This is a genomic window from Acinetobacter pittii (assembly GCF_034064985.1).
Classification (GTDB): Bacteria; Pseudomonadota; Gammaproteobacteria; order Pseudomonadales; family Moraxellaceae; genus Acinetobacter; species Acinetobacter pittii_H.
This window is the reverse complement of the sequence record NZ_CP139249.1, coordinates 2590116-2644008: the sequence shown is the minus strand read 5'-3', so window position 1 is coordinate 2644008 and position 53893 is coordinate 2590116. Positions and strand designations below refer to the sequence as shown.

At 38.2% G+C, this 53893-nt stretch carries 76 protein-coding genes and 1 pseudogene (1 of these 77 running past the window's edge); 60 read left to right on the top strand and 17 right to left on the bottom strand.

What is annotated here, in order from left to right:
• Positions 1-15 precede the first annotated feature (15 nt).
• From lysC to SOI76_RS12695, 9 genes are all read right to left on the bottom strand, one after another.
• Positions 16-1296 (bottom strand): aspartate kinase, encoded by a 1281-nt coding sequence (lysC, locus tag SOI76_RS12735; RefSeq protein WP_002115333.1) that lies wholly within the window; start codon positions 1294-1296, stop codon positions 16-18.
• Between the two features lie 209 nt (positions 1297-1505).
• Positions 1506-1721, bottom strand: coding sequence for a hypothetical protein (locus SOI76_RS12730; protein ID WP_000362184.1), 216 nt, complete (start codon positions 1719-1721; stop codon positions 1506-1508).
• Position 1722: 1 nt separating this feature from the next.
• Positions 1723-2445 carry a hypothetical protein gene (locus SOI76_RS12725; RefSeq protein ID WP_000047258.1) on the bottom strand — a complete coding sequence of 241 codons (723 nt, stop codon included), beginning with the start codon at positions 2443-2445 and terminating at the stop codon, positions 1723-1725.
• Entirely contained in the window at positions 2442-2813 is a 372-nt protein-coding gene (locus SOI76_RS12720; protein ID WP_025464558.1) for a hypothetical protein, read from the bottom strand. Before SOI76_RS12720 ends, SOI76_RS12725 begins: the two co-directional genes overlap by 4 nt.
• A gap of 2 nt (positions 2814-2815) precedes the next feature.
• On the bottom strand, positions 2816-3061 hold the full coding sequence (locus tag SOI76_RS12715) for a hypothetical protein (RefSeq protein WP_000654847.1): 246 nt from the start codon (positions 3059-3061) through the stop codon (positions 2816-2818).
• Position 3062: 1 nt separating this feature from the next.
• A complete protein-coding gene (locus SOI76_RS12710; protein ID WP_000067527.1) occupies positions 3063-4022 on the bottom strand; it encodes a hypothetical protein in 960 nt (319 codons plus the stop codon).
• Between the two features lie 14 nt (positions 4023-4036).
• Complete coding sequence (locus tag SOI76_RS12705) at positions 4037-4804, bottom strand: hypothetical protein (protein WP_000206152.1); 768 nt, start codon at positions 4802-4804, stop codon at positions 4037-4039.
• Positions 4805-4815: 11 nt separating this feature from the next.
• The gene (locus tag SOI76_RS12700) at positions 4816-5139 is read right to left on the bottom strand and encodes a hypothetical protein (RefSeq protein ID WP_000181047.1); all 324 of its coding nucleotides are present in this window, start codon (positions 5137-5139) and stop codon (positions 4816-4818) included.
• Between the two features lie 2 nt (positions 5140-5141).
• Positions 5142-5582: a hypothetical protein gene (locus SOI76_RS12695; protein ID WP_002054969.1), complete on the bottom strand. Its 441-nt coding sequence runs from the start codon at positions 5580-5582 to the stop codon at positions 5142-5144.
• 204 nt (positions 5583-5786) lie between these two features.
• Between SOI76_RS12695 and SOI76_RS12690 the strand changes: the two genes are divergently transcribed.
• Positions 5787-5981: a hypothetical protein gene (locus SOI76_RS12690; protein WP_000360255.1), complete on the top strand. Its 195-nt coding sequence runs from the start codon at positions 5787-5789 to the stop codon at positions 5979-5981.
• Here the strand turns inward: SOI76_RS12690 and SOI76_RS12685 are convergent.
• The 3 genes from SOI76_RS12685 to SOI76_RS12675 are packed head-to-tail and all read right to left on the bottom strand — an operon-like array spanning position 5978 to position 7526.
• On the bottom strand, positions 5978-6496 hold the full coding sequence (locus SOI76_RS12685) for a hypothetical protein (protein ID WP_000506575.1): 519 nt from the start codon (positions 6494-6496) through the stop codon (positions 5978-5980). The genes SOI76_RS12690 and SOI76_RS12685 overlap by 4 nt on opposite strands.
• 50 nt (positions 6497-6546) lie before the next feature.
• Positions 6547-6762: a hypothetical protein gene (locus SOI76_RS12680; RefSeq protein WP_000370485.1), complete on the bottom strand. Its 216-nt coding sequence runs from the start codon at positions 6760-6762 to the stop codon at positions 6547-6549.
• 14 nt (positions 6763-6776) lie between these two features.
• Positions 6777-7526, bottom strand: coding sequence for a LexA family transcriptional regulator (locus SOI76_RS12675; RefSeq protein WP_000052233.1), 750 nt, complete (start codon positions 7524-7526; stop codon positions 6777-6779).
• A 104-nt stretch (positions 7527-7630) separates the two neighbouring features.
• Between SOI76_RS12675 and SOI76_RS12670 the strand changes: the two genes are divergently transcribed.
• The 53 genes from SOI76_RS12670 (at position 7631) to SOI76_RS12410 (ending at position 44925) form a co-directional block, all read left to right on the top strand.
• Positions 7631-7819, top strand: a complete 189-nt coding sequence (locus SOI76_RS12670) for a hypothetical protein (protein WP_000703024.1) — start codon at positions 7631-7633, stop codon at positions 7817-7819.
• A 10-nt stretch (positions 7820-7829) separates the two neighbouring features.
• Positions 7830-8150: a helix-turn-helix domain-containing protein gene (locus SOI76_RS12665; RefSeq protein WP_000048913.1), complete on the top strand. Its 321-nt coding sequence runs from the start codon at positions 7830-7832 to the stop codon at positions 8148-8150.
• Between the two features lie 55 nt (positions 8151-8205).
• Positions 8206-8481: a hypothetical protein gene (locus SOI76_RS12660; protein ID WP_001095598.1), complete on the top strand. Its 276-nt coding sequence runs from the start codon at positions 8206-8208 to the stop codon at positions 8479-8481.
• Complete coding sequence (locus SOI76_RS12655; protein ID WP_001088054.1) at positions 8478-8777, top strand: hypothetical protein; 300 nt, start codon at positions 8478-8480, stop codon at positions 8775-8777. The genes SOI76_RS12660 and SOI76_RS12655 overlap by 4 nt, the downstream gene beginning before the upstream one ends.
• The gene (locus SOI76_RS12650) at positions 8770-9651 is read left to right on the top strand and encodes a replication protein (protein WP_057062407.1); all 882 of its coding nucleotides are present in this window, start codon (positions 8770-8772) and stop codon (positions 9649-9651) included. The genes SOI76_RS12655 and SOI76_RS12650 overlap by 8 nt, the downstream gene beginning before the upstream one ends.
• Before the next feature lie 2 nt (positions 9652-9653).
• Positions 9654-10454: a hypothetical protein gene (locus SOI76_RS12645; protein ID WP_031978665.1), complete on the top strand. Its 801-nt coding sequence runs from the start codon at positions 9654-9656 to the stop codon at positions 10452-10454.
• On the top strand, positions 10451-10858 hold the full coding sequence (locus SOI76_RS12640; RefSeq protein WP_000017854.1) for a hypothetical protein: 408 nt from the start codon (positions 10451-10453) through the stop codon (positions 10856-10858). Before SOI76_RS12645 ends, SOI76_RS12640 begins: the two co-directional genes overlap by 4 nt.
• A complete protein-coding gene (locus tag SOI76_RS12635; RefSeq protein ID WP_000778995.1) occupies positions 10855-11256 on the top strand; it encodes an HNH endonuclease in 402 nt (133 codons plus the stop codon). The genes SOI76_RS12640 and SOI76_RS12635 overlap by 4 nt, the downstream gene beginning before the upstream one ends.
• Positions 11249-11464, top strand: a complete 216-nt coding sequence (locus tag SOI76_RS12630; RefSeq protein ID WP_001288428.1) for a hypothetical protein — start codon at positions 11249-11251, stop codon at positions 11462-11464. Before SOI76_RS12635 ends, SOI76_RS12630 begins: the two co-directional genes overlap by 8 nt.
• The gene (locus SOI76_RS12625; protein WP_000100165.1) at positions 11464-11865 is read left to right on the top strand and encodes a DUF559 domain-containing protein; all 402 of its coding nucleotides are present in this window, start codon (positions 11464-11466) and stop codon (positions 11863-11865) included. The genes SOI76_RS12630 and SOI76_RS12625 overlap by 1 nt, the downstream gene beginning before the upstream one ends.
• Positions 11862-12338: a hypothetical protein gene (locus tag SOI76_RS12620; protein ID WP_001277128.1), complete on the top strand. Its 477-nt coding sequence runs from the start codon at positions 11862-11864 to the stop codon at positions 12336-12338. The genes SOI76_RS12625 and SOI76_RS12620 overlap by 4 nt, the downstream gene beginning before the upstream one ends.
• Positions 12310-12564, top strand: a complete 255-nt coding sequence (locus tag SOI76_RS12615; protein WP_000861102.1) for a hypothetical protein — start codon at positions 12310-12312, stop codon at positions 12562-12564. The genes SOI76_RS12620 and SOI76_RS12615 overlap by 29 nt, the downstream gene beginning before the upstream one ends.
• Positions 12565-13044: 480 nt before the next feature.
• Positions 13045-13398, top strand: coding sequence for a hypothetical protein (locus SOI76_RS12610; protein WP_001039311.1), 354 nt, complete (start codon positions 13045-13047; stop codon positions 13396-13398).
• 198 nt (positions 13399-13596) lie between these two features.
• Positions 13597-13833 carry a hypothetical protein gene (locus SOI76_RS12605; protein WP_000152667.1) on the top strand — a complete coding sequence of 79 codons (237 nt, stop codon included), beginning with the start codon at positions 13597-13599 and terminating at the stop codon, positions 13831-13833.
• Between the two features lie 662 nt (positions 13834-14495).
• Positions 14496-14951 (top strand): hypothetical protein, encoded by a 456-nt coding sequence (locus SOI76_RS12600; protein WP_001136775.1) that lies wholly within the window; start codon positions 14496-14498, stop codon positions 14949-14951.
• 61 nt (positions 14952-15012) lie between these two features.
• Positions 15013-15447, top strand: a complete 435-nt coding sequence (locus SOI76_RS12595) for a hypothetical protein (protein WP_104079426.1) — start codon at positions 15013-15015, stop codon at positions 15445-15447.
• On the top strand, positions 15416-16057 hold the full coding sequence (locus SOI76_RS12590; RefSeq protein ID WP_104079427.1) for a putative metallopeptidase: 642 nt from the start codon (positions 15416-15418) through the stop codon (positions 16055-16057). The genes SOI76_RS12595 and SOI76_RS12590 overlap by 32 nt, the downstream gene beginning before the upstream one ends.
• Before the next feature lie 58 nt (positions 16058-16115).
• Positions 16116-16664 carry a DUF2280 domain-containing protein gene (locus SOI76_RS12585; protein ID WP_104079428.1) on the top strand — a complete coding sequence of 183 codons (549 nt, stop codon included), beginning with the start codon at positions 16116-16118 and terminating at the stop codon, positions 16662-16664.
• Positions 16648-17964 (top strand): terminase, encoded by a 1317-nt coding sequence (locus SOI76_RS12580; RefSeq protein ID WP_104079429.1) that lies wholly within the window; start codon positions 16648-16650, stop codon positions 17962-17964. Before SOI76_RS12585 ends, SOI76_RS12580 begins: the two co-directional genes overlap by 17 nt.
• 39 nt (positions 17965-18003) lie before the next feature.
• Positions 18004-19350, top strand: coding sequence for a DUF4055 domain-containing protein (locus SOI76_RS12575; RefSeq protein WP_104079430.1), 1347 nt, complete (start codon positions 18004-18006; stop codon positions 19348-19350).
• A 9-nt stretch (positions 19351-19359) separates the two neighbouring features.
• A complete protein-coding gene (locus SOI76_RS12570) occupies positions 19360-20466 on the top strand; it encodes a minor capsid protein (protein WP_104079431.1) in 1107 nt (368 codons plus the stop codon).
• An 8-nt stretch (positions 20467-20474) separates the two neighbouring features.
• Complete coding sequence (locus SOI76_RS12565) at positions 20475-20903, top strand: hypothetical protein (protein WP_104079432.1); 429 nt, start codon at positions 20475-20477, stop codon at positions 20901-20903.
• A gap of 98 nt (positions 20904-21001) precedes the next feature.
• A complete protein-coding gene (locus SOI76_RS12560; RefSeq protein ID WP_000004365.1) occupies positions 21002-21238 on the top strand; it encodes a hypothetical protein in 237 nt (78 codons plus the stop codon).
• Positions 21239-21259: 21 nt separating this feature from the next.
• Positions 21260-21412: a hypothetical protein gene (locus tag SOI76_RS12555; protein ID WP_001291451.1), complete on the top strand. Its 153-nt coding sequence runs from the start codon at positions 21260-21262 to the stop codon at positions 21410-21412.
• A gap of 86 nt (positions 21413-21498) precedes the next feature.
• On the top strand, positions 21499-22290 hold the full coding sequence (locus SOI76_RS12550; protein WP_104079433.1) for a hypothetical protein: 792 nt from the start codon (positions 21499-21501) through the stop codon (positions 22288-22290).
• Between the two features lie 13 nt (positions 22291-22303).
• Positions 22304-23254, top strand: a complete 951-nt coding sequence (locus tag SOI76_RS12545) for a major capsid protein (RefSeq protein ID WP_104079434.1) — start codon at positions 22304-22306, stop codon at positions 23252-23254.
• 44 nt (positions 23255-23298) lie between these two features.
• The gene (locus SOI76_RS12540) at positions 23299-23634 is read left to right on the top strand and encodes a HeH/LEM domain-containing protein (RefSeq protein WP_104079435.1); all 336 of its coding nucleotides are present in this window, start codon (positions 23299-23301) and stop codon (positions 23632-23634) included.
• Between the two features lie 3 nt (positions 23635-23637).
• Positions 23638-24018 carry a hypothetical protein gene (locus SOI76_RS12535; RefSeq protein WP_000008466.1) on the top strand — a complete coding sequence of 127 codons (381 nt, stop codon included), beginning with the start codon at positions 23638-23640 and terminating at the stop codon, positions 24016-24018.
• Positions 24018-24386: a glutamate 5-kinase gene (locus tag SOI76_RS12530; protein ID WP_086443107.1), complete on the top strand. Its 369-nt coding sequence runs from the start codon at positions 24018-24020 to the stop codon at positions 24384-24386. Before SOI76_RS12535 ends, SOI76_RS12530 begins: the two co-directional genes overlap by 1 nt.
• A gap of 37 nt (positions 24387-24423) precedes the next feature.
• A complete protein-coding gene (locus tag SOI76_RS12525) occupies positions 24424-25116 on the top strand; it encodes a hypothetical protein (protein ID WP_104079436.1) in 693 nt (230 codons plus the stop codon).
• Positions 25117-25132: 16 nt separating this feature from the next.
• Positions 25133-25501 (top strand): hypothetical protein, encoded by a 369-nt coding sequence (locus tag SOI76_RS12520; protein ID WP_104079437.1) that lies wholly within the window; start codon positions 25133-25135, stop codon positions 25499-25501.
• A gap of 1 nt (position 25502) precedes the next feature.
• Positions 25503-25901 (top strand): hypothetical protein, encoded by a 399-nt coding sequence (locus SOI76_RS12515; protein WP_104079438.1) that lies wholly within the window; start codon positions 25503-25505, stop codon positions 25899-25901.
• Between the two features lies 1 nt (position 25902).
• On the top strand, positions 25903-26121 hold the full coding sequence (locus SOI76_RS12510; RefSeq protein WP_104079439.1) for a hypothetical protein: 219 nt from the start codon (positions 25903-25905) through the stop codon (positions 26119-26121).
• Between the two features lie 108 nt (positions 26122-26229).
• Positions 26230-26751, top strand: coding sequence for an SH3 domain-containing protein (locus SOI76_RS12505; RefSeq protein ID WP_104079440.1), 522 nt, complete (start codon positions 26230-26232; stop codon positions 26749-26751).
• A 96-nt stretch (positions 26752-26847) separates the two neighbouring features.
• Positions 26848-27201, top strand: coding sequence for a hypothetical protein (locus SOI76_RS12500; RefSeq protein ID WP_031977946.1), 354 nt, complete (start codon positions 26848-26850; stop codon positions 27199-27201).
• A complete protein-coding gene (locus SOI76_RS12495; protein ID WP_098728740.1) occupies positions 27201-28172 on the top strand; it encodes a phage tail protein in 972 nt (323 codons plus the stop codon). Before SOI76_RS12500 ends, SOI76_RS12495 begins: the two co-directional genes overlap by 1 nt.
• A 52-nt stretch (positions 28173-28224) precedes the next feature.
• Positions 28225-29142 carry a phage tail tube protein gene (locus SOI76_RS12490; protein ID WP_000094273.1) on the top strand — a complete coding sequence of 306 codons (918 nt, stop codon included), beginning with the start codon at positions 28225-28227 and terminating at the stop codon, positions 29140-29142.
• A 70-nt stretch (positions 29143-29212) separates the two neighbouring features.
• Positions 29213-29728 carry a hypothetical protein gene (locus tag SOI76_RS12485; RefSeq protein ID WP_104079478.1) on the top strand — a complete coding sequence of 172 codons (516 nt, stop codon included), beginning with the start codon at positions 29213-29215 and terminating at the stop codon, positions 29726-29728.
• A gap of 345 nt (positions 29729-30073) precedes the next feature.
• The gene (locus SOI76_RS12480; RefSeq protein WP_104079442.1) at positions 30074-30421 is read left to right on the top strand and encodes a hypothetical protein; all 348 of its coding nucleotides are present in this window, start codon (positions 30074-30076) and stop codon (positions 30419-30421) included.
• Positions 30422-30482: 61 nt separating this feature from the next.
• Positions 30483-31118, top strand: a complete 636-nt coding sequence (locus SOI76_RS12475; protein WP_104079443.1) for an energy transducer TonB — start codon at positions 30483-30485, stop codon at positions 31116-31118.
• A gap of 114 nt (positions 31119-31232) precedes the next feature.
• Positions 31233-31409 (top strand): hypothetical protein, encoded by a 177-nt coding sequence (locus SOI76_RS12470; RefSeq protein ID WP_001983384.1) that lies wholly within the window; start codon positions 31233-31235, stop codon positions 31407-31409.
• Between the two features lie 8 nt (positions 31410-31417).
• A complete protein-coding gene (locus SOI76_RS12465; RefSeq protein ID WP_104079444.1) occupies positions 31418-31741 on the top strand; it encodes a DUF4236 domain-containing protein in 324 nt (107 codons plus the stop codon).
• Positions 31742-31773: 32 nt separating this feature from the next.
• Entirely contained in the window at positions 31774-32475 is a 702-nt protein-coding gene (locus tag SOI76_RS12460) for a hypothetical protein (protein WP_171293217.1), read from the top strand.
• Positions 32476-32603: 128 nt separating this feature from the next.
• Entirely contained in the window at positions 32604-37505 is a 4902-nt protein-coding gene (locus tag SOI76_RS12455) for a tape measure protein (protein WP_104079446.1), read from the top strand.
• 90 nt (positions 37506-37595) lie between these two features.
• Positions 37596-38183, top strand: a complete 588-nt coding sequence (locus SOI76_RS12450; protein WP_104079447.1) for a hypothetical protein — start codon at positions 37596-37598, stop codon at positions 38181-38183.
• A gap of 92 nt (positions 38184-38275) precedes the next feature.
• Positions 38276-38674 carry a hypothetical protein gene (locus tag SOI76_RS12445; RefSeq protein ID WP_005138788.1) on the top strand — a complete coding sequence of 133 codons (399 nt, stop codon included), beginning with the start codon at positions 38276-38278 and terminating at the stop codon, positions 38672-38674.
• Positions 38674-39180 (top strand): DUF1833 family protein, encoded by a 507-nt coding sequence (locus SOI76_RS12440; RefSeq protein ID WP_072690096.1) that lies wholly within the window; start codon positions 38674-38676, stop codon positions 39178-39180. Before SOI76_RS12445 ends, SOI76_RS12440 begins: the two co-directional genes overlap by 1 nt.
• Positions 39177-39539, top strand: a complete 363-nt coding sequence (locus tag SOI76_RS12435) for a hypothetical protein (RefSeq protein ID WP_000835166.1) — start codon at positions 39177-39179, stop codon at positions 39537-39539. Before SOI76_RS12440 ends, SOI76_RS12435 begins: the two co-directional genes overlap by 4 nt.
• On the top strand, positions 39532-42978 hold the full coding sequence (locus SOI76_RS12430; RefSeq protein ID WP_104079448.1) for a host specificity factor TipJ family phage tail protein: 3447 nt from the start codon (positions 39532-39534) through the stop codon (positions 42976-42978). The genes SOI76_RS12435 and SOI76_RS12430 overlap by 8 nt, the downstream gene beginning before the upstream one ends.
• 67 nt (positions 42979-43045) lie before the next feature.
• Positions 43046-43435: a hypothetical protein gene (locus SOI76_RS12425; protein ID WP_000433907.1), complete on the top strand. Its 390-nt coding sequence runs from the start codon at positions 43046-43048 to the stop codon at positions 43433-43435.
• Positions 43436-43786: 351 nt separating this feature from the next.
• On the top strand, positions 43787-43969 hold the full coding sequence (locus SOI76_RS12420; protein ID WP_001076396.1) for a hypothetical protein: 183 nt from the start codon (positions 43787-43789) through the stop codon (positions 43967-43969).
• A gap of 98 nt (positions 43970-44067) precedes the next feature.
• Positions 44068-44613 (top strand): glycoside hydrolase family 108 protein, encoded by a 546-nt coding sequence (locus SOI76_RS12415; RefSeq protein ID WP_104079449.1) that lies wholly within the window; start codon positions 44068-44070, stop codon positions 44611-44613.
• A complete protein-coding gene (locus SOI76_RS12410) occupies positions 44614-44925 on the top strand; it encodes a DUF6527 family protein (protein ID WP_065725070.1) in 312 nt (103 codons plus the stop codon). It abuts the gene before it with no gap.
• Between the two features lie 112 nt (positions 44926-45037).
• On the opposite strand, the gene SOI76_RS12405 is transcribed toward SOI76_RS12410, so the two are convergent.
• The 3 genes from SOI76_RS12405 to SOI76_RS12395 all read right to left on the bottom strand — a co-directional run bounded on the left by SOI76_RS12405 (position 45038) and on the right by SOI76_RS12395 (position 46581).
• Positions 45038-45700: a hypothetical protein gene (locus SOI76_RS12405; protein ID WP_065725069.1), complete on the bottom strand. Its 663-nt coding sequence runs from the start codon at positions 45698-45700 to the stop codon at positions 45038-45040.
• A gap of 90 nt (positions 45701-45790) precedes the next feature.
• On the bottom strand, positions 45791-46456 hold the full coding sequence (locus SOI76_RS12400; RefSeq protein ID WP_065725068.1) for a hypothetical protein: 666 nt from the start codon (positions 46454-46456) through the stop codon (positions 45791-45793).
• A complete protein-coding gene (locus SOI76_RS12395; protein WP_265733268.1) occupies positions 46456-46581 on the bottom strand; it encodes a hypothetical protein in 126 nt (41 codons plus the stop codon). Before SOI76_RS12395 ends, SOI76_RS12400 begins: the two co-directional genes overlap by 1 nt.
• Before the next feature lie 37 nt (positions 46582-46618).
• On the opposite strand from SOI76_RS12395, the gene SOI76_RS12390 reads away from it, so the two are divergent.
• The 6 genes and pseudogenes from SOI76_RS12390 (at position 46619) to SOI76_RS18705 (ending at position 49876) form a co-directional block, all read left to right on the top strand.
• Positions 46619-46834, top strand: coding sequence for a hypothetical protein (locus SOI76_RS12390; RefSeq protein WP_001104937.1), 216 nt, complete (start codon positions 46619-46621; stop codon positions 46832-46834).
• A gap of 308 nt (positions 46835-47142) precedes the next feature.
• The gene (locus SOI76_RS12385; RefSeq protein WP_004738655.1) at positions 47143-47469 is read left to right on the top strand and encodes a DUF4282 domain-containing protein; all 327 of its coding nucleotides are present in this window, start codon (positions 47143-47145) and stop codon (positions 47467-47469) included.
• 420 nt (positions 47470-47889) lie between these two features.
• The gene (locus tag SOI76_RS12380; RefSeq protein WP_004738657.1) at positions 47890-48669 is read left to right on the top strand and encodes a hypothetical protein; all 780 of its coding nucleotides are present in this window, start codon (positions 47890-47892) and stop codon (positions 48667-48669) included.
• Positions 48659-49042, top strand: a complete 384-nt coding sequence (locus SOI76_RS12375) for a hypothetical protein (RefSeq protein WP_000923744.1) — start codon at positions 48659-48661, stop codon at positions 49040-49042. Before SOI76_RS12380 ends, SOI76_RS12375 begins: the two co-directional genes overlap by 11 nt.
• A 74-nt stretch (positions 49043-49116) precedes the next feature.
• Positions 49117-49712, top strand: a pseudogene (locus SOI76_RS12370) (phage baseplate protein).
• A gap of 2 nt (positions 49713-49714) precedes the next feature.
• On the top strand, positions 49715-49876 hold the full coding sequence (locus SOI76_RS18705) for a phage baseplate plug protein (RefSeq protein ID WP_004738659.1): 162 nt from the start codon (positions 49715-49717) through the stop codon (positions 49874-49876).
• A gap of 45 nt (positions 49877-49921) precedes the next feature.
• On the opposite strand, the gene SOI76_RS12365 is transcribed toward SOI76_RS18705, so the two are convergent.
• Both SOI76_RS12365 and alaS read right to left on the bottom strand, forming a co-directional pair.
• Complete coding sequence (locus SOI76_RS12365) at positions 49922-51127, bottom strand: tyrosine-type recombinase/integrase (RefSeq protein ID WP_001229159.1); 1206 nt, start codon at positions 51125-51127, stop codon at positions 49922-49924.
• A gap of 286 nt (positions 51128-51413) precedes the next feature.
• On the bottom strand, positions 51414-53893 hold the 3' portion of the coding sequence (gene alaS, locus SOI76_RS12360) for an alanine--tRNA ligase (RefSeq protein ID WP_104079450.1). Its footprint extends 157 nt past the window's final position; only the last 2480 of its 2637 coding nucleotides appear in the window; its start codon lies beyond the right edge, outside the window; it ends in the stop codon at positions 51414-51416.

The window sequence follows — 53893 nt, the reverse complement described above, 5'->3', positions numbered from 1 at the left end:
GACCGTTCGGTAAATTTAAGCGCGTGCGCTGCTTTCACCATGTTCACGATCTAAACCAAAAGCGGTATGTAAGCAGCGAACAGCAAGTTCAAGATATTTCTCGTCGATAATCACAGAAACTTTAATTTCAGAAGTTGAAATCATAAGAATGTTGATACCTTCATCAGCAAGGGCAGTGAACATTTTGCTCGCTACACCTGCGTGTGAACGCATGCCAACACCTACGATAGATACTTTAACGATGTCATCACGCGTTGAAACTTCACGTGCGCCAATATTTTTAGCAGTTTCGTTTAAGATTTTTTCAGCTTTCGCTAAATCAACACGGTTTACTGTGAATGTGAAATCTGTTGTGCCATCTTCTTCAACATTTTGCACTATCATATCGACTTCGATATTGGCATCACTTACTGGTGATAAGATTTTAGAAGCAATGCCTGGTTCATCAGGTACACCTAAAATCGTTAATTTTGCTTCGTCACGGTTAAAAGCAATACCTGCAATAATTGGCTGTTCCATAGTATCTTCTGCCTCAGTAGTAATGAGTGTACCAACATTTTCTTTAAATTCGTCGTCAAAAACGCCGTCGTCGTCATTATCAAAGCTTGATAATACACGTAAAGGAACTTGATATTTCCCGGCAAACTCTACTGAGCGAATTTGTAAAACTTTAGAACCTAATGATGCCATTTCTAGCATTTCTTCAAAAGAAATACGGTCGATTTTTTTGGCTTTAGGAGCAACGCGAGGGTCAGTGGTGTAAACACCATCTACATCAGTGTAAATCTGGCATTCGTCAGCTTTTAAAGCAGCAGCAAGAGCAACACCAGAAGTATCTGAACCACCTCGACCTAGTGTTGTGGTATTTCCATTAGCATCAAAGCCTTGGAAACCAGCAACCACAATAACACGGCCTGCATCTAGGTCATTGGTCATGACATCTGTATCAATAGACTCGATACGCGCCTTGGTAAATGCACTGTCAGTTTTAATACCGACTTGACGTCCGGTATAGGATTTAGCTTCCACACCAATCGAATTAAGTGCCATAGCTAACATGGAAATCGTCACCTGTTCACCAGTTGAAACCATTTGGTCTAACTCACGTGGGTCAGGTGTTTCGGTAATGGCTTTAGCGAGAGCAAGTAAGCGGTTTGTTTCACCACTCATTGCAGATACGACCACAACAACCTTGTGACCGTGATCATGCCAACGCTTCACACGACGAGCAACATTTAAAATGCGCTCGGGGGTACCCATAGAAGTACCGCCATATTTTTGAACGATTAATGCCATATCGCCTAAACCCTTATAATTAAACGGGAAAAGTATATTCTTGCTTCCTTGGTTTCATTATATGTACACCATTATGTACATAAATGAAATTGCTGAGTTTATCTAGCAAGCCGTGATTCGGCGGACAGTATATAGTAACGTAAATATGCTAACAATCATTGATCTGGACTAATTTCATCAAGTTTGCTGATTGTTAGCTTCGGTACAACTTATATAGCTTTTTTTAGTTGCTTCTTTTGCTGGCATTCTTCCTCCCACTTCATTACATCAGTAGCGAGGTATCTTTTCATTGTTCCGCCCTCAGAACTTAATGCCGGGGCTGGGAAGGGAATACCCCAAGGAGTGTTAATTTCCCAACGATTAAGTGTGCGTTTAGTAATATGAAACATCTCACACACATTGTTAGATGTCAGATATTTATCCACCTTACCCCTCCTTACTTTTCGCTTTAGGATTTGCCCACCAAAGTACAGGGCCATCTTCTGAATCAAATGCTGCAATTAAAAAGAGTCCTTGTTCAGGTGGTTCTGGCTTCCAGTTGGGCCAAACTACTGCATCTTCCGGTATATTTGGTATTTCATCGTAATCTAATAGTTGAGTTTCAATTTCAACTCTAAGATTCATCTGAAGTTGTGCCCACTGTTCTCTTGTATAGGCTTCTGCTCCTTCTTCAATGGTGTCAAACAATTGAATATCTGGATGAAACCAATTGAAAAGGTTTTCAGGTGGTTCTATTGGCTGGATCTGATATTTAAAACCCGTCTCACTAGATCCGTAAAATTGTTTTGCCTCATCAAAGCATTTGGTAACCAAAGGGGTAGAGCCTTTTTTGTAGCACTTAACAATTTCATCAAATTTAAAAACGCGCTCTGCTGTCTTCAAATCAAAGCATTGGTACATAGGTTCACTAAACCAACTCTCTACATAAAATAGTTTTTTAATATGATCCTTACGGGTGCCGTGCCATTTCTGGACTTTGATAACATCATCGAAAATTTCTAAGAAAAAGTTATTGCCTTCTTTTTCATGCATTTTTCTATAACGCTCAACAGCTCTCTCTGCTATTTCTTTAGAAGCTGCTGGGGTTTGTTTAAAAGGGCTGTAACCTTCAGGCCGCATTGCAACGGCCCATAATGTTGATTTGCTCATTGTTCAGCTCCCGATTCGCTTTTAACTAACCGCTCAATAAACTCTGCTAATTCATTTGCACCTACAACAAATGCCTCTCCATCTAATTCCATTGCCTGAATTGATTGAACAGCCACCCATGATTGAATCTCATTGATGATTTCATTTGGCACCGCCTGAGCTTTGGCTTTATTCCAAAAGCTCCATAATTGTCGAGCCTGTTCACGCATAAAGAAGACTTCATTATTTTCAACGATGGAATAGCTAAACATATCCATGTTCTTATATGATTCTGCTAGGTCTGGAACAAACCATAATTCCATGGCATCTTTTTTGAACTCTTCAATTTGAGCTATAAGTGCCTCTCTTTCCTTATTCAAATCAAACATCATTAGGCCCTCAAATATTCTTCTTTAGTCCACTCAACAAACTCTTTATAAAGCTGCTGCGCGGGTTTATTTAACCGGTTGTGATAGTCGATCGTTATGCGGCGCCAAGCGACTGGTACCGCATAATGCTTTGTTAGAAACATCGCTTGATCCATGCCTTGCCGGACTATTACATAGCCCAGCAATTGCAAGTAGTACATAAAGCCAAGCATGTGTTTTTGACTCACTTTCTTGTACTGATCTTTCATATTAGAAGCCATCCACTAATAGATAATCAGGGTCTGCTTCTGGTTGAGAAACTGCTGGATTTTCTAACTCAAAGCGACGTTTCTTAACAAAATCCATGAGTCGTGATTGAATCTGTGGATCTCGTGTGGCCACATCTATTTCCAAAGCATCTAGCGTTGTAAGGTCTGGTGCAGTTTGGATTTGAACCATTAAAGAGGGTGGCTCATTAGCAGATGCCTTTTCTTTTTCTAGCTCTTCAAGACGTTTGTGAGTGGCGAGAAGGATAGGCTTCATTTGTTCGTCATCCCATGTGCGGGTATAACGATAAACCGCATTTACTTCTGCAGGTGTTTTTGACTCTTTTACACGCTGTAGAAGAGTATCTAGGGTTTGCTGATATTCTGGATCTACTTTAGGCTCGTTAGTTTCTGGAACTAACAGATCCTCAGATGTGGTGACATTTGTTTGTTCGGTAATAACAATTGTTGGTTGAATTTCTGCAGAAATAACTTCAATAGGCTTTTCTGCTTTTGATTTCTTGCCACGCTGTTTCTTTTTTTCATCACCTAAGCGAATAACACTTAAATCGTCACTAACTTCAAAACCTAACGCTTTGGACAGTGCTTTTAATTGAAGCTTGGCGTTTTCTGCATCACGTTGAACGAAGCCACTGTTAATAGAATCAATTAATGCGTTAGTTTTGAAATCTAAAACATAAACCGTAGGTGAATATGTACTGATTACATAAACTTCCTGACCCTCTTCATACTCATCAATAGTTAATGGCTTTGTGAATGTAATGCCAGCCAGCTCAATAGTTTCGATTTTGATGCAGAATTCAAAACCCGGTTTGCCAAAAACAGAAGCGGGGAATTGATCTAAATCGGCAAAGTCCAACATGTCTCCGGCTGGACGACATAGAACAGTTTTACCGTTTTGAAGAGCTGCAAATGCTTCAGCTGCAGTTAGTAAGTTAGACATAAATAGCTCTCCTTTTAGTGATGTAACGACTGTTGTTGCTGAACTTGCTGAGGATTGTTTTTAGGTGCCCAACCCATCTGATCGGCACGTGCTTGGCATGCTCTATTGATACCCGCCTCATACGTAGTACCTTTAAACTTCTTAATCGCAGCATTTAAGATGTTGGTGTCTGGTGCATCTTTAATTGCTTTTAATGCATCTTGATATAGTTGGTCCTGAGTACGAGGCGGCTTCTGGTTACCACCCTGAGCGATTGTCTGATTATTTTGATTTGTATTTTGACCTGCTGGGGTAGAGGCATTTTGCTCTAGATAGGCATAGTCATAGTTGTATAGATATTTACTTCCATCAAAATTACCGAGGTAGACATCAGCTGCCACACCAATAGCTTTAAACGCTACACCAAGAGCATCAGTAACGGCCTTTTTATAACCTTCATCAATCGCTACTAATTTGCCCTTTTGAACTTCAACAATTGCTGAACCGCCGTTGCCGAAAAATTCCTCACCCCAAACACCATCAATCTTGGTTTTTACTGCTACTTCAGCAAAAGCCATAATGGTTCCATCTGGAGCAGTTTCAGACCATAAACGTACATGTCTATAAGTCCAGCCATGACCAACGGGACCAAAGGCCTGAGTCATAGCCATTAATCGCCATTGAGGGTTAATATCTGATTTACCTTTTAAATAACCAAACTCAATTTTTTTAAGAAAATTGGTAGGCGTTTGCTTAACTGCATTCCAGATATGTAAGTTGTCTTTTGAGTTTTCAGTTGTCATTTTTCTTATCCTCATCTAGAGCCGGTGAAGCCGCGTTTTTGCTTATATGCTTTGCGGTCATAAGTAGGAATGTTTGTTTCACGCAGTTTTATTGCGAGCTGCTTTCTGCGTTGAAAGTCGATTTCTTGTGTGAGTTCATTCCAAACTTTTGGATAAGAAGTTTGGAACCTGAACACATTTAAAGGCGTCTTAACTCCGTCTTTAACTTTGTAAAGAACTGAGCCATTAGCATTAGATGCGTACACTTGCCAGCCAATGCGAACTGAATACAGCCCTTTATCATCACGGCCTAAAAATGACATGTAGCCGTCAGGGTGTTTTTTGAAATTAGTCATCTTTAAGCCTCCACCAACTTGTTACGTTCGATGAAGCCTTTTAGAAGATCATTGATATTTCGGATGTCTTCAAATTCGGTGAAATCGTTATATGACTTACCATTAACATCAGTAATTTCATTTACCGTGAGTTGAGTAATATCAACAGCGGTAAATTCAGAACCCGGAACGCCGTAACTGTCTGGATGAGCTTCAAAATCAAAGCTAACGTTTAAACGGAAGCTATCTAATTTAATTACAGCAACGCCAGAATGTTTACCTGTGATTTTCGCGGTTAACACACCGTAAGTACTTGGTTGAGTTTTAGGTGTAAAAAGAGTAGGTGCTTCTTTTGTTTGGAAAGCTGGCTGCAATTGGCAAGCAACTAAAGATCCACCAGAGATTGCAAGAGCAGCCATGCTGACAAATGCAAATGAGTTGAAAGGGGTAGCTTTTACGTTCATAATTGATCTCGCAGTTTTGCAAAAGCACATCGGACCTGGGGAGGGGCGGTGTGCTTTTTTTGTTGTCTGTGAGATAATATTAACTATGGTTAATTTTTTAGTCAAGAGAAAAGTTAACATTAGTTAATCTTTTTATTAACTATAATTCATGCTTTAATAGACAAAAGAAAACCCATCACAGGGATGGGTTGTTTGGAGTTTGTTATGGATAAAAATCAATTGAAATTTTTAGAAGAACTAACCGATTTATCGCATAAACATGGAATTTATTTAACTAATATCTTAGATGAAGCCAGTAACACAAAAGATGATATCTATATGGCCGAGATAGAAGGTCATATGAATTCAGCTGGCTATGAGCTGCAAGAAAATGGATCTTTAGTATTTACTTGGTATTAAACTAATTTAACACTTAATCCTGAATTAACCCCGCCAGGAAGCCCTAGAAAAGTATCAATTCCAATGTTTTTTCTTAGATCGGCTAGTAGGTCGTTTGGATTAACTGTAATTCCAATTTTTTGGATTGATTCACTTCGCGCATTAGACACTTCTTTTGCGCGATATACTTCTAATTCTTTATTTTCGTTAATAGCAATACGTGCTAATGCACGAATATAAAAACGATTAAATTCACCTTCTGCAAGTGTTTCATGTGCATTACTTGGTGTTTTAGATGCTCTACCATTTTTATCTACTGAAGAGGCATTAAACATATGGTCTTTACGAATTGCATTAGCAAGAGTTTGTTCATTACCCCCCTTAATGCTCTCAATTAAAATATTTGGATAACTATCAATCCCATGTTGATTAAATCTTTTACTGTAATACAGGGTGTTGCTGGAGATGTCTAAATTCACCTCTTCAAGCATTGCATTTCGTACATTGTCATTTAAGTCTAAAAAATTAAAACCCATGTTCTTCTCCACCCGATCTGTTGTTAAGACTGTGTCGGGTTCACAGTTTATTAATCTTTTGTGTTATTAATTTTCTGACCTAGCTTTCCTTCTTTTACCAACTGCACGACCTGCTCATTAGTAAGCACAGGAATAAAGACTTTGTCGCCAATATCTTTAGAAAGAATCTTTACTTCTTCAGCAGTCAACACCAAAGCTTCACCATGTTTCGCAGCATCATTGATGCGAGCAATAATCTGGTTGATTGGTCGTTTTGAATTGTCCATAAGTCTTCCTGTGATTAATGCGAATAAGGATGTTCTTGTCTATGCTGACTTGGCGGCACGATATCTGTAATAGCGGTAATACTTTCAACCTCGTCCATTTCAAAGAAAAATCGCTCACCACCATTCACAGAAAGCAAACTTAAAACCCCACCATTGATGCCGACAAATTCTTTAATTGTGCATCTTCCATCCTTCAAGCACACCTGAACAAACTCATTCGGCACAAGATCTGCATCAGGGTCGCATACAACATACCAGCCATTACGAATTGCTGGAAACATTGAGTCGCCAGTGCCTTTAATGCCATAGGCTCTTGGTCCTGCTGAGTGAGTTGGAACATACCCATCTCCAGCATTGCCTTCATAACCCATATCTGTGAAATAGCCATCCATGCCCATCTTGGAGTAAGCCTTAACAGGAACATATCTTTTTTGGGTGGGGAATGGTTTAACAGGTGTTTCAAGAAATTTAACAGCATCTTCGCTATCGGGAATATTGTATTTTTTCTTAAAAGCTTCGATATCCAGAACATTTAATTGAAGTAAATTGTTCGATTCTTGTTCAATCGGTCCACCATAAAGCAACCAATCGTCACTCACACCTAAAAATTTCGCAATGACTTTCAAGTTTTCCGCTGTAGGGACGCTAGTGCCATCTAGCCATTTCTTTACAGCAACAGGAGATTTTTTTGTTGCTCTTGCTAAATCAGCGGCTCTTAATTTTTTTTCTTCAAGTTTTTGCCTAATTCGAGAGTGTAAAGACATAACAAATATTCCAAAAACATTAACTAATGTTAATACGATCTATTGAAACTATGGTTAACAAGTGATAAATTTGGTTTATTAACTATAGTTAACTTGGTGTAACCATGAAAATTAGTGATCTCATGACATACCACGGCTGCAAAAGTCGAAAAGAGTTGTCTGAAAAAACTGGGTATTCAACTGTGACCCTCTGGAAGTGGGAAAACAATGGTATACCAGCCAGAACTCAAGCAGTCCTGCAAGTCAAAACCAAAGGCAAACTTAAAGCCGATTTACAAGCATTAACCGCTTAGGACCTTAACCATGAGCAAAGTATTAAATGAATTGCCTGCAAGTGCTAGCAACAATGAATCGCTCATATTGCAAGCACTTAACGCTAGTAACCAAAGACAAGTAGCCGAGAAGGTGGGAATAGATGCAAGCACTTTATCAAGAATGAAAAATGACAAGAAAAACAATGGATTGACAGAGATTGAATTTATTAGCTCTTTGTTGACAGCCATTGGACTGAAGGTGGTGCCAGAAAGTGATGTGTATTGCTCACCTGAAATTGCAGAAGCAACGCGAGTCTATTTAGCACATGCATTCACTTCACCTGAATACATGCGGATTTTATTCAAATAAAAAACCACTACCTGCAGGAACAGGAGTGGTTAGGCATTCAATTGAGGTGGATCAAATGAACACGAACAATTTATCAGAACAACCAATCGAACTCAACTCACCAGATTTTTTAATAGGTGACGTTGTAGTGCTTACTAAAGAGTGTCGAAGTTTTAAATCAAACGATTTATTTGAGGTTAAAAATAAAACTTTGACTAGGTTGTGGACTATCAAATCGGAGAATCATTTGATTCTGGTTTCATCAAAAGAAATCCGTACAGCAACAGTAGCAGAGCTCAACGCTAAACGCCGCCTAACAAAAGCTGAGCAAGCATTAGCGGAGGTGTCATGAATAGTCAATTTAAGTATAAACCTGAGTACAAACAGACTCAGGAAATTCAGTCCTTCTTTGATCCAGCGTTAGTGATTCTCAATGAGCTACATGATCGTAACCGTAAAAATCTAAGAGCCAAAGGTTATGACGAAAATAATGCTGCAATAACGCGTGAAGAATTTTCACAAACTATGGCACAGCGTTTTCGCATTAATCAGTGGTTAGCAGGGCAGATCGTTAATAGTTTGGCTAATGCTGACTTGGTTCAAAAATTTGGTGGGTATGTAAAGCCTAAGGTCGGTGTACATGAGTAATTTTGTGCCTAATTCCTTTCAAGTACCTAATGCATTTGTCGATGAGGTTTTAAATAAAATCTCTGATGCTGCATGCAAAATTTACTTGGTTATTTGCCGTAAAACTCGCGGTTGGAATAAGGAGATGGATTCCATCTCTTTATCTCAATTTGAAGAGATTACAGGGAAGAGTAGACCAACTGTTGTGAAGTGCCTTAATGAATTAATTAAGGTCGGTTTAGTCGTGGAACAACCAAGCACAATTCATGGAAATACATTCAAATTAGGTAACGATACTAGCGTTGGTTTAGTGCTTAAATTCCCTAGTAAAAAATTTTTACTACCTGAAATTTATGGACAGACTAGTAAAAATTCTTTACCACTGCTAGTTAAAAATTTTAACTACACTAGTAAAAATTTTTTACCGCTGCTAGTAAAAATTTTTAACACACAAAGTATCACTATCAAAAACAACTCTCAAAGTAATAAAAAAATAAATAAAAAAAGAGAGTCGGTTTCTGAAAAACCTAAATCAGAAAAACTAACTGAATTTAATCCACGTTTAGTTGAACTACCAGCATGTGTTGATCCAGAGCTGTGGAACAATTTTGTTGATATGCGTATCAGCATCAAAAAACCACTCTCTGAAAACGCAGTGAAGTTAATCCTTAAAAAACTTATCTCTTTTGGACCTATGGCTAACCAATCACTGGAAAACTCAATTATCGGAAATTATCAGGGTGTATTTGAACCTCGCCAAAATCAAATTCAGGAAAACCCACAATCTCATAACGTTCCTGAAGAACCAGGTTATTTCACTCAGATGTACGCTGAGAGCAATCGTTCAAACGTGATTGATGTTACCCCTGACCAGCAATATATCGGAGGCTATTAATCATGACTGAATTAGCGTCATTTGATAGTTATTTGAAAGAACTAATTGCGGCTTACAGAACTAAGTACGCGGTTCAGTTCAATAAGAATTTCCCCGTTGAAGGAAAAAACGCAGTTCCAATGCAAATCGTGGAACAACATCTTGCCAAGGCATTGGTTGGGGTAACTCCTAATCAACTTCAAAGAGGCTTAGCGCTATTTTACGCAAGTACAAATACCTACATGCCTAACTTCGCTGAATTCCGTGCTATGTGCATGGGTGATGATTGGTGGAGTGCTGAAAAAGCATGGGTGAAGGCTTGTGAATACACACAAATCACTCAGCACAAGAAAGTGAGATTGCCTGATGGGCGTGAGCAAAACCAAGAAATTACTACATTAGCCAAATTTGTACTTGATCAAGTTTATTCGCTTATTCAAGACGGCGAAATGTACAAAGCCAAAATGGAATTTATCAAGATCTATGATGAATACAAGGCTGAAGCACAACTGAAGGGTAAAACCCAAGCTTGGTACCAAGAACCAATTTTATTAGCTCAGAAAAATGAGCAAAAGGTGCATAAGCCTGTTTCAAATGACGAAGCGCAAAAGCATCTCCAATCATTGATGGAACGTTTAAAAATCAATGGTCGTAAACCTGCACCAATACAAAAGCTTAAGGCTAAGGAAAAAGAGCCTGAACTTGCAAAAGAATTAGGGCCAGATCCTTTCGACAATCCGCATGAATACGCAGAGATGTGTCGCCGAGAAGGTATGCCGATACCTAGAAATATTCTTCAGCTAATTGAAGGGGCGAATGTATGAGCCATTTCCAAGATAAGCATGTGATTCATGTTGATGAACAAAATCAAGTTATCAAGTTCACACGTAGAAATGAGATTGTGGAGTGTGATCACGGGCGTATTCAAATATCAAAGGAAGATAATGAGATCCTTTGTATGGACTGCAAAACAAAACTTAATCCAGTTTTATGGATTGCCAAATATTTAGACCAATTGAATCAAGTCACCCAACGTAATAACAGAATGCTGGCAGAGGTCCGTGAAATACAGGCAAAGCTTGAAAAGAAAAATAAGTTTATGTGCAAACACTGCCATGAAGTAAACACTATTGATTTTAAGAAGCTTCCTTCACAAGCAGCTGTAGTGCGCGGTATGGCCGTAATTGATCAAGAGTTTGACGGTATGAAAGTGGAGCATAGCCGATGAAGTTAACTAAACAGCAACGTGCTGAGCTAAAACAAAAGTTTGGTGGACATTGCGCTTACTGTGGTGAGTTGCTTGGCGATAAGTGGCATGCAGACCATATCGAAGCAGTGAAGCGAGATTTAATTCATGTGGGTGGTGGAAAGTTAATTACGGGTGAAATGACTAGACCGCAAAACGACACTTTAGAAAACATGAACCCTGCATGTGTTCCTTGCAATACAAACAAATCGTCTATGCCGCTGGAAGGGTGGCGAAAGATGCTTACACATTACCGTGATGTGCAGTTACTACGCGATAGCACACATGCTCGTCATTTACTTCGTTTCGGTTTGATTGAAATTAAGACAAAACCTGTGACGTTCTTCTTTGAGAATTATAAAGGAGCCAGTCATGAGTGAGTTTGAGGGTAAATCTGGAAAGTGGGCTTGGGAGATTCAAAAAGAACAACAAGCGAATTTAGTTGAGCTAAGAAGTTCAATTGAAAACCTAGTTCAAAAGTATAAACACGATGCTCATGCTTCAAGCCTTTTTGGCGATCAAGATAAAGCACGAGTTTATAACTGCTTTGCTAATCAGTTGAAAAATTTGCTGAAAGGTGGTGCTTGATGTCATCAGTCAGCATTGCTGAATACCGCAAGTTATTTCCTATAAAGAAAAATAAAAAGCGGCGTTCAGCAAAGCAAGTTGCCAGACAACCAAGTGTGGGTGAAATGGTTCTGGCAACGCATTTAAGAGCATGCAAGATCGGTTTTGAACAGGAATATAAGTTCCATCCAAAACGCAAATGGAGAGCTGATTTTCTGATTACTGGTACAAAAATTTTGATTGAGGTTGAAGGCGGGATCTGGAGTGGAGGCCGTCATACAAGGGGCAAAGGCTATATAGGGGATATGGAGAAATACAACTCCGCAGCAATGATGGGTTTTACAGTTTTACGGTTCAGCACAGAGCAAGTGAAAGCAGGCGTGGCGATTAAACAAATTGAGCAATTGGTAGGTGAAAAATGAGTGCAGTTTTAAAAACACAACAAATGGATTGGTCTAAATATACTATTGACGGTTGGTTAGAGCAGTTTGGCGCATGGTGTGAAACAGTTAGAATGAAAGGGGGTGATTTGCCAGATGGGCTTCATATCAATCAAATTTACTGGTTGATGCGTGAAGCTGGCAAAGAAGTACAAAAAAGTAAATCTTATATTCGATGTGAGATCAGTGATTATGAGGCGGATCAAATTCAAGCACTTTTACGAAGTCTATTAAATTCTGATAAAACAGATTTTACAACTAAGTTTGCATTAATTTGTTTAATTAAAAATAAGGTTGAAAATAAAGGATTGTTGAAGGTTGCTCAAGAAACAAACCAATCTAAAGCTCAGGTCGCAATTATGGTGAGTTGCGCTAGATTTTATTTATTAGGTCATGATAAAAGATTAAGACAAAATGGAGGTTCAAATGAAAACATACACTGTAAAACTATATGAAGGCGTTAGTCGGGAGAAAGTTAATGAAACTTTGAAATACTACCCTGATTATTTTGGTAAAATATCAATAATTACAAATGTAATTAATAATAAATTGCAATTAACACTAAAAGCATTTGAAGGAATCGACGTTATAACTGCCAATGATCTAATGATTAAAATCGTTGAACGTTTAAAAGCTTCTCAATTAGTAGAAAAGCATAATTTAGACTTGTTGACTGTCTAGACGCTTTATGGCATATTTTTGATATAGTGGACAAAATTATAAGCGTTGCACCAATTTGTTTTAAAAGCTCACTTAATCGTGGGCTTTTAATTAGGATTTGAAAAAACATGAAATTTATCGTATATTAAACTTACTATATGATGTCTATTTCCATTATATAGTGTTTTTCAGTTGAAAAGCTTAGTCCGTACTTTCCCCAAGGTACGGATTTTTTTTATTTTTTGCTATATAGTCCAGGCTGGTAAAAAAGAATATCTGTGTGGGTGGTGAACTCAATGGGCAAGTGATAGAAAAAAAAGGGGTGTTAAGAACAAAGATGTATATAAATATTAGTAAATTATAAAATTATTAAATAAATTCAAATATTTAAATTAAAAATAAGTGATAAAACTTTAACAATATTTACGTACGTGATGAATTTAGTAACTCAAATAAACATTATTTTAGACGGATAATTATAAAAAACGGAGTACAAATGTCATGAATAAGAATGTAGAGCTAATAAATTACATTGATGTAGCTGAGACAGTTTACGAACGGGTATATGAAAATAATAAAATTTCAAATAATTTGATTGTTAATCTAAATCGCATTATGGCTGAGATAAAGAATCAAGCTGCAGAAAAAAGACTCAAATTGAAGTACAGCTCAATAGACTTTGAACATTGTTTAAGTTTGCCTTTAGCTGATCGCAAAATAAAAGTAGATTTAAGCCTTATACCTCATTTTGAAGATCGTGAAGAAAGTATTTTGTGGTTAACTAACTTTATTGGAAAAATTTGTGAGCCCAGAAAGATGCAAAGACAGAAAAAAAACTTCATTAAGTACCTGTGAATTTTAGATGAACAGCCCTTAAAGCGGTTTTTTATTGCTAGTAGAATATTTAAGGTATCTTTTCTAATAGGCACACACTATTAAAGTGTTTTTTATTTATTTTTTAGATTGAAAAGATTGCTATTTAAGTAATTTAAATATAAAAATCTTTATTGATTGAGAGTAGTTGTTATACAGGATATTTATAAGGATTTTAAAATGACAATTATCACATTGCTCGATGTTAAGACGAAGAAGAAGGTGATAGTTCGGTCCGTAATAGACCCAATAGCAAGAAAAGACAAAAAAGGGAATATACAAATTATTCAAATTCATAAATGGCTATATGATGAATCTGGAGATTTCGTTGATGAAGACTTATATGAGGCACTCAACAATGGAGAAGTTGGAATATACATAACTTTGCAGTATATGATCATTAATATTGAAAATTAATTATTTTTTATTTTTAGTCAGTTTGAGTTCTTACTCTCTAGAGCCTAATGGTTACTGCACATAAGACCTTATTAAGTATTACCTATTGATGGGCACATATTCTTTATAAGTCTTGATAATTAAAAAAATTATGTAGGCTAAAAATAAAACCATTTAAAAAAAGAAATCTTTATCTATTTAAATATGAATATTTGATGTTTTTAATTCTATCCCTATTGCTAGTGCTTAAATATTATGCCAATATGAAGTTGGAAATATTTCCGAATAGATATTTCCTATTTCAGGTTTAAGCGTTTTTTTCGCTAAGTCCATTTCTGAATAAAAATAGGAAGTGGGCTTTTTTATTTTTAAATATTTCTGTATTATCAGTGTGTTGCTTTAAGTAACACTAAACCTTATTGATCAGCGCAAATATCAAAAAAGGGGGAGCTTGCCTACTAGGCAAGCTTTTTAAATTGATAATTTAAACACAATAATCCATTTTAAAGCTCAATAGAAAAATCAAACTTCCCTAGCTTTTATTCGTACTAATTTATTGAATATAATCGTTTTTATAATTTTTAAAATTTCCTTAAACTAAAAATGGAAAATTTCTTGTTGCAACATTGTTATAATAGGACTACCTTAAGAAAAATACTTTATAAAAATGAGGAGCTGCTGAAATGCCACAGTATCTCATGTTTGCGGAAAATATTTATAACAAAATTAAAGATGAGGAATTGTTTTCACATGACTGTATTGAAAATATGAACTTACTTATGACATGTATACGCAGAGAAATTGAGGGAACAGAATTTAAATTAAAATATAATTTTATTGATTTTGTTGAATTGTTCAGTAGACCATTAGATGAATGTAAAGTAAAAATAGATGTGAGTTTGATTCCTCCTCATAATTCAGAAGGTGAGTATATTTTATGGTTAGCTGGATTAATCGAAAAAATTACAGAAGGTGGACCTAAACCACCTCCGCCTATAAAGAAGTTTATTCCAGAGTATATGAGCTTGAAATTTGAATTAGATTTTTTACCCTTAAATGAGGAAAAAATTCAAAACGAAGGTAAAGAAATTACGGATTACTTTAATTCAAAGCTTTATAAGGCAACTTTTAAGAAGTAATACTATATTGCCTGTGAGTTTAGCCACCGCCTAAGGGCGGTTTTTTTTATGGGTAAGAATAATGGATTCTACAGAATACTTTTGGCTTACTCGGAAAAAAGAACCTAAAACTAAACCTAAAAGCCGGCCATTGCCTAAGGCGAAGCAAAAATATCTCGAGGCTGAGGCAACACTTAAGGAAGAGCTTGAGGATTTGGCGATTGGATTTGAAAGTAAGTTTCAGCCGATCCATACCAAACACTGGCGCTTTGATTTTCATATTGTGAAATTGCGTTTGCTCATTGAAATAGAGGGTGGGCCTTGGTCTGGTGGACGTGGTGGAAAGCTGGCGAATAAAGCATGGAGTCTTGATCGATATGATCAAGCTGAAGGGATGGGTTACAAAATAGAGCGCTTTCATCCAGATTCTATTTTGTCGGGATATGTCATCAACTGGATTAAAAGTGAATTAGCGAGAATTGAAGATGGAGCAGATCAGACCATTTCCACCGACTGATTTTATTGACCAAGCTGAAGAAGAGGAAGCAATCCGTATAACTCCAGCACCAGATTTAAAGAAGTGGGTTATTGCTAATTACTTAACGATTGGTGGGCCTCTTCATAACCCGGATCATGATCATATTGCTGAGTTGCTTCATGATAATGAAGAGTTCTTGGCATTTGCTTGGGCTTCTTCTGCTTATAAAAGCAAACAAGCTATGGTTTTAGGCCAGTGCGAAAAAGTCATGTTCAATGTTGGTGGCTGGCGTAAAGCTAGACAAGAGCAACAGATGCGAGACTGGTTCGGCTTTGTGCCAACATACTTAATAACTGTCGACGCTTCTTTCTGTGAGCGTGCAAACGATACAGAGTTCTGTTACTTACTTGAACATGAGCTTTACCACATTGGAGTGATGAGAGACGAGGACGGAGAAATTGTTTATAGCGATAGTTCTGGTCTTCCTAAGCACTATCTTGCAGGTCATGACGTTGAAGAGTTTATTGGCGTAGTTAAACGTTATGGACCAAGCAAAAATGTTAAGCGACTTATTGAAGTCGCAAAAAATCCGCCGTTTGTTTCGAATCTTGATATTTCAAAATGCTGCGGGAACTGTGTAATCAATTGAGCCAAATGGCTCTTTTTTTTGCCCATTTTGTTATACGTAGTTATACGATGAGGAAGTTATGGCGACACTAAAAGAGCCTGTGAAAATCTTTATAGTTCAGTCTCTTGCTTGTCGTGATACACCTCAAGAAGTGGCGGAACTCGTAAAACAAGAGTTTGGCGTTGATATAGATCGTGTTCAAGTTGCAACTTATGACCCTACAAAAGTTGCTGGTAAGAACTTAAGCAAAAAGTATGTCGAACTATTTGAAAAAACCAGAGATGAGTTTGATAAAGGCTTAATTGATATTCCAATTGCCAATAAGTACTACCGATTGAAGCAATACCAAAGACAGCTTGAGAAGACTAGAAACGTCAAAACAGCCTTAAAAATTCTTGAGCAAGCCGCTAAAGACATTGGCGGGCAATTTAACAACCGCCAAGAAACGACAGGAGCAAATGGTGGTGAGGAAGGCCAAACAAAAGCTGAAGTCGAACTTGAGATTAAAAAGCTCGAACTTCAGAAGTTACAGCGTGAAGTGAATCCCCCTGAGTATCGTCCACCTGAAGAGGATTACAAGCTTGTGCTGAATCCTGATGAGGAGATACCAAATGAGCCAATTCTTTAATCCTCCAGAAGGTTCAGTTCAATTAACACCTAAACAAGCCAATATTTATTTATGGGGCTGGCAAAAAGAAGCCCGATTCCGTGATGCTGTTTGTGGTCGACGTTTCGGTAAAACATTCTTGGCCAAAGCGGAAATGCGAAGAGCAGCCAGACTAGCGGCTAAATGGAATGTTTCGGTAGAGGATGAAATCTGGTATGCAGCACCTACCTTTAAGCAAGCTAAACGGGTCTTTTGGAAGCGATTAAAACAGGCAATTCCAGCTTCTTGGCGTGCTGGAAAGCCGAATGAAACTGAATGTTCAATTACTTTAAGAAGTGGCCATATCATCCGAGTTGTAGGTCTAGATAACTATGATGATCTTCGTGGATCTGGTTTATTTTTCTTAATTATTGATGAATGGGCTGACTGTAAATGGGCTGCATGGGAGGAAGTACTTCGCCCGATGCTTTCAACTTGTAAATATGTTGTAAACGGCGAACAAAGGGTAGGTGGCCATGTTTTAAGGATTGGAACACCTAAAGGCTTCAACCACTGTTATGACACGTTCATGGACGGTCAGCCAGGGCATGAGCCAGACTGTAAAAGCTTTTCATATACATCCCTTCAGGGTGGGAATATTCCTGAGTCTGAGATCATTGTAGCTAAGCGAAAAATGGATCCTAAGACTTTTAGTCAGGAATATGAAGCAAGCTTTGAGAGCTATCAAGGCGTCATCTACTATTGTTTTAACCGGTTGCTAAGTGCATCAAGTGAAACAGTAAAGGCTAATGATGTTCTTCATGTGGGAATGGACTTTAACGTTACTAAGATGGCTGCTGTGGTATATGTTCGCCGTGGTGAGCATATGCATGCGGTCGATGAGTTCGTTAATCTGTTCGATACCCTAGCAATGATTGAAGCTATCCAAGAGCGTTATCCAGATCATGAGGTTGCAGTTTATCCCGATGCTTCAGGTGAAAATCGAAAATCGAGTAATGCTAGTGAAACGGATCTGGCTTTACTAAGAAAGGCTGGTTTTAAAGTACATGTGAACAGTAGAAACCCTGCTGTTAAGGATCGTATTAACTCAATGAACGGAATGCTCTGCAATACTTTGTCTGAGCGTAGATTATTCGTAAATGTAGATAAATGTCCTCACTTTGCCAAATGCCTAGAGCGACAAATCTATGATGATTATGGACAGCCGGATAAGAGTGCCGGTTTTGACCATATGAATGATGCAGGTACATATCCAATCGCTTATTTATTCCCGATCGACAAGAAATCTGTTGGAGTTCGAAGGATTCGCGGAATGTCTTAAACAACGCACCTTTTTAGGTGCTTTTTTATTGGTGTTTTTATGGCAGTTACTGATAAACATCCGCAGTATATTGCTGCACAAAAAAGCTGGTTAATTATGCGAGACGCCGTTGCTGGTGAAGAGCAGATTAAACAGGCACAAACTAAGTACCTAGCTAAATCGGCCGGAATGATTGAGGCTGAAAAGCAAGGTGATACGACTGGAGAGATTTATAAGGCCTATCTAAGTCGAGCTCAGTATCCGCTATGGGTTCAGGACGCATTACGCACGATGATTGGTTTAGTTTCAAAGCTGGAACCTAACATCGTAATTGAAAGTTCTCTGTTAAAGGGTTTGATAGAGAATGCAACCAATGATGGTTTTGGGCTTAAACAGCTCTTTATTCGCATTTGTTCAGAGTTGCTAGAGTTTGGGCGCTGTGGGCTGCTTGTTGATGTTGATGCTAAAGGAGTGCCATATTTCGCCTTATATGATGCGTTATCTATTATCAACTGGAAGGAAAACAGTATCGGTGGTCGAAAGGATTTAAAACTGTTAGTGCTCGAGGAGCAATTTGATAATAGTGAAGATGAATTCGGGCACGAAACTAAAACGGTTCACCGCGTTCTATCTATGGATGATGGAGCATTAGCGGTCCGATTGTTCGATGGTTCAAATGTGGAGGATAAAACTCCCGATCTCGGCGGTAATCAACTTTCTTTCACACCATTTGTTTTCTGCGGTGCCACTAGTAATTCTCCGGATGTAGGTACCATACCGCTTTTGACAATGGCCAAGGCTGCTCTGAAGTATTACCAGCTCAGTGCAGATTATTACCAGTCTCTTCACCATACGGCCCATCCGCAACCTTGGATTAGTGGCCTTGATGATGACGATGATGATGATATTAACGTTACTGGTGTTATGGCTGTCTGGAGTCTTCCTCCAAATTCACAATGTGGTTATTTAGAAATTTCAGGTAACGGCATTGAACTCACTAAAAAGGAAATGGATGCGCAAAAGAATTCAGCATTAGAAGCTGGGGCTAAAGTAGTTGATACCAATACACAAGAATCAGGTGAGGCACGCCGTGCACGTCAGGATGACCAGCAGGCAAGTCTTCACAGTATCGTGATGTGTGCAGCTGCAGCAATTGAACAAGCCATTAAGTATGCAGCGCAGTGGTTAAAGCTGGATTCGACAAAATATTCATTTACGGTTGAACCTGAGTTTATTGTGCAGGTCACGGATATTAATCTTGCAAAACAGCTTTATGAGGGTGCTATTTCAGGGAAAAACTCTTTCCGCACATATTGGGAATACCTGATGACAGGTAAATTACCAGCTCACGACTATCAGGAAGAAGTGAAGCGGGTAGAAATAGAGCGAGATAACACTCCTTTGTAGAGGTGATGTATGGCTTCAAAAGAAGATAAATCATTGATTGAAGTACTTACCCAACATCAGGCGTACTTATATCGGGTGTCTTCTCAATCTGTTAATGAGCTACTAAAAATCTTTAATGATGAGTCGATAATAATGTTGGCAAAGCTGCGGGATTTGCTTGATGAGTTGAGTGATGCTGAAAAGGTGGCTCTCGCAAGTGGACAGTACACTACGGCTAATCTCAAAGAGATTCGAGATTTAATTTCTCAGTGGTTCCTTGGACTAAATACTTTCTTACCTGAAGCTTTTGCCATTTCTGCCACAGCGTTGGCAATATATGAAGCTAATTATACGGCGAAGCTATATGGCGGAAAGATCAAAAAGCCAAATGGTGAAAAGCTATATGCAGCAGCTAAAAAAGTACCCTTAGTAGGTGGAGCATTAGTTGATGATCTTCTAAGTAAAATTGCTGAAAGCGCACGTCAAAAGGTCGAATATGCTATCCGTGACGGGATTAGCTCAGGCAAAACTAATCAGGAAATAGTTCAGCGTATTCGCGGCACCAAGCGCCTTAATTATGAGGATGGGCTTTTAAGTAGCTCTAAGACGGATATTGAACGTACCGTAAGAACAGTTCGTAGTCATGTTGCTAATCAAACGTATTTAGATACTTTCAAACAGTTAGGTTTTGAGTATGTTTGTTTTATTAGTGTATTGGATGGAAGAACATCTAAGCTTTGTGCTCATTTTGACGGTACTGTCTGGAGGATTGATGATCCGGCAAAACGTGTACCGCCGTTGCATCCTAATTGTCGCAGCGAACTAGTACCAGTTAAAAAAGATGGTCAACTTATCGGTGAACGGCCATTTGTAATGGACGAACGTAGAGTTAAAGACATCCCCAAAGAAGAGCGAAGCCAGTTAATAGGACAGTTAGATGCAAACACCACATTCAAAGAGTTCTTTAAGAAAACAGATGATTTCTTTCAAAGGGAGTGGCTAGGGCCAAAGCGCTTTAAGCTCTATAAAGATGGGAAATTTGATTTTGATAAGTTCTTTGATCCTGAAGGCCGTTTCTATAGCTTAGATGATTTGAGAAAGTTGGATGAAAAAGCTTTTAAAAAGTTGGGTCTGTAATTTTTCTTATGTTATATTTTTTAAAACATCAGAATTTATACAATATGAAAACAATAGCTTTTGTATGTCTAACCCTAATTTCCATCACTTGTTTAGCTGAACCAAGTCAAAAATATCTTAAAGAATATGATCGATTGTCTGAAGCTTTGGAGTCAGCAATGGTAAATGCATATTCTTTTGATCCTACAACTGGTCAAGTAAAACAGGCTACTCAAGATTTAGAAGCTAAAAATAATTTATGTAGAGCCGCCCAGGCGAAACTAAATCTCACCACGTTTTTAAAAGACAATTTAGAGGAATCTAAAGAGCTTTATAAATCTATTGATGGTGCAGAGACTCTAGATAAAAATTATCTTAGTGGACAACAGCAGGAACAACAAACTCTCGTTTCAAATTTGAAAAAAGACCTTGTTGGAACTGGATTTAACTGTGAGTAATTATTGCCGATTACAGGTAATTCTAAACTCACTTAAGACACAATTTTCACCTATATAAGCGCCCAAATGGCGCTTTTGTCATTTATGGAGTTTGGCTTATGAGTGAATCAAAAGTTAGACATTTGGTACTTAAAAGAGTTTCAGATAAATCTTCTCATCTTGCTCTTTGTGACGAGGAAACAGGTATTCCATTAGCTGGATTAACCGCTGTAAAAATGAATTGTAGTGTTTTTGAGGGTCCAGCGACTATCACGGCAACATTTGATGTAGGTGGTCCTCAAGGCATCCGCTTAGTTGGTGATGAACCTAGATCAGAGGTTTGGAATAAAAAGTAAACGTAGCTAAAGGTACTACAAATGTCTGAAAAGCAAATCAATATGTCAGATGCTCAATATATTCTGAGCACAAAATTAATTCTGGTGCCTTTTCTTCAAATTAAGATTTCAAGAGCCATGGCAATTTATGGTTTTACTTTTGAAAGATTAAAAGCGATTGCACTCATCAATTAGAACTTAATTTTTAACCTTAGCACCTCCGGGTGCTTTTTTAATGCCTTGAGATAAGGCTTTACCCCAATCAAACGAGAGGTTTGAACATGTCATTGCCATTTATTGTTGATTCACTTGATGCAATCAAAGAAGAACACCGAGCTTTATATGTCGAGGAGAACGGGAAGTTTCGCCTTGATTTGGAAGGTTATGAAGATCCAAAAGGTTTGAAATCTGCACTTCAAAGCGAGCGTGAGGCTGCAAGAACTGCAAATCGACAACTTCAGGAACTTCAAAAACAATTTGAAGGGATTGATCCTGAAATTGTTAAAAAAGTCTTTGCTCAAATTGACCAGGATGAAGAGGCCAAATTAATCGCGGAAGGCAAGGTTAACGAAGTGATTCAGAAGCGTACCGAGAAGATGCGTGAAGAGCATGAAAAGTTGCTGAAGGCTGAAAAAGAACGCGCAGATAAAGCTGAAGCATATGCCGAGAAATTTAAGAAATCAGTAGTACAGAGCCAAATTGTGCAGGCTGCTATTGAACTTGAAGCATTGCCTGAAGCGACCCCTGATATCGCCTTTTTAGCTCAGTCAAAATTTGCATTAGATGAAAACGGCAAAGCTGTGGCAGTTGATGAAAACGGAGAAGTGGTCATCGGCAAAGATGGCCAAACAGCATTATCGCCAAAAGAATGGGTTGAATCTTTACGTGAGCAAAAACCGTATTTCTGGCCAAAACCAAATGGTATGGGCGCACCAGGTAGCAACAATTCAAAAGGTCAGCCAGACATTCTCAAAGCAGATGGCTCGGTAAATATGACCAAATTGGCGCAATTACGAAATGAAAATCCGCAACTAGCTAAAGAGCTAGCGGCAAAACACGGTATTAAACTTTAAGGAGTAAAGCCTAATGGGCGACACAAAAATTGCTGATGTAATCGTACCCGAGTTATTCACTCCGTACGTATTAAATAAAACTGCTGAAAAGTCTGCATTATGGCAGTCTGGCATTGTTGGGGATTTAGATGTAGATGTAGCTTTCGGAACAGAGGGTGGTACAACTGTAAATATCCCATTCTGGAATGATTTAAGTGGTGAGTCAGAAGTACTTTCAGATTCAAAACCTTTATCTGTAAATAACATCACTTCAGGCAAGGACATTGCGATTCTTCATGCACGTGGTAAAGCATGGGGCGCTAATGATTTGGCTAAAGCATTATCTGGTGACGATCCACTTGGTGCGGTTGGTGATCTGGTGGCAGATTACTGGTCGCGTGAGTTTCAAGGTTTTACCGTAAACACCCTTAAAGGTGTATTCGGGGCGGCCAGCATGACAGGCAATACCCATGATATTTCGGCTGGAACTGGAGCAGCTGCCGTAATTGATGGTCATTCATTTATCGATGCATCTTATAAACTGGGAGATGCTGTTGATAAATTAACAGCGATTTCAATGCACTCTTTCACAATGGCAGCACTAGCCAAGCAAGGTTTAATTGAAACTGTGCGTGATGCTGATGGTGTAGTGCTTTACAAAACTTTTATGGATCGCCGTGTGATTGTAGATGATGGCATGCCGGTTGAAGGTGATGTCTTTACCTCATTCTTGTTTGGCCAAGGTGCGATTGGATTCCAAGATATTGGCGCACCAGTAGGTGTAGAGACTGACCGTGACAGTTTAGCGGGTACTGACATTCTTATTAACCGCCGTCACTTTGTGCTACATCCTCGCGGCATTAAATGGGCAGGTGATACAGGTATTGCTCCTAATAATGCCGGTCTTGCTACAGCTGCAAACTGGGAACGTGTTTACGATCCTAAACAGATCCGTATTGTGGCATTCAAGCACAAGATCAAATAACAAAAAGGCGGGTAATACCGCCTTAACTATTTGGAGATCCATAAATGGGACTTTCATCATTTAACCGTGCACGGGAAAGACAACAAATGACAGAAACAAAAATTGCTGAACTCGAAGAACAACTGGCAACAGTAAAAGGTGAATTTATTGCCTTTCAAAATGATCCTGAGGCAATGAAAGCACGTATTGCTGAACTTGAATCAGGTGAAGGTGGTCAAACACCTGAAAATGACCAAAAACCAAGTGATACTCAACCACAACCAATTAACTATGCTGGTCTAAAAGTAGATGAGCTTCGAGCTGTACTAACTGAAAAAGGCATTGCATTTGAAGCAGGTGCTAAAAAAGATGAACTTTTAGCATTAATTCCAAAGGAATAATTCATGAGCTTTATCACTGAACAAGAAGCGATAGAACATGTTGAAGGCTTTGATGCTTTATCTGCTAGTGATAAGGCTCAATACCTTCAGATGTCAGAAGCTTATCTATTAGCACGTAACGTTAAGCCTTATGAAGATGCTACCCAAGTACCTGAACCTTTAAAAATGGCCTCCTATCAAATCATCAAGGGCATTATTAAAGGTGATCTATATCAAGGGCAAGAACAGGCACTAAAACGTAAGAAAGTCAAAGCTGATACGGTTGAGACCGAAAAGGAATATCAGGACGGATCAGTAAAGCTTAGTGCAATCGAGCAATTCATTCTTGATTTGATAAAACCGTATTGCAAACGGAAATCCGTCTTTTTTGTCAGGAAAATCTAATGGGCTTACGTGATGAAATTCAGGCAGATATTGATGAAGCATTTAATGAAGATTTAGCGGACGCCGTTCATACCTTTACTTGTGAGCGGATTTCAAAAACGAATTGGGATCCTAAAACTGAAACATATGTTGAAGTTAAAGAAAACTATTCCGGCCGAGGCGTTTTGTTTGGCTCATACAGTCAATATGAGATCCAAACACTTGGAGTACTGGCCACAGATAAGAAGGCTACCGTTCTTCAAAATGAAGTGTCTTTAACGCCAAAAAATGATGATGAGTGGATTACAGCCTTAGGCTCATTCCGGGTAATTCATATTCAGCAAGATCCAGCCTCTACTATTTGGAAATGTCAGTTGAGGAAGGTTTAAATACTTGGTCTAATATCCTTCTAAATTAGGGGGATATATGGCTAAGAAAGAGTTGAAGGATAAAATTGAACTTACAATCTTTTGGTTAGGTTTGTTCTGTATAACTTATTTGATTTTTGGATTCATTTTAAAATCTGATTTAACAAAGCCTATTGATTCTTCAATTTTTTATGAAGTTCTAAAGGACTCATTAACAATAACAGCAGCATTTCTTGCTCCAATCGCAGCATTAATACTTTTCAGTGATTGGAGAGAGGAGCATAGAGTTAAATCTCTACTAAATCTAATTGAACAGATAAAATTAAAAACTGGGAAAATTGAGGATAATTTTATTAATTATGAAAAAAAAATAAAAAAAATGAAAGTAACAGGTAATCAAGATTTTAAAATGTTTGATGATAGTGAATTGATAATTGAATTGCTGTTAAGTTTAAGTCGATATTACATCGAATTAGATTCTGATAAAAATGAAATAGCTAATTACCGTAGTTTAATTGATTCTTTTGTAAATATATCAAGAAAAGCAAATACAAATTTAAGGTTTATAGAGTTTTTAGTGTTTACGACAAGAAAGTATGAGGTGAATGATGATATCCAAGATAGAAATTATATTGATTTTAAAAATCAGTTAAAACGGAAGTATGTTGAAAATCAACCATTATTAGAACAAATAATTGATACTTATAATCTAATTGTGGAAGAAGAGAAGAAAATTAAAAAAACACTTTGATAAAAAGAGGTTGAACATGGGATGGAAGGGGAAAAAGCCGACTAGTTTTAGTCTAGAGGTGTCTAAAGAAGCAGAAGACCATGTAAAGCATATTGTTATGGATACTGTACAATCCTTGGTTAATTTAAGTCCTGTTGATACTGGTGCTTATCGTGCTTCTCATATTGTTTCGATTGGATCTGGTGACTATGGCATACGTGGACCTGAAACAAACGCCGTGCAGGATGCCGCTATTCAAGCTGTAAAGATTAAATTGGGTAATTTGGTCTACATACAGAACAACCAGCCTTATGCTGAGCGCTTAGAAAACGGTTGGTCTGATCAAGCGCCACAAGGTATTTATGACCTCACTTTTAATTTTATTTCTCAAAAGTACGGTGGCTAAAATGACAATGACTTTAGAGCAGACAAGGCAAGCTATTATCGATCGTATGCAAGTTTTCTCTGGTATTTCTCAGGATCGAATTCAGTATCCAAATGCACCAGGCTTTACGGTGCCAAAGGAAGGCTTATGGTGTCGCTTAACGATTGCAGGTGGTCCGAGTTTTATTTCAGGCATTGCTGATAGTCCTTGTACACGCCGTACCGGTAATATCATGGTCCAATGCTTTGCTCGTCCCAATTCAGGAATAATGGAAATCACAAAACTGTGTGATGCTTGGCTTGCCCATTTTGAATATTACTCAATCGATCATCTAGAATGTTTAGAAGGACAATCAATTTTTGTCGGGCAAGATGCTGACTTCATTCAGTATAATGTGAGCATTGGGTACAAGGTGAATTGATATGTCATGTATGCTGACTTTAGAAGAAATCGAAATTAAACGGCAAGAACTGGAAAGACATCTTGAAGATGTTATGTCTGTTGAGTTGAGCAAATGGCAATCTGAAAACAAGCTATGTGTTTCTGATGTGAATATACGCTTGGCTAATGTTGACAGCCTCGGAGGATCTAAACATAACGTTGTTACTGGAGTAAGTGTCGATTTAGATAATGAGCTTTGAGTTCAAGAAAAAGCTACTGCAAGGCGATTATTTTTAATGACCTCAGCATATTATCATTTGTGATTACATTCTGTTACAGTAATAGAAATTTATAACAAATGGTAAAACATGAAAAAATCAACTTTAGGCTGGGGTGCCGCAGGATTAGTAGCTTTAGGGATTTTTGGTTCAGGCAATGATAACTCTCCAAAACAAACTTCAGATTCAGAAAATGCACAGAGTGCAGTAGAGGAAGTTATCGAATCAAAATATATCAACACTAATTCTTTAAATATTAGAGATAAACCAAACGGTCACGTAGTAGGCAAGTTAGGACGTGGAGAAAAAGTTGATATTTATGAGACGAAAGGAAACTGGGCACGTATTTCCTTAAGTTCCTCATCACCTCAGTGGTTATCAACAAAGCTATTATGTGAAACGGATGGTTGCTTTAAACAAAAGTCTCGATCAACCACGTCAAATAATTATCAGGCCTTAAAATCTCATCCTCATCATTCTGAAAGAAAACAGAAAAAAACCTACTACGATAGTGATTGTTCATGTGCTGTGGTGGATTATTGCGTGGGTCCTAGAGGTGGGCACTACTGTATTACGAGTGGAGGAAACAAGAGATATAAACCTAGATATTAACTAATTTGAATTATGAGACCTCCTTTTTGAGAGGTATTTTATATCTTATTCACTACCACCTCATCGGTGGTTTTTTTATGTCTATAGGAATCACTTATGAGCAATTTTGTTTTTAAGCGTGGTGACACATTCAACTTGAACTTGCAGCTGGTTGATATGGATGAATCCCTGCAGTATCCACCGGATGATGTTCGCCGTGCAATTGATCTTACAGGTTATACCTTCACTTCACAGGTTAAAGCTCTGGCTGATGGAGCAGCTGTGGCTACCTTGACTTGTGCGGCACTAAACCAGAGCACACAGAAAGGGTGGCTGAATATTAAATCTAGTGCAAGCACTGCAACTTGGCCCTTAGGTCTGTGTCAGATGGATATTAAGGCCGTTGTTAGTGGTACTACACAGCACACTGAAACTTTGACTTTCCAAGTGATTGACGGGGTAACAGCATAATGGCAAATCTTGTTTTTAAATTTAGTTGGGATCACCGGCCATTCCCGTATAACTCGGCTCAGGGAAAACGGCAATTCATGCTGCCTTTTGCCTCAGGTATTCCTAATCTAGCACCTGCCTTTTCACAAATTACGGATATCCCCGCAACCAACCCAGCTTCACGGGTAATTGGGACTGCAGCAGGAAATGTAATGGAAGTTGGGGCTTTTGGTTTGGGTGGGAGATCAGTTAACAGTACTTCTACTGATAAGATTGATGTGAACGGATTTTACCATGAGCAATTATCTTCTTCAGCTTCGCCCTCAACAATGAACTATGCTGCATTTATCCATGTTAGACATATGTCAGCAAGTGGCTACGCATTTCAGTTAGGGGCACCGATGGGAGCATCAAGTTTAAATGCTCTTAAAGGTCGTATTTGTAATGCTGGTGTATGGTCTGATGTTGCCGTTATCTATAATACTCACAATACAACAAAAGATTCCAATGGTTTTATTAAAGCTGCTTCTCCTGTAGTGAAGTTATTCAGTGATCATATTGAGCTTAATACAGATGCTGAAAAGCAACCCATCCAATTTGAGAAGGTTGAAGAGGGCGATTACCTTCTAAAAGGTTCACTAGGTTTCGCTCAGGAAGGCTGGTATATCGAAGTTCCTAAAGATGCCAATGGGAACACTGTGGTAGCTGTTGAATATTCAACTTTAGAAAACGGCGATATCTCAATTAAAACTTATAAGCGTAAGTTTGATTTTGAACTTGCTGCTGTTGTAGCAGATCACGAGAATCCGATGGACATTCCAGAAGGTCGTTGGATCGATATCCGCTTACATGAAGAACCTGAGCCAGAGCCTGAAATTTTTCAAACTGAAACACCTGTTGATTTCCAGCCAACAAATTTATCTGAAGCTGTAGCTGCTGCAATGGCAGGGGTGGAGCCTCCGGAAATCTCAGACACAGACGAAACACTTTAATAACCCGCTTAAACAGCGGGTTTTTTATTGCCTAAATTTTGGAGAACCATAAATGAGTTCAGGCGCAAAAATTCGATTATATGCTTGTGAAGAAGCAGTTTTAGGAACTACTCCGGCAAATCCGGTCTGGTACACCGTTCGCCGTGTTACTGATAGTTTGACCGAAAATGTTACTACTGAAGATAGCAGTGAAGTAGTTGATTCACGTTTTCGCCAAGGTGCTGTTGTAACGGAAGCCGAAGTAACCGGTCAGCTAGAGTTTGAATTATCGCTAGGTACCTTTGATTTATTTTTAAATGTTCTAGCTTTCAATAACTGGGCTGCAAATGCTTTAAGTTTTGGTGGTGGAGTACGTAAGTCTCTTACCTTGGTAAAAGTCTTTGAAGATATTGGTCAAGTCTTTATTTATCGCGGTATTCAAGTGAATACAGGTGAAATGACGATCCAGACCACAGGCAAAATCACTGGTAACTTTGGTTTAGTAGGTAGCTCATTTACGCGACAGCAGGTTAATCCTGTTACCAATCCTATTCCAGCATCGACTCGCCCGCTGGTGAGTATGCCAAACGTTGAAAAGCTACTTATTAATGGCCAATCAATTCAGGGTAAAGCTTGTCTGCAGACACTTACCATCAACTTTAGTAATAATCTGGAAGCGATCCGTTGTATCGGTTCTGGTAAGTACACGCCTGAGTTTTACTTAGAGAAAATGATGGATATTGGCGTAAATGCTAATTTCATGTTTTCAGCAACATCTGCTGCTTGGATAGATGCCATTAAAACCCGTGATGTATTTACATTGACCTTCGATATTACAGACACCAAAGGAAGTAAGTACTCGTTTAACTTCCCACAACTTGAAGTTAAGGAAGCAAATCACCCGGATGGTGGTGGCGATGACATCATTACAATAGATATCAATTTTGCGCAAGTGCGTACCAGTCCAACAATTGTACGTGCTCTTGTGTAATCAGCTTATTCAGTAACAAAGCCTATGGAATCCCATGGGCTTTTTTATTTCTAAAATTTCAGAGGTAATTATGGCTTTAAAAGTTGGAATTATTAAAAGCTCGGATGTATCAAAATGGTGTGAATATAAGGATTCTGAAGGGCAAGTTCAGGCTGAATTCAAAGTCCGTGGTATCGCTTATAAGCCTTTTCAGGTAGCTATTGAACGAGCAGGAAACCAGATCTCGTCTAAAGGCTATGATGTAATGGTAAAAGATGAAAATGCCAAGCTTTATCATGAATTGTTAATGGATGCATGTGCTGCCCATTTAATTGAAGACTGGAAGGGCGTGGTTTTTGCCGAAATCGTAGAAGGTAAAACGGTCGAGTCCGAAAAACCTTATTCACCTGAGAATGCATCAAAGCTCCTTAATCTGGGTGACATTGGTATTTCAATCTGGTTATTCATTAAAGAGCAGGCCCAGAAGATTCAGGAAGAAGCCGACAAGGATAAGGCTTTAATTCTGGGAAAGTCATCGAGCTCTACAAATACCAAAAAACGTATGCGTCGAAAACGCCGCACGAAATCGAGCAAATCAAGTTCTTAGGTGGCCGTATTCCTGATCCGCCAGAATATTCTTATGCAGCTGATTCCATTCTTTCGGCATTTAGCACTATTTGCAGATCCAGACGATATGAGCAGGGTATCCCGTTATCATTAGACCAGCAGGCTATCAATGTCTATGCTGAGCATAATGATTTGCCCGTGGCTGCTCATATTTTTAATGACTGTGTTTTTGCTTTGGATAACCTGTTTCTGGATGAAGCGCTTAAAAAGATTTCATCCAAAAGCAAAGTTAATAAATAGCTATCTTATTGATAGCTATTTTAATTAATGAATTTTAGTTATTAGAAATATATAATATTTACAATGATTTAGAACTTATACTTATATGTTAGAAAAACTTTTATATTCATTGGGGTTAACTATTTCTTTGGTTTTATTAGTTAGCTGCACTAAACAAGATGAAACTAAACCGCTTCCTCCTTCGATTGAAAAGCAGTTTAAGAAAGCTAGTGAACAGATTGATACGATGCTTAATACCCTAGAGAATCGAGATGTTTCTTTGAGTCAAAAACGGGAAATATTGTGCAAGGACTATCCTGAAGTCTATAAAAAGCAATACATGCCAGCATTACTCAAGCTTTCCCCTAATATATATACTAAGGAAATTCTCTTAAGAGATTATGAGGCTGTGATTAGCTTTTATAAAAAAGCTTGGTCCATTCATTGTGCCTAAAAAACCCTTATAATTTAAAAAACCTTTATCCTTTTAAAAAATCAGTCAATTCTAGGTCGACATGAAAAATTTAATAATTATTTTCTTAAGTTGTTTTTCCTTTTCATTTGGAACTTATGCAAATGATTCTGATGATTATATAAGAGCGATGCCATCAAATTTAAAATGGAAGGAATTGCCTAAGATCAATATTATAGATGAGGATCTTGAAGGGTATGATAGGGTTATAACGATTTCGGCTGATGCAAATGAGAGAGGGATAATTACTCGAGCAAAAATCATTAAAAGTAGTGGTATAGATAAGTTAGATAACAAAATATTGATAGCAATAAAAAAAGCTAGTTTTTACCCGTACCAAGAAAATGGAATTTATTATCCTATAAGATTTACGCAACCAATGGACTTGAAACTTTCTAGAAAACCTAAATTTAAAAACTTTCCTGAAGTTATTGTTAATAAAAGATATCTTAAAGGGCAGGAACGAAAAATTACGATCTATTCTGAAGCTGATAAAAATGGAAATTTAACTGTAGCAAAAATTCAGAAAAGTAGCGGAGTGCCTGAGCTAGATAGTTATGTATTGGAAGAGTTTCGAAAGAAAGCACAATTCTATCCTCTAATTGTTAATGGTTCTCCATTTCCTATACGAGATGTTTCACATTACATCTTTTCAGATAAGGTAAATACTTTTGATTAAGAAATAAAAATGACAAACAACCAATATAACCACCTTCGGGTGGTTTTGCTTTATGTGACATTTAGTAACCAGTTTGTTAAAGTTAGTACACTTTATAACAAACGGTAAAAAACCATGAAACAAGTCATTTTAAGTCTTTTATTAGTTTTAAGCTCATTAAGTGTTGCAGAAGCAGGTAGAGGCAGACAACCGTGCTCTGGTAAGAAAGGTGGGGTAAGTCATTGCGATGGTAGTAAGTTTGTTTGTAATGATGGTTCCATCAGTGCTTCTAAAAAGATCTGCTCTAGATAGGTGATGTGATGGGATTGAATTTTAGAAAAAGTATAAAAATTGCTCCTGGAATCCGTGTCAATGTTAGTAAAAAAGGACTATCAAGTGCTTCCGTGGGTGGGAAAGGAGCACGTGTAAATGTAAGTAAGAAAGGCACTCGCACAACAGTAGGTATTCCAGGTTCTGGCTTATCTTATTCTAAGTTTTCTAGTCATACTAAGAAAACAACACGTAGAAGAGTACCTGATTTTAATAATCCAAATAATGTATGGGGTTACCCTAAATCTGAATGGATAATGTGTGGAGTTATTTTATTTATAGCTTTAATAATTCTAGCTTGGATTATTAGCTGATTTTTAAATTTTGATATTTGATAGGTTTATATATGAAAAAGATTATTTTATTAAGTTTGGTTTTTGGTTTGGTGGGGTGTAATAAAAAGGAGAATACCAACTCCATCATTAGTAATGAGGTTAGTACAACCGCTTCTAACGTAGTTGCTACACCAACTGATAAAGAAAATACTTTGAATAATTGGGTTTATGACGAATCAAATGATGAGATGCGCGGCATCAAATCAAAATTTGCCAGTATCACATCAATTAATGATGTTCATTTTTCTTCACCTTATGAAGGTGGCTCCAAGCTTCTTATTACTTTGCGTGAAAAAACAGGACAACCTCTTGATGTGTTATTTGTAATAAGTAAGGGACAGTATGCCTGCGACACTATTTCACGCAATTGCTATGCTTCATTTAAGTTTGACGATAATACGGTAGAAACTGTAGAGCTAGATAGTACTGCCGATCATGCGAGTGACGTTTTATTCGTGAGAAATGACGATGATGCCAACTTATTCATTAAAAGACTTTTAAATTCCAAGAAACTTATTATAGAGCTTCCATTTTATCAAAATGGGAGTAAGCAGTTTAAGTTTGATATATCGAATTTAAAATGGAACTCTCCTACTGTTAAACAGACAAAATTTCAAGCAGATTGGGGGATAGAGGAGATATCGGGATCTGCTGAAGAGGCAGCAGCTGCAGCGGTGGAGGCAGCGACAGATCTAACTGAACCAGTTAAATAAGTAACTTAAAGATGCTAAAAGCACCCAAAGGTGCTTTTTCTAACTCATACACCAGATTATTAATTTTATTTAAATTTGAATGGCCCACTCATTGAGTGGGTTTTTTATTGCCTAGAGGAAAGTAGAAAATGGCACAAGAATCTCGTTTGGTCATTGTTATTGATTCGCAAAATGCTGAACGTAATGCGCGCAATCTAGGCAATGAGCTGGATAGTATTGAACGTAAAGGTGATTATGCTTCCAAGTCTATGGATGGCTTATCTGTAGCTACTCGTGCACTAGCTGGTTATATGGCAGGATTGGTTACTGTGGGTGCAGCTATTTCTAAAATGGATGCTTATACTGGTTTACAGAATAGATTAAAGTTGGTTACCAACAATCAAGCTGAATTGAATAAAGCAACTGAAGATACTTTCCGAATTGCTCAAAAAACATACTCGGCTTGGGATTCGGTGTTACAGGTTTACCAACGCTTTAGCGATAATGCTAAGACTTTAAACCTTACTATGGATGATACTGCGCGTTTAACTGAAACCGTATCTAAAGCCGTAGCAATTAGTGGTGCAAGTGCAGAAGCTGCTGATGCAGCTTTAGTTCAATTTGGACAAGCGTTAGCAAGTGGTACATTGCGTGGTGAAGAGCTTAACTCTGTAATGGAGCAAACCCCGGCATTAGCAAAGGCTATTGCTCAAGGCATGGGGATCACCGTAGGAGAGTTGCGTTCAGTTGCGGCTGAAGGCAAAATTACTTCAAAAGAAATCGTTAAAGCGCTTAAAAATGCCCAAGACGATGTGGATGCACTTTTCGCTAAAACTGATATCACAATTGGTCAATCACTCACACTTTTAAATAACGAAATCATTAAATTTGTTGGTGAGGCTGGTAAAGGTAGTGGTGCAGCACAGGTATTAGCTGGATCAGTTCAAACTCTTGCAAGTAATTTAGATTTAATTGCTGATGGGGCTTTAGTAGTTGGTATTGGATATATCACTCGTGCAATTTTGTTGAAGAGCGCAGCTATTAAAGAAGGAATGGCCTCGACTTTAGCGAGTCGACAAGCATCTGTGTTAAATGCTCAAGCAGAATATGCAGAAGCTACCGCTGCCTTGAATGCAGCTAAAGCTCATCTCGCGAATGTACGAGCTACAAATGCTGAAACCCAAGCTAAATTTGGCGCTACTGCAGCAGCAACTCGATATGCACAGGCACAGGCAGCAGTAACTGCTGCTACAAATGCACAAACTGCTGCTCAAACACGGCTCTCAGCAGCTTCTTCTTTAGTTGGTAGTATTGGTAGCGGAGCACTAGGACTTATCGGTGGTCCAATAGGAGCAATTACCCTAGGTGTATCCGCTTTGGCTGCAACATACACTTATTTTAAAGGTAAGGCAGAAGAAGCGAATAGAACTCTCGCTGAACAAGCCGAAGTGGCTAACCGTACTGCTGAAGAGTTAAAAGGCTTAAAAGGTGAGGCAAAAACCAAAGCTATTAATGACTTAACAACGGCTTTTAAAGCTCAAAATGAGGAGTTGAAAAAAACAGAAATGGCCGTTGGTTCAGCCTTAATTGATATTCAAAACTTCGGTAAAGGCAATGTTGAACTTACAAGGATTTCTAATGAAGCTCGATTGGGCACAATTAGCTACAAGGAGGCTATGGAACAACTTGCTAAACAGAAGTTACCCCCAAGCTTAAGGGATGCATTGAAGGAGCAAATCGACAAATATAATGAAGCTTATGAAAAGGCTGATAAGACCAAAACAGTCATTAAATTGTTTGGTATTGAAGTTACCTTAACGGGTAATAAAGCCCAAAATGCAGCAATTGAGCAACAGAAGCATGCTGATGCTATCAAGAATACAAAACAGGCTGCAGATGAGGCTCAAAAGTCCTTACAGAAATTGTATGCAGATAAATTGTGGGATACGCAATTTGTCGAGATAGTAATGAAAAAAGGTTTTTCTGAGTCTCAGGCTAATGATTTACTGAAGCTTTATAAAGATTCATTAGCTAAGGGTCTTAAGGCAGCAGACCGAGAGGCTATGAAAGCATTAACGGATACTTGGAAAGCAGAAGAATCAATCAAAGCTATCACGGATGCTAGAACTAATTCTATACGTGAGCAAAACAAGGAGCTTAAAAATCAGCAAAAAGTACTAAGTGTAAATGCGAAAGTCCTAGCGAATGCTTCAAAATTCGGCTTTGCAGATCTAGAGTCTAAATACAAACTTCCATCAGGAACATTATCCGCGATTCATATGATCGAATCTCGAGGTAATGCAAAAGCCTATAACAAGGAAACCGGGGCCACTGGTGGATTTCAGTTTCTCGAAGGTACTGCCAAGCAATATGGCGTAAAAGACCGCACTGATTTAGCACAGTCTGCTGAAGGTGCCGCTAAGTATATGTCTTATCTTTTGAAGCTTTTTAAAGGTGATTTAGAAAAGGCTGTACGTGCATACCATGCAGGTGAAGGCAATGTAATGAAGGGTAAAGGTATTGGTAAAAATAATAATCAATACTGGAAAGACTATCAAAGTTACATGGCTGGTATTAATGGCTATTCTGCTGGTGATATCTCATCAAAAGACTTTGATAAGCTTATTCAAGATACCACTAAAATGGCCGAGGAGCAGGCAAAACTTCGTCTTCAGTTAGAAAATGAAGTTGCTAATCAAGTAACAAAGATTAGAAATGATCTTTCTAAAAAATTGGAAGAAGTTGATAAAGCTAACTTCACACCTGAGCGTAAGAAAGAAATCAAGGCTGAGTTGCAATCGCGGGCAGAGAACGACATCGCTATTGCTGAGCAAGCGACAAAAACTAAGCTGGATTCATATCGTGATTATACGAAATCTGAGGAGAAACTTTTAAAAGAAAGTTTTGCTAAACGTCAGTTTGATGCTGAGCATGATCTGGAGTTGACTAAAGAACAGCGTAAAGAAGCTGTTGATATTTTGGCTCAACAATTAAAACAAGAGATTGCATTAGTAAAATTGGCCCAAGAGCAGCGTTTATTTCAAGCTAAACAAGCTTTATTGACAGAAACCCAAGCTATGCAGGAACGCTATAGATTAGAGCGGGAGGAAATAGCAAAAACTGTTAAAGATCCTGAGGAACGGCAAGCAAGAATCGCATTATCTAAAGCCACACAGGACAAAGAGACACGCGATAAAGTTAATAACGCTGTTCAGAACTGGGGTGGTATCCAGGCCGATATGAATGGTTCTAGTGAGTTCTTTAGGCAGGATCAGGAACGGTTTAGCCGTTTGGGTGCTGCAAATGATCTTGCGGATAGTCAATATGCTGCTACTGATCTTAATGAACAAAATGGTTTAGATAGTCTTAATGCACAAATGGAAGCTGGACTAATTCAGCAACAAGACTTTGAAAACCAGAAAACTGCAATCATTCAAGCTGCTCAAGAACAACGTAGTCAAATTTACAGTGATTATGCTCAGAACGTTAAAGATGTTGAAGACAAGTATCAACAAGATAGATTAAACGCTCAGATTGCTCTTGGTGGGCAAATGATGGGTTCAGTCACCTCGATGTTTGGTTCAATGTTTGGTGAACAGTCCAAAGCCTATAAGCTGATGTTTGCTGCAGATAAAGCTTATGCGATTGCAGCTGCTGGTATTGCGATTCAGCAAAATATCGCAGCAGCTTCAAAAGCTGGTTTCCCTTATAACTTGCCTTTGATTGCTGGAGCCATTGCACAAGGTGCAAGCATTATTGCAAACATCCGGGCAATCAAAGATCAGGGTTTTGCTGATGGTGGTTACACTGGATCTGGTGGTAAGTACGAAGCTGCGGGTATTGTTCATAAAGGCGAGGTGGTGTGGTCCCAAGAGGATATTAAACGCTGGGGTGGTGTAGGTTTAGTTGAGAAAATGCGTAAGAGCTCAAGCCCTGAAGCATTTATTAATAACCATGCTACAAACAATACTTCAGCGGAAAATGTCTTTAATCGTTCATTCCTAAGCTCAAAAGCTTTTAATGATAATCAAAATATCTCGAATATCTTTAATCAACCTACTCAAGATAATCAGATTATCGTTAATGCTCTCAAGCCAAGCAAAGACGCGGCATCAAGATTCGGAGATGTTAAAAACATTACTAACCAGTACGCTGGGAACAACTCAAGCTTTAGCAACGTTCTAGATAAATCGATTCAAAGTAGTAAGTCTTTTACTGCCAATAAATCGAACTTATCTAATTTTTCTAACTCGAAAATTCAAAATAGTAATGTTTCAAACAGTACTACTCAGAATGCTCAGAAAGAATTGCTGAAGGACGTTTCTGTCTTAAAAGGCAATGGTTTTGCTGATGGTGGTTATACAGGTAAGGGTAAGAAATATGATCTAGCCGGAGCTGTGCATAAAGGTGAAATAGTTTGGTCCCAAGATGATATTAAAAAATGGGGTGGTGTTGATAAAGTTGAACAGATGAGAAGGGCGACAAGTCCAGAATCATTTGTTTCTAACTATGCTCAAAATAACACCTCTTTTGAAAATATCGTGAATCGGGCTAATCAAAGTTCACGAGCATTTAACCAAAGTAGAGATATCTCGAACATCTTTAATCAGTCTTATCAAGATGATCAGATTATTTATAAGGGTAATGGCAGTGTACCTACTGCATCTTTTTCTGCTAGTTCTGATCTATTCCATGACGGAAAAGTTTACTTCTCATCAAATGGTTTAGTTCAGGATCGCTCAAATCTTGAAGGCGTGCAGGACTTTACCTTAGGTCAGTCTAGTCGCCCTCAAGCTGAGTTTATGCCTACTTTTGAGCAATCCCCTCCAACTATCAATTTCAAGATTGAAGTCGTGAATCAAGTCAGCGGTGCAACTGTTGAAGCTGAACAATTGGATGAGAAAACTGTCCGGATCATTGTTACAGATGAACTGGATAAGCAGCTTCCAAGAAAGGTACCTAAACTTGTAAGTGATCAAATTGCTAATCCAAACTCAACTATTAGTCGGTCTTTGACTGAGAATACGACAGCGAGAAGAAATCGTACTTAATAATTTGAACCCTTTTCGGAGGGTTCATTTTCATAATATTTAAATTTCAAGGTGATAGAGTCTGTTGGAATTAAAATTGATGGTTAAGACATGAAAAAAATAATTGTAATTTCTACAACACTTTTAGGCCTTACGGGATGTGCCATTCCTGCGGTAAATAATCTCGTAAGATCTACAAATATGTATCAAGATGAAATAGCAGGTGATACAGCGAATTTAAGGGTTTATAGAAGTAATGTACCCATGGTGCAGTTCTATATTACTTATCAAAATAATGAGGGTGAAAAAATTTCAAAAAACCTAATAACTAAGCAGATTTCAAATAATTTAACAAAGTATGGCTCTATGCATGAGCCCAAAAAATTAAATATGCCTAAACCCACAATCAGTTTAAATAATGGTGAAGAGTTTTTTGAGTTTAAAGTACCCGCAAATAAGAAGTTAACTTTCAGGCTTACTTCTGTTATTGGGTCAACTACTATGTATAGTTGTGATGTAAAAATGGACTATCAGTTGGAAAGAAATGGAAATTATGAATTGATCCGTTTCAAACAGATCAAAGATTTGGTGAATCCAGCTTTACTGACTGAACCATCTCAAGATAGATCCTACTGCAAGTTTATAGTGAAAGATATTTTTGAAGATGGTAAAGAAACTATTATTAAATCGATTTCTTAATGTTAAATCGTTTTTGTAATTAATTTAAATATCTAAACCTTATTTTATCAAACCACCCTTTGAGGTGGTTTTTTATTACCTGAAGGAAAGTTATGTACAAGTTAAAGCTAAATCCTCAGACCAGCGGCTATGGCGTAACACCGGGTGATGATGTTAAGCGTCAGCAGATGGATGGAGGACGTGGACGCTATTACATCGATGTAAAACGTAATAGCCATATTGTCGATGTGAACTGGAATTTAAGCAAAACTGATTTCAACAAAATGATGGCTTTCTGGCGTGTCTACCAGAATAAGCCAGCTTCGTTTTATGCGGATCTGGTGATTGATCAGGGAACACGTCAGCAATACCTGTGTAACTTCATTCCGAACTCGTTCAAGACCAATGAGGTGAATGGCAACCTTTACCGGGTAAATGCACAACTCGAAGTTGTTCAAAACCAGCCTAACCTTGCTGCAGATATAGCATTAATTAAAGATTGGGAGGTCTGATGGATAACGAATATGCCGAATTCTTTTTCAATCGAAAAGTTGATGTTTATCAACTGGAATGTATTGAACTCTCACACCCTTCTTTTATGAATACTTACCGGGTAGTCCGTAATGATGATCGTGGGGTGTATGTTCAGCACAATGAAGGTGAAGGGCAGGTGCTTTATGAATACCTGCCTATGACAATTCAAAGATCCGGAATGCTGGGCGATCTAGACCAGACTTTAACAGTCTCTATTTCAGGTCTTGGTGATATTTTGCCGGATGAGTTTGAACGGGTAATAGAAGGTCAATTTCCGGATGTAAAACCAACAGTTAATTATCGGCTTTATAGTTCAGATAATTTAAATACACCAATGCATTATCTGCTTGGCTTACAACTCGCCGGTGTTTCAATGAACCATAAAGCTGTGACGTTCAAAGCTGAATCTCCACGATTAAATACCGCTAAAACTGGAGATATCTTTGCACTAGACCGCTTTACTGGTCTCAAGGGGGCTATATGAAAAGTCATGATCATTTGCTTGATAGACAATATGACGAGGAAAACTACAACTGTGTTCATTTTGCTCATGAAGCTGCATTGGATCTATATGGAATAGACCGGGCGGAAGCACTTGAATTTTTTATGAAGCCTATTAAAGAAAAGGTATTTCTACCATCAAGGTTAAAACTTTTAAATCCACTGCCCATGCCCAAGGAAGGCTGCATAGTCGCCTTTCACTCGAGATACCGAAACAAGCCCCCACATGTGGGGCTTTTTCGTTTGGGCCGTGTTCTACATTTGATGGAAGGCGGAGTTACTTTTTTATCCGAAGAAGTGATCAAGGCAATGGGTTTTAGTCGGGTCAGTTACTATGATTAAGATTATTTATAAAAAAGATGCTTTGTCTGAAGAAAAGACGATTGAGCAGGCTCAAACCATCGGACAATGGCTTACTTCAAAATATGATTATATGCCTGAACATGTCCGTATTTTCCATACGACAAGTAATATGGATCATGCCGAAATTTCATTTGCGAATGAAGTCACGCCGAAAAATGCATATGAGTTAAAGCAGCTTGATTTCTTACCAGGTACTTTTATCGTAATTGAGAATCCTAAAGGTATTGAGCTTGGTGCAGCTGCATGGGCTGCTATTATCTCATTGGTTGTGGGGGTGGCAGTTGCATTATTAATGCCAGTACCTTCAATTACACAAACAAACCAAAATAACAACCAGTCTTCATCTGCAAATAACGAATTATCCAATCGTGAAAATAAAACTCGTGTAAATGGCCGGATTGCTGATAACTATGGAGCCGGGTGGAACACACCCGACCTAATCGCAGTGCCTTACAAAGTTTATGAAAATAACGTTGAAGTTGAACACGTTGTCGGTTGTATTGGTCGTGGTCACTATAAAATTAACGGTGCATATGACGGTGAAACCAATATTGTCGATATTGCCGGTGCATCGGTAGAAGTCTATCGACCAGGCGTTGATATTGTCTCGGGTGAGCCATATTTCTCGCTTGGTACCGAAATTACCACGCCGCCACTAACGGTTCAGCATCAAACTTCTGTTAATGGCCAAGTTCTCCGTCCAGCTGATACACAAAGCTTGGAAGGTACCAACTATCTTCTTTTTGCATATCCTAATGAGATCCTGCGGGCATCTACAAACAATACGGATTTAACCACTAAGTTTGTAAGTAATGACCGGGTAGAAATCACCAATGCCTCATTCACGTTTAATGGCCAGACTTATGATTTAAACGGCACTTACAGCGTTTTATCGGTAGCTGATGATCGGATGGCTTTATCTAATCCAGCAGCAGTTAATCCAAATTGGTTAAAGCTAAGGGAATTATCAAATCAGCAAACTAGTGCTTTATCTCCAAAGCTTTCATCTATTGGAGAGAAGTGGATTGGTCCATTCATTTTGGACAATATTGAACGTAGTCGGGTGCTATGTAACTTTGTGGCCACCAATGGACTTTATACCGTTTCTGCAGGCGGAAATCAGGGCGCTGTTAATGTCACGATTGAAGTTGAAGTAACCCCGGTTAATGAATCTGGTGCAGCTATTGGTAATCCAATGCTGAAGCAGATCATTTTGAAAGGCTCGGCAAAGTCACGTCAGACCGTTGGTGCAACGCTGGATATGGTGACATTTCAGGGACGCTGTAGTGTCCGTGCACGCCGTTTAACTCCGACTCCGGCAGTTACAACAGTAGTAGATGAAGTAAAGTGGCAGGCGCTTTACGGTGCTTATCCTTTACAAAGCACAGTGTATGAGCATGAAACGGTTTTTCGTGCGCGTACTTATGCAACCACTGGAGCTTTATCTGTCAAGTCCCGTAAGATCAATTTCGATCTTCAGCGAATGTTGCCGACTTATAAAAATGGAGCAATGACGACAGAGCTATTCCCAACATCGAGTTTTGCTGATGCTTTGGTATCTATGGCACTTGATGACAAGATTGGGCGCCGTACGATCGATGAGATTGATCTGGAAAACATTTACCGGACTTATAACGATGTAGTTGATTATTTTGGTACTCCACTAGCGGCAGAGTTCTGCACCACTATTGATGATACAAACCTATCTTTTGAAGAGCTGGTTACCAATCTTTGTGATGCAGTGTTTTGTACTGCATATCGTCAAAATAATAAGCTCAAGCTTTATTTTGAACGTCCAACTGATAACTCGGTAATGCTATTTAACTTCAGGAATATCATTCCGGATAGTTATAAGCATGATCTGACCTTTGGTGTAATGGATGACTATGATGGATTGATTTATGAATATACGGATCCTGCCGACGACACCCGCATAAATATCTATCTACCGGATAAAGGGGCCAAGAACCCCAAAGAGGTGAAATCTGTAGGTGTGCGTAACAAGTGGCAAGCTCATTTTAATGCGTACCGGCTTTGGAACAAGCTTCGGTTCCAACGTAAATCCATTACCTTTGATGCAGCACCTGAATCAGAATTATTGGTTTTACGTGACCGGATCGCTGTAGCTGATTATCGCAATGGTATTCATCAAAGCGGCGAGGTGGTACAGCAAGAAGGTTTAATTCTCACCCTAAGCCATGATGTCGATTTCATTGCAGGCAAGAGTTATGTGATTTATTTGCAAATGGGGGATGGTACCGTGGACCTGATTCCCGTTACGCCGGGTTCAGCCAAGAACAAAGTAGTTTTAGGGCGTTTACCGAACGGGGCCTTAAAGCTTAGTCCCGATGACTTTGTGAATACTATCTACACCGTAGTTAATGACGATACCAAAGGCTCACTGCCTTATCTGGTTGCAAAAAGAGAACCGGCTGACCAGTTCTCTAATACCATTACTGCAATTAATTACGATGAACGTTATTACCTCAATGACAAGGACTTTATTGATGTGCCGGTTGATGATTCACCGATTTACATTCGATATGACCAGCTGGATATTAATCTGGCACGTTTATATCAGATGCAAAGAGGGGATTTGCCAACAACTGGAGAAATCAGTTTTGTAGTTGAAGCTGGTGCGCTGGTTTCAAGTTCGAGTTCTTACCGACCTGAGACCAGATTTGTCTATAAATTTGACTACAACTCTAGTCCTCCAAAACGAGAGTATATCGTTCCAGCTGCATCAGAATTACCTGCTATTGATACTGGTGAGTTTCCACCTGATCTGGTGGTGAATCTGACGATTAAAGGTGCTGTAGTTGGACGTGGTGGAGATGGCGGGTTGCCACATCTAGCTTACGGAGATTGGGAGAAAGATTCAGACTTCAATTTTACCAAAACCCGGCGTGATGGTTTTCAGGGAGCACCAGGTTTATTGAATCGACACAGCAAACTAAACCTGATTATCGATGGCGGGACGTTAGCTCGAGGCGGTTCAGGTGGTGGAGCAACACCAAGTGGTATTTACACTGGATCATCTTATGGGGTTCAGGGAATTCCCGGTGGGGCTGGTGCACCATTTGGTCGGGTCATGACTGGACAGCCGATTTCAAATGACTCACAAGATTATCGCCTCTATCTGGAGAGTTATTTATTGGTTATGAAAATCACTGATGCTGAAGCTTCGGTACCCGGGAAGGGTTATCGAACGCAGAATGAACGCTATGGTTCACCCCTTTCTGGGGATGGTGGAAACTGGGGCGAACGTGGCACCAAGTCCACCAATGATGGAACATGGAACTGGAAATACCATGGCACAACTGAAGGTCAGCCGGGGCCGGGTGGACCTGCAATTGTTGGGGTGGCACCTCTAACAACTCAACTGATTAACGGAGGGAAAATTCTACAAACCCTTTAAACCTTAAAATAACTTTGAGCACCCAATTCGGGTGCTTTTTTATTGTCTAAATTTTTTGGAGATATTAATGGAACCAGTTTCCACAAGCGGTTTTACAGCACTACTAAAATTGTACGGGATTGCAATCATGGTGACTTTAGCGGTCGGTTTGGTTGCAGCAGTGGTATTAATGACTCGTATGCCACGTTCACCACAAGAGTGGGCAGTAGGTTTGATCTGTACTGTTGTTTCAAGCCTTGCTGGTGGCTCATTCATTATTGTGAAGTGGGGGCTTCATGAATGGGTTACTGATGTATGGGGGATGATTGCACTTGGTGGGTTCTTCTTTGTTTGTGGTTTACCCGGTTGGGCTTTAGTCCGATGGATCTTTAACTTCATTGATAAGCAGGAAGGTAAAACGATCGTTGAAGTGATCAAAGAGTTTAAGAAAGCCAGAAAAGACATTGAAAACAGCTAATACCGCCTTCGGGCGGTTTTGTTTAGAAGTATCAAGTATAAGAGAGAAATTACCTGTTGACACTGCAAGCCGCTGACTACTACGAAAAACTATTGACAACCAATATTATGAAACGACCACCTTCGGGTGGTAATTCTTTTTTTACGGGTATGAAGCGTGAGTCAACTAACAGAAACAATTTTTTAACAAAGTTAGCGGAAGCCCTTCCGCCTGATATTAAAAAACGGAAGGGGGTAAAGTTCGTCTATTAATTCTATAGGAAGTAAGAAATGTACTTTATTCCAAAAAAGCAAAAACCCCAGTGCGCCAACACTAGGGTTTTGGTTAACAGTTAAGGAGGGTTAACTATTAATGAATCAATCTGAGGAAAATGTTAGCACCAAACCCGGTATAAGTATAGAGGGTAAAATGAGTGAGAAAGACGCAGGTAGAGCTGCTGTAATCATGGCTTGGGGTAAAGCTATATCCCTAGTAATTGGTAGTGTTGCTGGAGCAATAACTGCTATTACGACTTTTTTTAAATATATATTTTAAAGCTATGAAACAAAACTTATGAAGCCGACTTATTTGAGGTCGGATTTTTATTGACTGTGCGCCTAAGGGCGCTTTTTTATTGTCTAAAGGAAACTTAAATGAACATCGAACAATACCTTGAAGAATTGATCAAACGTGAAGGCGGTTATGTAAATAATCCGGCAGATCGGGGCGGTGCAACCAAATACGGTATAACTCAAGCTGTAGCAAGTGAAAACGGCTATAAGGGTAATATGAAAGATTTGCCTCTTGATGTGGCCAAAGCAATTTATCGCAAAAACTATTGGACTTTACCGCGATTTGATCAAGTGAATACGATTAGCTCTGCTGTAGCAGAAGAACTTTTAGACACAGGTGTGAACTGTGGTATCAACTTTGCAAAACCACTTTTACAACGTGCTTTGAACTTGCTTAACAACCAAGGTAAAGCCGGGTACGCCGATTTGAAGGTTGATGGTGTTTATGGTTCTAACACTTTAGGAGCTTTAAAAACCTATCTGGCCAAACGTGGGAAAGAAGGTGAGAAGGTTCTGGTACGAGTGCTCAACATTATGCAAGGTCAGCGCTATATCGAGATTTGTGAGCGGAATAAAAGCCAAGAGCAATTTTTTTACGGTTGGATTGCTAATCGAGTGGTGATCTAAATGTCTCAAGCAGAAACAGTAACTGAGCTCACGCCATATTTAGAATATTGGAGCAGTGGCATCTATATGTTTAAGTGCCCCGGTTGTAAATATTTGCATCCATTTCATGTCGATTCACATCCCAACGGCAGCAAATGGAATTTTAATGGCGATGTTAATAACCCTACATTCACGCCGTCATTACTTGTAAATGATCATCATCCAGCAAGTCGATGTCACTTATTTTTAATTGAAGGAAAGATTCAATTCTTATCAGATTGTCATCATGAACTCGCTGGCCAAACGGTAGACATGGTGCCGATCGATGTTTAGGATTTTATTGCTGTGCATTCTTTTATCAGGATGCACAGCTCATACAATCAATAATAATGTGAGAATCGGAATATGTGTTAAAGCTCTTTAGAAAGGGTTTTAACACTTATCGCTATGCTCTTAGATTTTTTATTGCTACTTGAATGTAATTTTCTTCAATATAGTTTATAAAGGGGATTAATTCCCTAAATGCAAACATAAAGTTTGTAGCAATTATATTGTAACTATCATTATTGTTCATATTCAAACATGTATTCGAAAATTTTCTAAATTGGGATTTAGCAATCTTTAATTGAATTTTCACCTCTTCATTATCTCCAAAAAATGAATAAAAATTTTCAATTGAAGCTGAAGCTTTTAGGAAGCTAATCCGAATTTCAAGTAACTTTCTTTGTTTATGTTCTTTGAAATCATTAACAGCATTTTCAAGATGCTTTAGATCTTCAAGATCATAAGGAGTTGCAATTTGTCCGTATAACATCGAGATTTGTTCATCAAAAAGCTCAAATTTTTCTATCATTATTAATGCTAATTGCACTTCCATTGATTTGTTGTGCTGGACCTTCCAATCATTGAAAAGATATGCTGCGATTATAGCTGCACCAATTGTTGTCAAAGCGGAAAGTATCCCTATTGTTAATGACCAAGCTTCTTTTAAGGGATTGTCAATCGTATTGTGAGAATAGAGTAATAGAATAAAGAAGAAAAAAATAATGCATATTGAAATAATCCAAAAGCAAACATCTATTAATAAAGTCTTAAGTTCAGTCTTCATAATTTAAAAATTTCAATTTAATATCGATTCTAATATCAGATACTTTTTATGAGAAGTATTTATGAAAAATTAATTAATTTTTATTACATGTCATTGAATATTTATCCTTGGAATCATTTCATCATTTATTTTCATTTTTAAACTCTGAAAAATTTCTCTATCTCTTTTTAAGGCATTTATATAGATTTGAAAATTATCAAGTTGATGCAAATGTTCTTTTTTTATGATTCGATTTAATAAATTTATTATTCCATAATAGTACCACCATGTAATATTCTCCATTTCCTCTGTTGTTAAGATAGATTTACCATTAAGAAAAGTCTCTTCATAACTAACTAAATTTAATTTCAGATTAAATGCCAAACTTGGATATTCTTTAGTTAATTTCTGAGCTTTTTCTGAGGCTTCCTTTATGTATTCAGGTTCATGCCCCATACCACTGTGCATAAGAATAAAGGTTGCATAATCATCTAAAGTAATAAGAATTTTATTGACAGCTAACTGAATACTCTTTGCTTGTTCTTGCTGGACAGTAGAAGTTAACTGCTCTCTCCAATTAGTGTATAGATGAGTAGCTATTATAGCGGCCGCTAATGTCGTCAAGCCGCCGAATATTCCTGAAATAGTTGATAGACTCTCTTTTATTGCTGCTACGTCACCCCAATATTTGAAGAGTATGCCGAAGACACACCAAATCAAGAAAGCTAAAAGAATGACGGATACTGAGATACTAAAGGCAACAACATTTTTACTCATTAATCACCAACTGTTCCTAAAATAGGAATCATCTGTGGCCCAGTCATTCGAGCCTTACTAATAATTTCGACAAGCTCATCATAGGTTAATTCAAAAGAATCTTCACTATCAAAAACATAGACCATATTTTTACCTTCATATTCAGGTGGTGTAGGTGGACATTTGAATTATGCTAACCCCTACGTTTCTGATAAGAAAAACAGGGATGCTTGGGTAGATGCCTTTTTCGAAAAATCGAAAAAAAATGGTTTGGTTTTTGGCTCAGGAAAGAATGTGCACGGCCATGGAACAACGAAAGATTTAGCCAAATATATTACTAAACCATTTTCTATTTCTTTAGGTAGTGAATCTTCTAACTTAAACTCTCAACCAATTTAAATATTAGAAATACTGCTCCTTTTGGTAATAACCCTCATAAAGACCAAGTTAATGCTGTAAACTCTAAAACGTCTCATGTGACCATTTATCAGCCCCATAAAACTGAAATGACGATCAATGGTGCGGACAACCCAAATGAAACTGCTCAGGTAATACAGCGTCATAATGAAAATACAATGATTCAAATGGCGAGGAGTGTGAAACCACTAATTAACTAGATAGATATATAACAATGGTTTAATGGGTGATTTTTGAGCATCAATAGATTATTATGTAATAGTTTAACTATATACATGATAAGAGGAAAAATGAAAAGTATCCTGTTTTTAGATGCCGTTTTGTCAACCAAGATCGTTACATTTGCATACTGGATCTTACTTTTGTGTGTATGGATTACGGGGGGCGTTATGATTGCTGGGGGATTAGGTGGCAATAGTCTACCTCCAGAAGCAGCAAGCCCATACACATCAGGCTCTTTGGGTGTCTTTGTTGGTATATGTATTTTAATTTTTGGTTCGGTGATAGTTCGTCTTTGGGCTGAATTTTGGGTGGTTATATTCAAGATTCAACAAAATACAAGAAGAACTGCTGACCTACTTGAGAAACTTGGTAAGAGTTACAATTCACCACTCTAAACTTTTATTTGAATCAAAACCCACCAATCGGTAGGTTTTTTATTGCCCGGGAAATAGAATTTTTAACTATTCGAGTTTGCAGCTTGTTTATCAATTTGTTTATTAGTTTTGTGAATATCATTAATAATACTTGATGCGACATAGTCACCAATATGCTTAAAAATTGTTTTTCCCTCAATTTCGTAGCTCAGAGAGAACAAGACCAAAACAGGTATAATTATTTTCCACATTTTATATTTCCTTATTAAGTTCTCTGAATAATTTCATAAATTACTAGAACATTAACACATTATTGGTGAAAAATGAGATCCTTCTTTAAGAATTTTGAGGGATCGTAACGGGAAATTTTTCATGTTATTATTGGATTGTACAATCCAAATTTTTTTAAGGGTTGTTTTCAATGATAAATAGGTGATGGGTATGCTTGCTCCAAAGAAAAGAGCACATGAAATACTTGACCAGATTGGTGTTTTTGGTCGCAAAAATGCTTCTGAGTTCACTATTCATAGATGGAAGACCCAAGCTAAATCATTGGCAGAAAGTGATATTGTTGATAGTAAAAGAATATTAGCGATCATTGGTGTTTACGAAAATAATTTCGAAATCGCTAAGAAAAACTTTGAGCAAGCTCTTGCTTTATCAAATTATGAAAATAGTTTGGTTTTATGTGATTATGCTCAAGCATTGTTAATGCTTGGAAAGGGTGAAGATGCTCTAAGTTATTTAGTTAAAGCATTCAATATTGAGCCAAGTGCAAAAACTTTGGATAGAATTTTAACTTTATCCAATTCTTTAATATATCCAGATGTATTAAATGAAATCAGAACATTAGTAACAAAACTAAATATTAATACGGATTTGTATTTACCATTAATTGAAGAAACTATTCTAAAAGTTAATGAAAATATTGAATTTATTGAGCAAATTGGAGTGTCAGTGAGTTCATATAGATCAATGATAAATCTCAGTGATTTAGTATTGTACTCAAAATTTTATACTCAGACTAAAATCGCAGCTTGTAAGTTAGATGATATGATAAATACAATAATCTATCCTGAACACTTAACTGCAGATGATATTTCTGAATTAAACGATGACTTTGTGGAAAACGTTATTAAGGCAGAAATTCCCCTTGATGATCTTCTAAAAATATCAATTTATTTTAGTTTTGATCACCAAGAAAGTAGAGATGTTGCTTGAAAGAATGGAAGCTTTAGAATTTCTCGAATTTTCAAAAAAACTAGATACTAGCAATGAGGCTGATGCAAGATCGTGTATCAGTCGTGCTTATTATTGTGCGTATCATGAAGTTAAGAACTTTGTTGAAGAAGATTTAAATATTGATATTGATAAAGTTAAGGGTGGTTCCCACGAAAGGGTGAGTAAAACACTTTTAAGTGAAAAAACTCAGAGGTTAAAGGGGCTTGGATATAAAATGTTAACTTTCCATTCCAGACGTGTAATGGCAGATTATCATTTAGCTGACGAATGCCATCAATCTGATGCTGATGAAGCGATAACTGAGTGCGAAAAAATATTAAAAATTTTAGATGAGTGTAAATCTAAAAATTAATATTTAATTTATCTCTATAAATTGATTTCTTCTAATACCGCCTTAAGGCGGTTTTTTATTGTCTGGAGAAAAGCATGGCTATCACTGAAACAGTTGGCTCACTATTGTTTGGTGGTCATCGTTCAATAATGGGTTTATTTGCTGATGTTGTTATTGAAGAAAACCACTCTGATGAGCTTGTAATAACAGAGCATCCAGTAGAAAAGGGTTCACCGATTTCTGACCACTGCTATAAAGCACCACCAGAAGTAACAATGAAAATTGGCTGGTCTGAGAGTGCTGGCAGAATGAACGGGCTAATAGGTAATACATTTATCGGGGCAGATTTGTCACTTCTTGGTATTTATCAGGGGTTGCAGGCCTTACAAGGTCAACGACTTATTATTTCTAATGGTAAACGCCTTTATACGGACATGTTGATTAAGTCATTAAAGAATGTCACTGATGAAACGTCCGAAAATGCTTTGATGATCGATATTGTGTTTAAAAAGTCTTTATTGTTTCCACAAAAGAAACGCTGGTTTCAATCGTTGATCAAAAGAACCCCGAAGTAACTTCTGATGTTGTTGATTCTGGCACCAAGCAACCGAAACAAGTTAACTCTTCAGTATTGAATACTGTTTTAGGGCCAGCTGTAGATGCTTTTAGTTCATTAATGAGTGGTAAGTAAATATGGTGTTATATGAAATCCCTTTACTCGATCGGAACCAGAAATTTTTTATCAAACTAAATAAGGTGAATTACCAGCTTAAATTGGTTTATCTCAAAAGATGGTACTTAGATATCTATCAAGCAAATGCTGAACCAATTGCCCGTAGTAGAGGTCTATTATAAAAAACTTGGTGGAAGTTTAGTAAGAAGCAAAAGAGCTAATTTTATTTACTCTTCGGTTAGTTCTTTTAATTTTTCCAACCACTTTGCATATGCTTCTGTTTGCTGTGGTAAATATTCGTAATAATCATAAGTACCTTGTTCACCTGACATTACATGGCCAATCATGAGTTGTGCTACATCACGCGATGTAAAAGCACTGAAATTAGTACGTGCTGTTCTTCTTAGGTCATGAAGAGACCAATGCTTCATATGATAGTCATGATGTCTTCTGAGTCGCTCCATTAAGTAACCAGGTAATGAATTAGAGGATCCATGACTCATAGGTGTTTCTTCACTGTCATTAGTTAAGAAGTACTCACAAGAGCTATATTCAAAAGCTTCAACAATTAATGCCTCCATTTCAGGCAAAATAGGGCGAATGATTTCACGACCAGTTTTCTTACCAGTCTTGTTGTTAATCACCGGTACAATCCAGACCTTTCTATTTAAATCAAAATCTGTCTTTTTAGCTTTTCTAAGCTCACCATTACGGCAGCCAAACATTAAACATAGTTTTAAGAAAATTTTGTTTTTAGGCAAAATATTTGATTCTTCAATAGCCATCAAAACCATCTTAATTTCTTCATCAGAAAGAAATCTTGTTCCTCTGTTTCGCTCTATACCTAGATCTTCCTTAGCATAGATATCAGATAGAACATTTACTTCAAGTAGTTGTCTTTTTTTGGCCCACTTCAGAACCTGTTTTGCATTCGTTAATACGCGATCTGCAATTGAAGGCACATCATCCGCCAACTCTTCAAGTAAGGCCAACCATTGCTGTAAAGTAATGCGATCAACTGGTAAATCGCCAACTTCAGGAATTACATGCTGCTCAAAGGTATTCCTAATTTGCTGGGCAGAAGTTTTCTTCTTCAGGCAATAACTTTCATACCAGTCATTAAAAACTTCTTCAAATGTGCTGGCATCAATGTATTTTTGCTGCTGTACACGAACCTCAACTTTAGGATTCATTCCTTTATCTAAAAGTGACCGCATTTCGCCAGCTTTCATGCGTGCATCTTTGAGTGACATATGAGGGTAGGTGCCCAGATCTAAGCGTTCGGCTTTTCCAGCAAAACGGTACCGAAGCTGAAAAACAATTTTCCCTTTAGGTGAGATCCTGACACTCATTGAGTCCCGATCTGCTATTTCTTCAACTTTATCACGTGCCTTGCCGTTATTAGCTTTCAGCCACACTTCAGTTAAAGCCATAGTCCACCTGTGTACATATTTTTAGTCAATTAAGAGATAAGTGCGAATATGTACACGTATGTGTACATAATTGATGAGGCTTATTCTGTCCTAAAATGTCTTAGTATGTCTATATTAAAAACGAGGGAAATATTGAGAAATAAGGCTTTTATTGTAGTTTTTGTCTTGGTGTGTCTTAGAGTGGCTAAATGGCATTAATTCTTTTGAACGATTAATGCCATAGTTGTTCCATATAAGCCATGACCCTGAGAGGCTTTTCAGGGTCAGTTACACAAAAAGTGAAGTCTTATTTTTGTTCAAGCCATGCAGGTAATGCTGCGATAACTTGTCCAAACTTCTCGTTAAGTGGCGCGCCACCTTGTGCTAAGTCAGGTTTACCACCACCTTTACCACCTAACTCGGTTGCTAGATGTTTGATGATGTCACCTGCTTTTAGAGTTGCAGTGTATTGTGATGCAACTGAAGCAAGTAGGCTGACTTTGTCACCCTCTACACCAGCTAACACAATAACTGCATTCTCTAATTTCGATTTAACACTGTCGTGTAAGTTGCGAAGTGATTTTGCATCTACACCTTGGACAGTGGTAATAAGCGTTTGACGACCAGCAATGGTTTGTACCTGATCAATCAATTCTGACGCTTGGAAGTTTGCCAATTTCTGATTGAGCTGTTCAATCTGCTTTTGTAATGCAGAAACCAATTCAACATTGGCTTGTACACGCTCAACAGTTTGGTCTTTCTGTGCTTTTAATAAGCCATTAATGTGCTGGATATCAGCATCAGTTTTTTGTACTACATCTAGCGCTTTAGTACCTGTAACAGCTTCAATACGACGTACACCAGCAGCTACACCACCTTCAGAAGTGATTTTGAATAAACCAATATCACCTGTACGTTTAACGTGGATACCACCACAAAGTTCAATTGAGAAGTTTTTCTCATCAATAATTGAACCCATAGAAAGTACACGTACTTCATCACCATATTTTTCACCGAACAACATCATGGCACCTTTAGCTTTTGCAGCTTCAATGTCAAGAAGTTCGGTTGTTACAGCACTGTTTGCAATAATTTCTGCATTCACTAAACGCTCAACTTGTTGTAACTGTTCAAAAGTTACAGGTTGGTCATTAGCAAAGTCGAAACGTAAGATATCGCTTGCAACTAAAGAACCTTTTTGTTGTACATGTGAACCTAAGATTTGACGAAGGGCAGCATGTAATAGGTGAGTTGCAGAGTGGTTACGTGCAGTTGCTTCACGAATGTCTGCTTTAACAATTGCTTCAACGTTTTGATCTGCTTTAAGACTACCCACAGTCACAATACCTTGATGAACAAAGGCACCACCTGACTTTTTAGTATCTTGAACTTCAAAAATACCAGTTTCATTTTTGAAGATACCTGTATCGCCAATCTGACCACCACTTTCAGCATAGAAAGGAGTTTGGTTTAAAACGATAAGTGCTTCATCACCTTCAGAAACTTCGTCAACTTGTACGCCATCTTTATAGATCGCTACAATTTGACCTTGACCAATGGTGTTGATGTAACCGTCAAACTGAGTTTCGCCTTCAACTTTTACAATGTTGTTGTAGTCAACTGCAAACTTACCAGCATCACGAGCACGTTGACGCTGTGCTGCCATTTCTACTTCAAAACCAGCTTCGTCAATAATAAAGTCACGTTCACGTGCAATATCAGCAGTTAAGTCTGTCGGGAAGCCGTAAGTGTCGTAAAGTTTAAATACAGTGGCACCAGGAATCGTCTTATCTTTTAATTGAGCAAGCTCACCTTCAAGTAGTTTTAAGCCTTGCTCAAGTGTTTTAGCGAACTGTTCTTCTTCACGAATTAAAGTTGCTTCAATCACATCTTTACGAGCTGCAAGTTCTGGATATGCATCGCCCATAACTTCAATTAAAGGCTGCAACATTTTGTAGAAGAACGTACCAGTTGCACCAAGTTTATTGCCGTGACGCACAGCGCGGCGGATAATACGGCGAAGTACATAACCGCGACCTTCATTACTTGGGTTTACACCATCAGCAATGAGGAAACAACATGAACGTGCATGGTCTGCAACAACACGTAAAGAAGGCTGACCTTGGTCTTCAATACCAATAATGTTGGCAGCAGCTTTTAATAAGTGTTGGAACAGGTCAATATCGTAGTTTGAATTAACATGTTGCAATACAGCAGAGATACGCTCTAAGCCCATACCTGTATCAACAGATGGAGCAGGGAGAGGATGAAGCACGCCATCAGCAGTACGGTTAAACTGCATGAAAACGTTGTTCCAGATTTCAATGAAACGGTCACCGTCTTCTTCAGGTGAGCCTGGTAAACCACCCCAAATGTGATCACCATGGTCAAAGAAAATCTCAGAACATGGACCACATGGGCCAGTATCACCCATTGCCCAGAAGTTGTCAGATGCGTATTTTTCGCCTTTATTATCACCAATACGGATAATACGTTCTGGCGCTAAACCGATTTCTTTGTTCCAGATGTCGTAAGCTTCGTCATCGGTGTGGTAAACCGTGGCATAAAGTTTATCTTTTGGTAAAGCAAGCCATTGTTCGCTGGTTAAAAATTCCCATGCGAATTTAAGTGCATCACGTTTGAAATAATCACCAAATGAGAAATTACCTAACATTTCAAAGAATGTATGGTGACGAGCAGTGTAACCAACGTTGTCTAAGTCATTGTGTTTACCACCAGCACGTACACATTTTTGTGATGTTGTTGCACGTACATAGTCACGCTTCT

Bases quoted from the DNA above. Each gene is read 5' to 3' on its own strand.
- SOI76_RS12670 (WP_000703024.1), top strand. From the start codon at position 7,631: ATGAAAATTAGTGATCTCATGACATACCACGGCTGCAAAAGTCGAAAA.
- SOI76_RS12640 (WP_000017854.1), top strand. From the start codon at position 10,451: ATGAGCCATTTCCAAGATAAGCATGTGATTCATGTTGATGAACAAAAT.
- SOI76_RS12685 (WP_000506575.1), bottom strand. From the start codon at position 6,496: ATGGGTTTTAATTTTTTAGACTTAAATGACAATGTACGAAATGCAATG.
- SOI76_RS12395 (WP_265733268.1), bottom strand. From the start codon at position 46,581: ATGGTCTATGTTTTTGATAGTGAAGATTCTTTTGAATTAACCTATGAT.
- SOI76_RS12415 (WP_104079449.1), top strand. From the start codon at position 44,068: ATGAACATCGAACAATACCTTGAAGAATTGATCAAACGTGAAGGCGGT.
- lysC (WP_002115333.1), bottom strand. From the start codon at position 1,296: ATGGCATTAATCGTTCAAAAATATGGCGGTACTTCTATGGGTACCCCC.
- SOI76_RS12590 (WP_104079427.1), top strand. From the start codon at position 15,416: ATGGAGCAGATCAGACCATTTCCACCGACTGATTTTATTGACCAAGCT.
- SOI76_RS12695 (WP_002054969.1), bottom strand. From the start codon at position 5,582: ATGAACGTAAAAGCTACCCCTTTCAACTCATTTGCATTTGTCAGCATG.
- SOI76_RS12420 (WP_001076396.1), top strand. From the start codon at position 43,787: ATGAATCAATCTGAGGAAAATGTTAGCACCAAACCCGGTATAAGTATA.
- SOI76_RS12405 (WP_065725069.1), bottom strand. From the start codon at position 45,700: ATGAAGACTGAACTTAAGACTTTATTAATAGATGTTTGCTTTTGGATT.
- SOI76_RS12385 (WP_004738655.1), top strand. From the start codon at position 47,143: ATGAAAAGTATCCTGTTTTTAGATGCCGTTTTGTCAACCAAGATCGTT.
- SOI76_RS12430 (WP_104079448.1), top strand. From the start codon at position 39,532: ATGATTAAGATTATTTATAAAAAAGATGCTTTGTCTGAAGAAAAGACG.
- SOI76_RS12630 (WP_001288428.1), top strand. From the start codon at position 11,249: ATGAGTGAGTTTGAGGGTAAATCTGGAAAGTGGGCTTGGGAGATTCAA.
- SOI76_RS12665 (WP_000048913.1), top strand. From the start codon at position 7,830: ATGAGCAAAGTATTAAATGAATTGCCTGCAAGTGCTAGCAACAATGAA.
- SOI76_RS12515 (WP_104079438.1), top strand. From the start codon at position 25,503: ATGACAATGACTTTAGAGCAGACAAGGCAAGCTATTATCGATCGTATG.
- SOI76_RS12445 (WP_005138788.1), top strand. From the start codon at position 38,276: ATGTACAAGTTAAAGCTAAATCCTCAGACCAGCGGCTATGGCGTAACA.
- SOI76_RS12710 (WP_000067527.1), bottom strand. From the start codon at position 4,022: ATGTCTAACTTACTAACTGCAGCTGAAGCATTTGCAGCTCTTCAAAAC.
- SOI76_RS12495 (WP_098728740.1), top strand. From the start codon at position 27,201: ATGGCAAATCTTGTTTTTAAATTTAGTTGGGATCACCGGCCATTCCCG.
- SOI76_RS12620 (WP_001277128.1), top strand. From the start codon at position 11,862: ATGAGTGCAGTTTTAAAAACACAACAAATGGATTGGTCTAAATATACT.
- SOI76_RS12610 (WP_001039311.1), top strand. From the start codon at position 13,045: ATGAATAAGAATGTAGAGCTAATAAATTACATTGATGTAGCTGAGACA.
- SOI76_RS12600 (WP_001136775.1), top strand. From the start codon at position 14,496: ATGCCACAGTATCTCATGTTTGCGGAAAATATTTATAACAAAATTAAA.
- SOI76_RS12485 (WP_104079478.1), top strand. From the start codon at position 29,213: ATGGCTTTAAAAGTTGGAATTATTAAAAGCTCGGATGTATCAAAATGG.
- SOI76_RS12540 (WP_104079435.1), top strand. From the start codon at position 23,299: ATGGGACTTTCATCATTTAACCGTGCACGGGAAAGACAACAAATGACA.
- SOI76_RS12435 (WP_000835166.1), top strand. From the start codon at position 39,177: ATGAAAAGTCATGATCATTTGCTTGATAGACAATATGACGAGGAAAAC.
- SOI76_RS12690 (WP_000360255.1), top strand. From the start codon at position 5,787: ATGGATAAAAATCAATTGAAATTTTTAGAAGAACTAACCGATTTATCG.
- SOI76_RS12705 (WP_000206152.1), bottom strand. From the start codon at position 4,804: ATGACAACTGAAAACTCAAAAGACAACTTACATATCTGGAATGCAGTT.
- SOI76_RS12615 (WP_000861102.1), top strand. From the start codon at position 12,310: ATGAAAACATACACTGTAAAACTATATGAAGGCGTTAGTCGGGAGAAA.
- SOI76_RS12470 (WP_001983384.1), top strand. From the start codon at position 31,233: ATGAAACAAGTCATTTTAAGTCTTTTATTAGTTTTAAGCTCATTAAGT.
- SOI76_RS12460 (WP_171293217.1), top strand. From the start codon at position 31,774: ATGAAAAAGATTATTTTATTAAGTTTGGTTTTTGGTTTGGTGGGGTGT.
- SOI76_RS12625 (WP_000100165.1), top strand. From the start codon at position 11,464: ATGTCATCAGTCAGCATTGCTGAATACCGCAAGTTATTTCCTATAAAG.
- SOI76_RS12645 (WP_031978665.1), top strand. From the start codon at position 9,654: ATGACTGAATTAGCGTCATTTGATAGTTATTTGAAAGAACTAATTGCG.
- SOI76_RS12650 (WP_057062407.1), top strand. From the start codon at position 8,770: ATGAGTAATTTTGTGCCTAATTCCTTTCAAGTACCTAATGCATTTGTC.
- SOI76_RS12725 (WP_000047258.1), bottom strand. From the start codon at position 2,445: ATGAGCAAATCAACATTATGGGCCGTTGCAATGCGGCCTGAAGGTTAC.
- SOI76_RS12550 (WP_104079433.1), top strand. From the start codon at position 21,499: ATGTCATTGCCATTTATTGTTGATTCACTTGATGCAATCAAAGAAGAA.
- SOI76_RS12575 (WP_104079430.1), top strand. From the start codon at position 18,004: ATGGCAGTTACTGATAAACATCCGCAGTATATTGCTGCACAAAAAAGC.
- SOI76_RS12635 (WP_000778995.1), top strand. From the start codon at position 10,855: ATGAAGTTAACTAAACAGCAACGTGCTGAGCTAAAACAAAAGTTTGGT.
- SOI76_RS12660 (WP_001095598.1), top strand. From the start codon at position 8,206: ATGAACACGAACAATTTATCAGAACAACCAATCGAACTCAACTCACCA.
- SOI76_RS12500 (WP_031977946.1), top strand. From the start codon at position 26,848: ATGAGCAATTTTGTTTTTAAGCGTGGTGACACATTCAACTTGAACTTG.
- SOI76_RS12605 (WP_000152667.1), top strand. From the start codon at position 13,597: ATGACAATTATCACATTGCTCGATGTTAAGACGAAGAAGAAGGTGATA.
- SOI76_RS12555 (WP_001291451.1), top strand. From the start codon at position 21,260: ATGTCTGAAAAGCAAATCAATATGTCAGATGCTCAATATATTCTGAGC.
- SOI76_RS12560 (WP_000004365.1), top strand. From the start codon at position 21,002: ATGAGTGAATCAAAAGTTAGACATTTGGTACTTAAAAGAGTTTCAGAT.
- SOI76_RS12525 (WP_104079436.1), top strand. From the start codon at position 24,424: ATGGCTAAGAAAGAGTTGAAGGATAAAATTGAACTTACAATCTTTTGG.
- SOI76_RS12680 (WP_000370485.1), bottom strand. From the start codon at position 6,762: ATGGACAATTCAAAACGACCAATCAACCAGATTATTGCTCGCATCAAT.
- SOI76_RS12455 (WP_104079446.1), top strand. From the start codon at position 32,604: ATGGCACAAGAATCTCGTTTGGTCATTGTTATTGATTCGCAAAATGCT.
- SOI76_RS12655 (WP_001088054.1), top strand. From the start codon at position 8,478: ATGAATAGTCAATTTAAGTATAAACCTGAGTACAAACAGACTCAGGAA.
- SOI76_RS12535 (WP_000008466.1), top strand. From the start codon at position 23,638: ATGAGCTTTATCACTGAACAAGAAGCGATAGAACATGTTGAAGGCTTT.
- SOI76_RS12720 (WP_025464558.1), bottom strand. From the start codon at position 2,813: ATGTTTGATTTGAATAAGGAAAGAGAGGCACTTATAGCTCAAATTGAA.
- SOI76_RS12675 (WP_000052233.1), bottom strand. From the start codon at position 7,526: ATGTCTTTACACTCTCGAATTAGGCAAAAACTTGAAGAAAAAAAATTA.
- SOI76_RS12505 (WP_104079440.1), top strand. From the start codon at position 26,230: ATGAAAAAATCAACTTTAGGCTGGGGTGCCGCAGGATTAGTAGCTTTA.
- SOI76_RS12465 (WP_104079444.1), top strand. From the start codon at position 31,418: ATGGGATTGAATTTTAGAAAAAGTATAAAAATTGCTCCTGGAATCCGT.
- SOI76_RS12595 (WP_104079426.1), top strand. From the start codon at position 15,013: ATGGATTCTACAGAATACTTTTGGCTTACTCGGAAAAAAGAACCTAAA.
- SOI76_RS12530 (WP_086443107.1), top strand. From the start codon at position 24,018: ATGGGCTTACGTGATGAAATTCAGGCAGATATTGATGAAGCATTTAAT.
- SOI76_RS12400 (WP_065725068.1), bottom strand. From the start codon at position 46,456: ATGAGTAAAAATGTTGTTGCCTTTAGTATCTCAGTATCCGTCATTCTT.
- SOI76_RS12425 (WP_000433907.1), top strand. From the start codon at position 43,046: ATGGAACCAGTTTCCACAAGCGGTTTTACAGCACTACTAAAATTGTAC.
- SOI76_RS12410 (WP_065725070.1), top strand. From the start codon at position 44,614: ATGTCTCAAGCAGAAACAGTAACTGAGCTCACGCCATATTTAGAATAT.
- SOI76_RS12700 (WP_000181047.1), bottom strand. From the start codon at position 5,139: ATGACTAATTTCAAAAAACACCCTGACGGCTACATGTCATTTTTAGGC.
- SOI76_RS12490 (WP_000094273.1), top strand. From the start codon at position 28,225: ATGAGTTCAGGCGCAAAAATTCGATTATATGCTTGTGAAGAAGCAGTT.
- SOI76_RS12510 (WP_104079439.1), top strand. From the start codon at position 25,903: ATGTCATGTATGCTGACTTTAGAAGAAATCGAAATTAAACGGCAAGAA.
- SOI76_RS12365 (WP_001229159.1), bottom strand. From the start codon at position 51,127: ATGGCTTTAACTGAAGTGTGGCTGAAAGCTAATAACGGCAAGGCACGT.
- SOI76_RS12520 (WP_104079437.1), top strand. From the start codon at position 25,133: ATGGGATGGAAGGGGAAAAAGCCGACTAGTTTTAGTCTAGAGGTGTCT.
- SOI76_RS12580 (WP_104079429.1), top strand. From the start codon at position 16,648: ATGAGCCAATTCTTTAATCCTCCAGAAGGTTCAGTTCAATTAACACCT.
- SOI76_RS18705 (WP_004738659.1), top strand. From the start codon at position 49,715: ATGGTGTTATATGAAATCCCTTTACTCGATCGGAACCAGAAATTTTTT.
- SOI76_RS12440 (WP_072690096.1), top strand. From the start codon at position 38,674: ATGGATAACGAATATGCCGAATTCTTTTTCAATCGAAAAGTTGATGTT.
- SOI76_RS12715 (WP_000654847.1), bottom strand. From the start codon at position 3,061: ATGAAAGATCAGTACAAGAAAGTGAGTCAAAAACACATGCTTGGCTTT.
- SOI76_RS12545 (WP_104079434.1), top strand. From the start codon at position 22,304: ATGGGCGACACAAAAATTGCTGATGTAATCGTACCCGAGTTATTCACT.
- SOI76_RS12375 (WP_000923744.1), top strand. From the start codon at position 48,659: ATGTTGCTTGAAAGAATGGAAGCTTTAGAATTTCTCGAATTTTCAAAA.
- SOI76_RS12570 (WP_104079431.1), top strand. From the start codon at position 19,360: ATGGCTTCAAAAGAAGATAAATCATTGATTGAAGTACTTACCCAACAT.
- SOI76_RS12450 (WP_104079447.1), top strand. From the start codon at position 37,596: ATGAAAAAAATAATTGTAATTTCTACAACACTTTTAGGCCTTACGGGA.
- SOI76_RS12475 (WP_104079443.1), top strand. From the start codon at position 30,483: ATGAAAAATTTAATAATTATTTTCTTAAGTTGTTTTTCCTTTTCATTT.
- SOI76_RS12380 (WP_004738657.1), top strand. From the start codon at position 47,890: ATGCTTGCTCCAAAGAAAAGAGCACATGAAATACTTGACCAGATTGGT.
- SOI76_RS12565 (WP_104079432.1), top strand. From the start codon at position 20,475: ATGTTATATTTTTTAAAACATCAGAATTTATACAATATGAAAACAATA.
- SOI76_RS12585 (WP_104079428.1), top strand. From the start codon at position 16,116: ATGGCGACACTAAAAGAGCCTGTGAAAATCTTTATAGTTCAGTCTCTT.
- SOI76_RS12480 (WP_104079442.1), top strand. From the start codon at position 30,074: ATGTTAGAAAAACTTTTATATTCATTGGGGTTAACTATTTCTTTGGTT.